Source organism: Pseudomonas sp. GW821-FHT01E10 (assembly GCF_059422365.1).
Map to the genome: position 1 here is coordinate 175,308 of NZ_JBWKWT010000002.1, position 57,671 is coordinate 232,978.

The 57,671-nt window shown below is 60.8% G+C and carries 49 protein-coding genes, 1 tRNA gene and 1 riboswitch (1 of these 51 only partly in view); of the genes, 17 read left to right on the plus strand and 33 right to left on the minus strand.

What is annotated here, in order from left to right; genetic code table 11:
- Positions 1 to 240: 240 nt before the first annotated feature.
- The 3 genes from AC07V0_RS04575 (at position 241) to AC07V0_RS04585 (ending at position 3,231) form a co-directional block, all read left to right on the plus strand.
- Positions 241 to 327 (plus strand) — tRNA-Leu (locus tag AC07V0_RS04575).
- 328 nt (positions 328 to 655) lie between these two features.
- Positions 656 to 1,666: an extracellular solute-binding protein gene (locus tag AC07V0_RS04580; protein WP_495019437.1), complete on the plus strand. Its 1,011-nt coding sequence runs from the start codon at positions 656 to 658 to the stop codon at positions 1,664 to 1,666.
- The gene (locus AC07V0_RS04585) at positions 1,666 to 3,231 is read left to right on the plus strand and encodes an ABC transporter permease (protein ID WP_086944077.1); all 1,566 of its coding nucleotides are present in this window, start codon (positions 1,666 to 1,668) and stop codon (positions 3,229 to 3,231) included. The genes AC07V0_RS04580 and AC07V0_RS04585 overlap by 1 nt, the downstream gene beginning before the upstream one ends.
- Positions 3,232 to 3,327: 96 nt before the next feature.
- Here AC07V0_RS04585 and AC07V0_RS04590 read toward each other — a convergent pair whose 3' ends face one another.
- The 12 genes from AC07V0_RS04590 to AC07V0_RS04645 all read right to left on the minus strand — a co-directional run bounded on the left by AC07V0_RS04590 (position 3,328) and on the right by AC07V0_RS04645 (position 18,327).
- The gene (locus AC07V0_RS04590) at positions 3,328 to 5,262 is read right to left on the minus strand and encodes a methyl-accepting chemotaxis protein (protein WP_064616021.1); all 1,935 of its coding nucleotides are present in this window, start codon (positions 5,260 to 5,262) and stop codon (positions 3,328 to 3,330) included.
- Positions 5,263 to 5,400: 138 nt separating this feature from the next.
- Entirely contained in the window at positions 5,401 to 6,693 is a 1,293-nt protein-coding gene (locus AC07V0_RS04595) for an adenylosuccinate synthase (protein WP_018928499.1), read from the minus strand.
- A 54-nt stretch (positions 6,694 to 6,747) separates the two neighbouring features.
- Complete coding sequence (locus tag AC07V0_RS04600; protein ID WP_007939588.1) at positions 6,748 to 7,935, minus strand: ATP phosphoribosyltransferase regulatory subunit; 1,188 nt, start codon at positions 7,933 to 7,935, stop codon at positions 6,748 to 6,750.
- Positions 7,936 to 8,253: 318 nt separating this feature from the next.
- A complete protein-coding gene (hflC, locus tag AC07V0_RS04605) occupies positions 8,254 to 9,123 on the minus strand; it encodes a protease modulator HflC (protein ID WP_007939589.1) in 870 nt (289 codons plus the stop codon).
- Positions 9,123 to 10,295: an FtsH protease activity modulator HflK gene (gene hflK, locus AC07V0_RS04610; RefSeq protein WP_018928501.1), complete on the minus strand. Its 1,173-nt coding sequence runs from the start codon at positions 10,293 to 10,295 to the stop codon at positions 9,123 to 9,125. Before hflK ends, hflC begins: the two co-directional genes overlap by 1 nt.
- 96 nt (positions 10,296 to 10,391) lie before the next feature.
- On the minus strand, positions 10,392 to 11,693 hold the full coding sequence (hflX, locus tag AC07V0_RS04615) for a ribosome rescue GTPase HflX (RefSeq protein ID WP_007939591.1): 1,302 nt from the start codon (positions 11,691 to 11,693) through the stop codon (positions 10,392 to 10,394).
- 12 nt (positions 11,694 to 11,705) lie between these two features.
- Entirely contained in the window at positions 11,706 to 11,966 is a 261-nt protein-coding gene (gene hfq / locus AC07V0_RS04620; protein WP_007902656.1) for an RNA chaperone Hfq, read from the minus strand.
- A gap of 94 nt (positions 11,967 to 12,060) precedes the next feature.
- Positions 12,061 to 13,032 (minus strand): tRNA (adenosine(37)-N6)-dimethylallyltransferase MiaA, encoded by a 972-nt coding sequence (gene miaA / locus AC07V0_RS04625; protein WP_086944079.1) that lies wholly within the window; start codon positions 13,030 to 13,032, stop codon positions 12,061 to 12,063.
- Positions 13,032 to 14,942: a DNA mismatch repair endonuclease MutL gene (gene mutL, locus AC07V0_RS04630; RefSeq protein WP_018928503.1), complete on the minus strand. Its 1,911-nt coding sequence runs from the start codon at positions 14,940 to 14,942 to the stop codon at positions 13,032 to 13,034. Before mutL ends, miaA begins: the two co-directional genes overlap by 1 nt.
- Positions 14,939 to 16,369, minus strand: a complete 1,431-nt coding sequence (locus AC07V0_RS04635) for an N-acetylmuramoyl-L-alanine amidase (protein WP_019582199.1) — start codon at positions 16,367 to 16,369, stop codon at positions 14,939 to 14,941. The genes mutL and AC07V0_RS04635 overlap by 4 nt, the downstream gene beginning before the upstream one ends.
- A complete protein-coding gene (gene tsaE, locus AC07V0_RS04640) occupies positions 16,370 to 16,840 on the minus strand; it encodes a tRNA (adenosine(37)-N6)-threonylcarbamoyltransferase complex ATPase subunit type 1 TsaE (RefSeq protein WP_018928505.1) in 471 nt (156 codons plus the stop codon).
- Positions 16,828 to 18,327 (minus strand): NAD(P)H-hydrate dehydratase, encoded by a 1,500-nt coding sequence (locus AC07V0_RS04645; protein WP_495019438.1) that lies wholly within the window; start codon positions 18,325 to 18,327, stop codon positions 16,828 to 16,830. Before AC07V0_RS04645 ends, tsaE begins: the two co-directional genes overlap by 13 nt.
- A gap of 63 nt (positions 18,328 to 18,390) precedes the next feature.
- Here AC07V0_RS04645 and queG point away from each other — a divergent pair, with 63 nt between their 5' ends.
- Positions 18,391 to 19,455: a tRNA epoxyqueuosine(34) reductase QueG gene (queG, locus tag AC07V0_RS04650; RefSeq protein ID WP_495019439.1), complete on the plus strand. Its 1,065-nt coding sequence runs from the start codon at positions 18,391 to 18,393 to the stop codon at positions 19,453 to 19,455.
- Between the two features lie 93 nt (positions 19,456 to 19,548).
- On the opposite strand, the gene AC07V0_RS04655 is transcribed toward queG, so the two are convergent.
- Together AC07V0_RS04655 and orn are read right to left on the minus strand one after the other, a co-directional pair.
- Positions 19,549 to 20,160, minus strand: a complete 612-nt coding sequence (locus tag AC07V0_RS04655; RefSeq protein ID WP_086944083.1) for a trimeric intracellular cation channel family protein — start codon at positions 20,158 to 20,160, stop codon at positions 19,549 to 19,551.
- Positions 20,161 to 20,399: 239 nt separating this feature from the next.
- Positions 20,400 to 20,942: an oligoribonuclease gene (gene orn / locus AC07V0_RS04660; protein WP_018928509.1), complete on the minus strand. Its 543-nt coding sequence runs from the start codon at positions 20,940 to 20,942 to the stop codon at positions 20,400 to 20,402.
- A 107-nt stretch (positions 20,943 to 21,049) separates the two neighbouring features.
- Here orn and rsgA point away from each other — a divergent pair, with 107 nt between their 5' ends.
- Both rsgA and AC07V0_RS04670 read left to right on the plus strand, forming a co-directional pair.
- Positions 21,050 to 22,081: a small ribosomal subunit biogenesis GTPase RsgA gene (rsgA, locus tag AC07V0_RS04665; protein ID WP_018928510.1), complete on the plus strand. Its 1,032-nt coding sequence runs from the start codon at positions 21,050 to 21,052 to the stop codon at positions 22,079 to 22,081.
- Positions 22,082 to 22,392: 311 nt separating this feature from the next.
- On the plus strand, positions 22,393 to 22,878 hold the full coding sequence (locus AC07V0_RS04670) for a toll/interleukin-1 receptor domain-containing protein (protein WP_086944084.1): 486 nt from the start codon (positions 22,393 to 22,395) through the stop codon (positions 22,876 to 22,878).
- A gap of 86 nt (positions 22,879 to 22,964) precedes the next feature.
- Here AC07V0_RS04670 and AC07V0_RS04675 read toward each other — a convergent pair whose 3' ends face one another.
- From AC07V0_RS04675 to motA, 4 genes are all read right to left on the minus strand, one after another.
- Positions 22,965 to 23,420 carry a type VI secretion system amidase immunity protein Tai4 gene (locus AC07V0_RS04675; protein WP_495019440.1) on the minus strand — a complete coding sequence of 152 codons (456 nt, stop codon included), beginning with the start codon at positions 23,418 to 23,420 and terminating at the stop codon, positions 22,965 to 22,967.
- 93 nt (positions 23,421 to 23,513) lie between these two features.
- A complete protein-coding gene (locus AC07V0_RS04680; RefSeq protein ID WP_064616010.1) occupies positions 23,514 to 24,680 on the minus strand; it encodes a sterol desaturase family protein in 1,167 nt (388 codons plus the stop codon).
- Between the two features lie 110 nt (positions 24,681 to 24,790).
- Positions 24,791 to 25,837: a flagellar motor protein MotB gene (gene motB, locus AC07V0_RS04685; protein WP_018928514.1), complete on the minus strand. Its 1,047-nt coding sequence runs from the start codon at positions 25,835 to 25,837 to the stop codon at positions 24,791 to 24,793.
- 3 nt (positions 25,838 to 25,840) lie between these two features.
- Positions 25,841 to 26,692 (minus strand): flagellar motor stator protein MotA, encoded by an 852-nt coding sequence (gene motA, locus AC07V0_RS04690; protein WP_018928515.1) that lies wholly within the window; start codon positions 26,690 to 26,692, stop codon positions 25,841 to 25,843.
- A 166-nt stretch (positions 26,693 to 26,858) separates the two neighbouring features.
- Here motA and AC07V0_RS04695 point away from each other — a divergent pair, with 166 nt between their 5' ends.
- The 4 genes from AC07V0_RS04695 to AC07V0_RS04710 all read left to right on the plus strand — a co-directional run bounded on the left by AC07V0_RS04695 (position 26,859) and on the right by AC07V0_RS04710 (position 32,105).
- Positions 26,859 to 28,391 (plus strand): HDOD domain-containing protein, encoded by a 1,533-nt coding sequence (locus AC07V0_RS04695; RefSeq protein ID WP_495019441.1) that lies wholly within the window; start codon positions 26,859 to 26,861, stop codon positions 28,389 to 28,391.
- Between the two features lie 96 nt (positions 28,392 to 28,487).
- Positions 28,488 to 29,303: a thiosulfate sulfurtransferase gene (gene rhdA, locus AC07V0_RS04700; protein ID WP_007939613.1), complete on the plus strand. Its 816-nt coding sequence runs from the start codon at positions 28,488 to 28,490 to the stop codon at positions 29,301 to 29,303.
- A gap of 18 nt (positions 29,304 to 29,321) precedes the next feature.
- Positions 29,322 to 30,182, plus strand: coding sequence for an archaetidylserine decarboxylase (asd, locus tag AC07V0_RS04705; RefSeq protein ID WP_007939614.1), 861 nt, complete (start codon positions 29,322 to 29,324; stop codon positions 30,180 to 30,182).
- Positions 30,183 to 30,317: 135 nt separating this feature from the next.
- Positions 30,318 to 32,105: a cyclic-di-GMP receptor FimW-related protein gene (locus tag AC07V0_RS04710; protein ID WP_495019442.1), complete on the plus strand. Its 1,788-nt coding sequence runs from the start codon at positions 30,318 to 30,320 to the stop codon at positions 32,103 to 32,105.
- A gap of 73 nt (positions 32,106 to 32,178) precedes the next feature.
- Here the strand turns inward: AC07V0_RS04710 and serB are convergent, their stop codons facing one another.
- Positions 32,179 to 33,393 (minus strand): phosphoserine phosphatase SerB, encoded by a 1,215-nt coding sequence (gene serB / locus AC07V0_RS04715; RefSeq protein WP_007939616.1) that lies wholly within the window; start codon positions 33,391 to 33,393, stop codon positions 32,179 to 32,181.
- 134 nt (positions 33,394 to 33,527) lie between these two features.
- Between serB and AC07V0_RS04720 the strand changes: the two genes are divergently transcribed.
- Positions 33,528 to 35,057 (plus strand): AhpA/YtjB family protein, encoded by a 1,530-nt coding sequence (locus AC07V0_RS04720; RefSeq protein WP_495019443.1) that lies wholly within the window; start codon positions 33,528 to 33,530, stop codon positions 35,055 to 35,057.
- 158 nt (positions 35,058 to 35,215) lie between these two features.
- Here the strand turns inward: AC07V0_RS04720 and AC07V0_RS04725 are convergent, their stop codons facing one another.
- The 9 genes from AC07V0_RS04725 to AC07V0_RS04765 form a co-directional block, all read right to left on the minus strand.
- On the minus strand, positions 35,216 to 35,929 hold the full coding sequence (locus AC07V0_RS04725) for a PqiC family protein (protein WP_495019444.1): 714 nt from the start codon (positions 35,927 to 35,929) through the stop codon (positions 35,216 to 35,218).
- 176 nt (positions 35,930 to 36,105) lie between these two features.
- A complete protein-coding gene (gene parC, locus AC07V0_RS04730) occupies positions 36,106 to 38,370 on the minus strand; it encodes a DNA topoisomerase IV subunit A (RefSeq protein ID WP_495019445.1) in 2,265 nt (754 codons plus the stop codon).
- Between the two features lie 10 nt (positions 38,371 to 38,380).
- Positions 38,381 to 38,902 carry a retropepsin-like aspartic protease family protein gene (locus AC07V0_RS04735; protein ID WP_018928522.1) on the minus strand — a complete coding sequence of 174 codons (522 nt, stop codon included), beginning with the start codon at positions 38,900 to 38,902 and terminating at the stop codon, positions 38,381 to 38,383.
- Positions 38,899 to 39,888 (minus strand): esterase-like activity of phytase family protein, encoded by a 990-nt coding sequence (locus tag AC07V0_RS04740; protein ID WP_495019446.1) that lies wholly within the window; start codon positions 39,886 to 39,888, stop codon positions 38,899 to 38,901. The genes AC07V0_RS04735 and AC07V0_RS04740 overlap by 4 nt, the downstream gene beginning before the upstream one ends.
- Positions 39,888 to 41,795: a DNA topoisomerase IV subunit B gene (gene parE, locus AC07V0_RS04745; protein WP_018928524.1), complete on the minus strand. Its 1,908-nt coding sequence runs from the start codon at positions 41,793 to 41,795 to the stop codon at positions 39,888 to 39,890. The genes AC07V0_RS04740 and parE overlap by 1 nt, the downstream gene beginning before the upstream one ends.
- 42 nt (positions 41,796 to 41,837) lie before the next feature.
- On the minus strand, positions 41,838 to 42,446 hold the full coding sequence (locus AC07V0_RS04750; protein ID WP_495019447.1) for a YqiA/YcfP family alpha/beta fold hydrolase: 609 nt from the start codon (positions 42,444 to 42,446) through the stop codon (positions 41,838 to 41,840).
- 151 nt (positions 42,447 to 42,597) lie between these two features.
- The gene (gene cpdA / locus AC07V0_RS04755) at positions 42,598 to 43,413 is read right to left on the minus strand and encodes a 3',5'-cyclic-AMP phosphodiesterase (protein ID WP_064616002.1); all 816 of its coding nucleotides are present in this window, start codon (positions 43,411 to 43,413) and stop codon (positions 42,598 to 42,600) included.
- 111 nt (positions 43,414 to 43,524) lie between these two features.
- A complete protein-coding gene (locus tag AC07V0_RS04760) occupies positions 43,525 to 43,977 on the minus strand; it encodes a DUF1249 domain-containing protein (protein ID WP_007939629.1) in 453 nt (150 codons plus the stop codon).
- Positions 43,968 to 44,585, minus strand: coding sequence for an NUDIX domain-containing protein (locus tag AC07V0_RS04765; protein ID WP_018928528.1), 618 nt, complete (start codon positions 44,583 to 44,585; stop codon positions 43,968 to 43,970). Before AC07V0_RS04765 ends, AC07V0_RS04760 begins: the two co-directional genes overlap by 10 nt.
- A gap of 229 nt (positions 44,586 to 44,814) precedes the next feature.
- Between AC07V0_RS04765 and AC07V0_RS04770 the strand changes: the two genes are divergently transcribed.
- Positions 44,815 to 45,561, plus strand: coding sequence for an RsiV family protein (locus AC07V0_RS04770; RefSeq protein ID WP_064616001.1), 747 nt, complete (start codon positions 44,815 to 44,817; stop codon positions 45,559 to 45,561).
- Here the strand turns inward: AC07V0_RS04770 and cytX are convergent.
- Both cytX and thiC read right to left on the minus strand, forming a co-directional pair.
- Complete coding sequence (gene cytX / locus AC07V0_RS04775) at positions 45,530 to 46,822, minus strand: putative hydroxymethylpyrimidine transporter CytX (RefSeq protein WP_064616000.1); 1,293 nt, start codon at positions 46,820 to 46,822, stop codon at positions 45,530 to 45,532. The genes AC07V0_RS04770 and cytX overlap by 32 nt on opposite strands.
- 213 nt (positions 46,823 to 47,035) lie before the next feature.
- Positions 47,036 to 48,925, minus strand: a complete 1,890-nt coding sequence (gene thiC / locus AC07V0_RS04780) for a phosphomethylpyrimidine synthase ThiC (RefSeq protein WP_495019448.1) — start codon at positions 48,923 to 48,925, stop codon at positions 47,036 to 47,038.
- Positions 48,926 to 49,091: 166 nt separating this feature from the next.
- A riboswitch (TPP riboswitch) is annotated at positions 49,092 to 49,197 on the minus strand.
- A gap of 193 nt (positions 49,198 to 49,390) precedes the next feature.
- Between thiC and AC07V0_RS04785 the strand changes: the two genes are divergently transcribed.
- A complete protein-coding gene (locus tag AC07V0_RS04785) occupies positions 49,391 to 50,824 on the plus strand; it encodes a TolC family outer membrane protein (RefSeq protein WP_064615998.1) in 1,434 nt (477 codons plus the stop codon).
- 66 nt (positions 50,825 to 50,890) lie between these two features.
- Here AC07V0_RS04785 and waaA read toward each other — a convergent pair whose 3' ends face one another.
- Together waaA and AC07V0_RS04795 are read right to left on the minus strand one after the other, a co-directional pair.
- Positions 50,891 to 52,168: a lipid IV(A) 3-deoxy-D-manno-octulosonic acid transferase gene (waaA, locus tag AC07V0_RS04790; protein ID WP_018928533.1), complete on the minus strand. Its 1,278-nt coding sequence runs from the start codon at positions 52,166 to 52,168 to the stop codon at positions 50,891 to 50,893.
- 22 nt (positions 52,169 to 52,190) lie between these two features.
- Positions 52,191 to 53,081 (minus strand): LysR family transcriptional regulator, encoded by an 891-nt coding sequence (locus AC07V0_RS04795; protein ID WP_018928534.1) that lies wholly within the window; start codon positions 53,079 to 53,081, stop codon positions 52,191 to 52,193.
- Between the two features lie 103 nt (positions 53,082 to 53,184).
- Here AC07V0_RS04795 and AC07V0_RS04800 point away from each other — a divergent pair, with 103 nt between their 5' ends.
- From AC07V0_RS04800 to AC07V0_RS04815, 4 genes are all read left to right on the plus strand, one after another.
- Positions 53,185 to 53,517: a DMT family transporter gene (locus AC07V0_RS04800; protein WP_007939639.1), complete on the plus strand. Its 333-nt coding sequence runs from the start codon at positions 53,185 to 53,187 to the stop codon at positions 53,515 to 53,517.
- Positions 53,518 to 53,656: 139 nt separating this feature from the next.
- Positions 53,657 to 54,832, plus strand: coding sequence for an NAD(P)/FAD-dependent oxidoreductase (locus AC07V0_RS04805; protein ID WP_495019449.1), 1,176 nt, complete (start codon positions 53,657 to 53,659; stop codon positions 54,830 to 54,832).
- A complete protein-coding gene (locus AC07V0_RS04810; protein WP_495019450.1) occupies positions 54,829 to 55,641 on the plus strand; it encodes an aldo/keto reductase in 813 nt (270 codons plus the stop codon). Before AC07V0_RS04805 ends, AC07V0_RS04810 begins: the two co-directional genes overlap by 4 nt.
- Before the next feature lie 32 nt (positions 55,642 to 55,673).
- Positions 55,674 to 56,642 carry a metal ABC transporter ATPase gene (locus AC07V0_RS04815; protein ID WP_495019451.1) on the plus strand — a complete coding sequence of 323 codons (969 nt, stop codon included), beginning with the start codon at positions 55,674 to 55,676 and terminating at the stop codon, positions 56,640 to 56,642.
- A gap of 98 nt (positions 56,643 to 56,740) precedes the next feature.
- Here the strand turns inward: AC07V0_RS04815 and hldE are convergent, their stop codons facing one another.
- Positions 56,741 to 57,671, minus strand: partial view of a bifunctional D-glycero-beta-D-manno-heptose-7-phosphate kinase/D-glycero-beta-D-manno-heptose 1-phosphate adenylyltransferase HldE gene (gene hldE, locus AC07V0_RS04820; RefSeq protein ID WP_086944092.1) — the 3' portion only. It continues 500 nt past the right edge of the window; the window shows 931 of its 1,431 coding nt (coding positions 501–1,431); its start codon lies off the right edge, out of view; its stop codon occupies positions 56,741 to 56,743.

Here is a 57,671-nt window from a genome sequence, read left to right on the forward strand (position 1 = left end):
AAATTGGTAGACACGCCAGCTTCAGGTGCTGGTGACCGCAAGGTCGTGGAAGTTCGAGTCTTCTTCTGGGCACCAATTCCGAGCTTGAGATTAGATCAATTTCAAGGCTCACACAAAAACCCGCGAAAGCGGGTTTTTGCATTCCAGGCTTCTGAATTATTAAAATTAAATCAGGGGTTTACAGATCAAAATGCTCTCCGTATAGTGCGCCACATCAACAGCGGCAACGCTGAAGATCATGCCCAGATGGTGAAATTGGTAGACACGCCAGCTTCAGGTGCTGGTGACCGCAAGGTCGTGGAAGTTCGAGTCTTCTTCTGGGCACCAATTCAAATTCAAGGTCACGATCTTGAATTTCACAAAAACCCGCGAAAGCGGGTTTTTGCGTTTCTGGCCTTTGAAGCCATAGCCGCCCCTTGTGGCGAGGGAGCTTGCTCCCGCTGGGCTGCGAAGCGGCCCCCTCATTCTTTCAGTCAAACCTTATTGCCCGGTTTTGCGACTGCTCCGCAGCCGAACGGGAGCAAACTCCCTCGCCACAAAGATCTGCACCAGCCCCTCTAGCAAACCCTCACCCGCCCTGCAAGGCGCACTTGAGAAGCAATATCGTTTATCATTGTTTCAAGTTTTTGCAATGCGACAGTGAGGAACCCTGCGAATGATGCTTCGAAATACCCTGCGCCGCGGCCTGACCATCACCCTCCTCGGCCTGACACTCGCCACGCCCCTCACCCAAGCCGCCGATCCGGTTTCCCTGACACTCTATAACGGTCAACACAAGGAAGTCGGCGACGCCGTCGCCAAAGCCTTCGAAGCCAAGACCGGGATTCACGTCAATGTGCGCAAGGGCAGCAGCAACCAATTCGCCAGCCAGATCGTCGAAGAAGGCGATCGCTCCCCCGCCGATGTGATCTACACCGAAGAATCGCCACCGCTGAACAAGCTCGGCGAACAAGGCCTGCTGGCGAAAGCCGATGCCGCCACACTTGAAGTCCTGCCCAAGGACTACGTCGCCGGCAATGGCACCTGGATCGGCATCACCGCGCGGGTCCGGGTCGTCGCCTTCAACCCTAAACTGATCGACGAAAAAGACCTGCCCAAGTCCGTAATGGAATTCTCCGATCCAAAATGGCAAGGCAAGGTCGGCTTCGTGCCCAGCAGCGGCGCCTTCCAGGAACAGGCGGTGGCGATTATCAAGGTCCACGGGATGGACGCCGCCGAAGAATGGCTGACCGGCCTGCGTGCGTTCGGCAAAACCTACAGCAACAACATGGTTGCACTGAAAGCCGTGGAAAATGGCGAAGTCGCCACCGTGCTGGTGAACAACTACTACTGGTTCGCCTTACAGCGTGAAAAAGGCCAACTCGACTCGAAGCTGCATTACTTCACCGGTGGCGACGTCGGCGGACTGATCACCGTTTCCAGCGCTGGCGTACTGAAATCCAGCAAACATCCAAAAGAAGCCCAGCAATTACTCGCCTACATGGCCAGCGAAGAAGGTCAGCGTGTGATCACCCAGACCACCGCTGAATACCCGCTGCACAAGGGCATGGAATCGGATCGCGGTCTCAAGCCGTTCAGCGAACTGCAAGCGCCGAACGTCACGCCAGCCGATCTCGGCAACGCCGAAGAAGCCCTGGACCTGGAACGTGACGTTGGCTTGAACTGATGAGCGCCTCGTTATCCGCCCCCGCTTCGCATGGGGGTTACATGCCAAGGCGCAAGCGGCCGTCGATATGGCTGCTGCTACCGGTTCTACTGCTGGTGGTACTCAGCCTGTTGCCGCTGGCCTATGTCGGCCTCAAAACCTGGCAAGCCGGCTGGGCCGAGGCACTGCATCTGCTGTGGCGGCCCTACGTGTTTGGCCTGCTGCGCAATACCCTGGCGCTGATGCTGGGCGTCACATTGGCCTGCGGTGTGATTGGCTTGTCACTCGCCTGGCTGCTGGAGCGCAGCAATCTGCCGGGACGGCGGTTATGGGGCGTGATCCTGTGCCTGCCGTTCGCAGTGCCGGCGTTTGTCAGCAGTTTCACCTGGGTGTCCCTGAGCGCTCACTTCGAAGGGCTGGGCGGGGCGATTCTGGTGATGACGCTGTCCAAGTACCCGCTGATCTTTCTGCCGGTCGCGGCAACGCTGCGCAATCTCGACCCCTCTCTTGAAGAGTCTGCCCGCACCCTGGGGCAGAATCGTTGGGGTGTATTCTTCAAAATCACCCTGCCCCTGCTCTGGCCGTCACTGCTGGCCGGTTCACTGTTGATTGCGCTGCACATGCTGGTGGAGTTCGGCGCGCTGTCGATCATCGGCCTGCAAACCTTTACCACGGCGATCTATCAGCAGTTCGAACTGGAATTCAGCAACGCCAATGCAGCGATGCTTTCTGCGGTGTTGCTGGCGCTGTGCCTGGTGCTGCTATGGCTTGAGTTACGCGTGCGCGGCAAAGGCCGTCACGTACGCACCGGCCAGGGCGCTGCGCGGCATGCGGAGCAGGTTCGCCTCGGGCCGTGGACGGCTGTGGGACAACTTTACTGCTTGCTGCTGGCGATCATCGGCAGCGGCATTCCACTGGGAATGCTGGCGTACTGGCTGATGGTGGGTTCGTCGGCAGCGTTCCCGGTGGCCGCGATCAGCGAGGCATTGCTCTCGTCGCTGGCGCTGTCGCTCGGTGGCGCTGCGCTGTGCCTGGTGCTGGCGGTGCCGGTGGGGTTGCTGGTGGTGCGCCATAAAGGCCGACTGGCAATCTGGGCCGAGCGCTTGCCGTATCTGCTGCATGCACTGCCGGGATTGGTGATTGCGCTGACCCTGGTGTATTTCGCCCTGCATTATGTGCCAGTGCTGTACCAGACCTCGACGCTGTTGCTGATAGCCTATGCGCTGTTGTTTCTGCCACTGGCGCAAGCACCGATTCGCACCGCACTGAACAAGGCCGCACCGCAACTGGAAGAGGCCGCACGCACGCTGGGGGCGTCGTCTTTCAGCGCGTTTTGTCGGGTGACCCTGCCCATCATCTTTCCCGCCCTGGGTGCTGCGTTTGCGCTGGTGTTTCTGGATGCGATGAAGGAACTGACGGCGACGCTGCTGCTGAGCCCGACCGGGCTCAATACGCTGGCGACGGAAGTCTGGGCGCATACCGCGAATGTGGAGTTCGCGGCGGCGGCGCCTTATGCGGCGTTGTTGATTGTGGTGTCGGGGTTGCCTGTGTATCTGCTGACGACGCGGATGTATTTGAGTCGTTGAAAAGCTTCGCGGGCAAGCCTCGCTCCTACAAGGATTACGTAGCCCTTGTAGGAGCGAGGCTTGCCCGCGAAGGCACCAGACCTGCGAACGAGAAACCTAAGCCCTGAACTGCCCCAGGCTCGCCTTCAACTGCGCCGCCAACCCATCCAGCACCTTGCCGCTGGCCGTGGTCTCCACGACCGCCTGAGCCGCCTTCTCAGCTTGAGCATGGATGGTCTCAACCCGCCCACGCACGGCCTGCGCACCTTGCGCCTGATGCGCCGCGGCCTGGGTCGCCAGGCCGATCGCCGCATGCACCTGCTCGACCGACGCCTGCACCGACTGTTGCAACCGCGCGCTATCGCGCAACACCAGCAGACCTTCGCTGGCCTGACGCCCAGCCTGCCCGATTGCCGCGACGGCCTCACGCGCGCCCTGCTGCAGTGCAACGATGTGCGCCTGAATGTCACCGGTGGAGCTCTGGGTCTTGCTCGCCAGAGCCCGCACCTCGTCCGCCACCACAGCAAACCCGCGACCGGTCTCGCCGGCACGCGCCGCCTCAATCGCCGCATTCAGTGCCAGCAAGTTGGTTTGTTCGGCGATCCCGTGAATCACCGTCAGCACCACTTCAATCTGCTCACTCTGTTGCGCCAGGCGCTCGATGACTTTCGCGCCGGTGTCGACCTGTCCGGCCAATGCCTCGATGAGACTACCGACCTTCGCCGAAGTCCGGGTGTTCTCATCCGTGGCCTGACGAATGCCCACCACCTGCTGCAAAGCGGCCTGCATGGCGTGGCTTTCAGACTGAGCCTCGTCAGCCATTTGCGACAACGCGCGCAGGCTTTCGGCCACTTCATCGCGCTGCATGCCAGCCGCTGCATCAGCACCGGCATTGCGCAGGGTCATGGCGCCGATTTCCACGCCGGTACGCTGGGCCACATCGCCCGCCTCGCGCACGATCGGCTGTAATTTATCCACAAAGCGATTGACCGCCGAGGCCATGTCGCCGATCTCGTCCTGGCTGTTGATCTGCACGCGCTTGGTCAGGTCGCCCTCGCCTGCCGCCAAGTCATCCATCGCGACAATGAGCATTTTCAGGCGATTGACCACTCGACGCCCCAGCACCACCGCCAGTAACAGCAGCACACCGAAACCCACCACCGCCAGGCCCATGCCGATGCGCCAGCGCAAAGCCCCTGCGGCTTCCTGTACGGCGCCCGTGGTGTTGGCTTTCATTTCAGAAGCAGTGGACTGCGCCGATTGCAGACGTCCGCGCATCGCCGTTGCGCTGTCGGCCGCCGCACCTTTGAGGCTGTCACCCACCAATTGATCGCTGCTGGCGATCAGCGCCGAGAAGCGCTTGTCCAGCGCCGCCAGATCGGTTTCCACAGAGGCAGTTGAGACCCCCATCAAGACTTTGCCGATTTCCACGCCATTGGGACTGATCGAGGCTTCGAGGTAGTAGACCGACGGATCGCTCTTCGCTGCGTCCAGCACCTTGTCCAACGCCCGCTCGCCCTGGCCTTTCTCCAGAAGCGCCTTGTTGATCGCGTTCTCCCGGTTGAGATAGCGCGTCAGGTGCTGGCCCGTGGCGTCGTCATAGACCACGAACAACACGTTGGGATTGCGCTGGGCGCGGCGAGCGAATTCGGACAGGGTGGGAATGTCGCTGTCCCACATGGCGCGGGGTGCGACCGACGCCAGAAGTTGCGCCATGTCATTGGCCGAATCCTTCAGGTCCTTCTCCAGCGTCGTACGCAGTTGAGCCTGCTCGTCTTTCAAACGTGAAGACAGCCCAGCGGTCAGGCGCTGACGGGTATTGCTGGACAGGTTATCCAGGCTCGACGTGACTTCACGCCCCGCCTGCTCCAGCTCACCGGAGAGCTTTTGGCTATCGGAGCCCAAGCGCACGCCCAGATCGGTTTCCAGCGCAGTCACCGTGCTCCGGGTCAGAGCGACAGCCACCAGCACCTGCACCAAAAGGGCGATACCAAGGGTAACGAACACGGGCCGCAACAAACGGCTTTGTAACAGTGAGAGAACGGCCGACACAGGAAATCCCTCTACTCTAACGCCATTAAATTGATGGCATTCTGAAGGCAATATTCACAGCAAAGGTCATGCCGTCCAACAGGCATAAACGACAAAGGCCCCGATTAAGGGGCCTTTGTGTTTTACATCAACGACTTATTAAGCGAACGGGTGACGCAGAACGATAGTTTCGTTGCGGTCCGGGCCCGTCGAAATAATGTCGATCGGCGCGCCGACCAACTCTTCGATGCGCTTGATGTAGTTGCGCGCAGCCTGAGGCAGCTCCTCCAGGGTCTTGGCACCCAGGGTCGACTCGCTCCAGCCCGGCATCTGCTCGTACACCGGCTCCAGGCCGATGTAGCTGTCGGCGTCGGTCGGTGCGTCGATCACTGCACCATCTTCGTTCTTGTAGCCTACGCAGATGTTGATGGTTTCCAGGCCGTCCAGCACGTCCAGCTTGGTCAGGCACAGACCCGAGATGCTGTTCACATCGATAGCGCGACGCAGGATCACGGCATCGAACCAGCCGCAACGACGGGCACGGCCAGTGGTGGCGCCGAACTCGTGGCCACGCTTGGCCAGGAACGCACCAACGTCGTCGAACAGCTCAGTCGGGAACGGACCGGAGCCGACGCGCGTGGTGTAAGCCTTGGTGATGCCGAGGATGTAGTCCAGGAACATCGGACCAACACCCGAACCGGTGGCGATGCCGCCAGCGGTGGTGTTGGAGCTGGTGACGTACGGGTAGGTGCCGTGGTCGATGTCCAGCAGGGAGCCCTGGGCGCCTTCGAACATGATGTCCTTGCCGGCACGACGCAGGTTGTGCAGCTCTGCGGTGACGTCGAGCATCATCGGCTTGAGCAGCTCGGCGTATTCCATGCACTCGTCGAGTGTCTTCTGGAAGTCGATCGCTGGCTCTTTGTAGTAATTGACCAGTACGAAGTTGTGGTAATCCAGCAACTCGCCCAGCTTGGCGGCGAAACGCTCACGGTGGAACAGATCACCGATGCGCAGACCGCGACGGGCAACCTTGTCTTCGTAAGCCGGGCCGATGCCGCGACCGGTGGTGCCGATCTTCAGCTCGCCACGGGCCTTTTCACGGGCCTGGTCCAGTGCTACGTGGTAGGACAGGATCAGCGGGCAGGACGGGCTGATACGCAGGCGCTCGCGCACCGGTACGCCTTTCTCTTCCAGCTTGTTGATTTCCCGCAGCAGGGCGTCGGGTGCAACCACCACGCCGTTACCGATCAGGCACTGCACGCCTTCGCGCAGCACGCCAGACGGGATCAGGTGCAAGACGGTTTTTTCGCCGTCGATCACCAGAGTGTGACCAGCGTTGTGGCCACCTTGGTAGCGCACTACGGCGGCAGCATGTTCGGTCAGCAGATCAACGATCTTGCCTTTGCCCTCATCACCCCATTGGGTGCCCAGGACTACGACATTCTTACCCATAACACTTGTCCTCATTCGCGCAAACTTGGTGCCGGCGGCGGCCGGCAGGAAAACTCAAGAAGCCAGTGGCGATACTTGCCAAAGCCCGTTCTGCTGAATCAATTGCCGGTCGCAGTCCGCTTCACGGGCGGCGGCCAAAGGCTGCCCAGGCAATGCCTGAACGACACGCTGACCCTCACTGCGCAACTGGCAAACCTGCTGCCAGAGTGCTGCATCCGTACTGTCAGGCATCCAGATACCGCCAGACGGTAGCTCGATCTCAGCACGCCCCAGGGTCACCAGGGTTTTCAAATCGGTGGAGAAGCCTGTCGCCGGACGGGCGCGACCGAAGTCGGCACCGATATCGTCGTAACGACCGCCCTGAGCGATGGACTGGCCAACACCCGGCACGAACACGGCGAACACCACACCGGTGTGGTAGTGGTAGCCGCGCAATTCGCCCAGGTCGAAGTACAGCGGTAACTCCGGGAAACGCGTGGACAGACGCTCGGCAATCGCCAGCAAATCGTCCAGGGCCGCCAGAACAGGCGCCGGCGCATTGGCCAGACGCTCGCGGGCAGCGCTCAACACTTCACGACCGCCACACAGGTCGACCAGCGCTCGCAGCATGCCCGACAGATCGGCAGGCAGGCCTTCGGTCAAGGTAATGACCTCGTCGATGGCTTTACGTTGCAATGCATCGAACAACTGTTGCTCGACTTCGCCGGACAAACCGGCGGCGCGGGCCAGGCCGCGGTAGATGCCGACATGCCCGAGGTCCATGTGCACATCCGGCACATCGGCCAGTTGCAGCATGGCCAGCATCAGGCTGATGACTTCCACGTCGCTGCTTGGGCTGGCATCGCCGTACAACTCGGCGCCCAGTTGAATCGGGCTGCGCGAGGACGACAACGCACGTGGCTGAGCATGCAGCACGCTACCGGCATAGCACAGACGGCTCGGGCCTTCGCGACGCAGGGTGTGCGCATCGATGCGCGCCACTTGCGGCGTGATGTCGGCACGGAAACCCATCTGCCGGCCCGACTGCGGGTCGATGACCTTGAAGGTGCGCAGATCGAGGTCCTGGCCTGCGCCGGTCAGCAGGGATTCCAGGTACTCGATATGGGGAGTCACGACAAACTCGTAACCCCAGCTCTGGAACAGATCCAACACCTGGCGACGCGCAACTTCGATGCGCGCAGCCTCCGGTGGCAGTACTTCTTCGATGCCATCTGGCAGCAGCCAGCGGTCTACCGTTGCCATTACGCCATTCCCCTATGATCCGGGCAGCAAGCCTTTGGGCGAGCCTTGAGTGAAGCAGAAAATGATCGGCTCATGTGCATAAACCCCGCGCATGAACAACGTGGCGAAAAGCCTGGAACCGGCTTCGCCAACCACTTTCCTCGAAAAACCTGTCGAGTCATTCAACTCGGGCGCCTGCATAAAAACAGCAATCAAACGTGCAGACGCAAAAAAGCCGGGAATTTCCCGGCTGCCGCATCATACACACGTTTTCCCAAAGGATCACCCCGCCCGAGGCTTTAGCCGCCAGGCGGGGGGATGATTCAGGTCAACGTCGTATCAAGGCTTGGCTTTTTCCAGGTAACGGAAGAAGTCACTGCTCGGGTCCAGGACCATGACGTCGGATTTGTTCGCGAAGCTTTCACGGTAGGCACGCAGGCTACGGTAGAACGCGTAGAACTCCTGATCCTGGCCGTATGCCTTGGAGTAGATCGCAGCAGCCTGGGCATCACCATCACCGCGAACCTCTTCGGATTCACGATAGGCTTCAGCCAGCAGCACGCGGCGTTGACGGTCGGCGTCGGCACGGATGCCTTCGGCCAGCTCGTTACCCTTGGCGCGGTGCTCGCGAGCTTCACGCTCACGCTCGGTGCTCATACGCTCGAACACGCTGCGGTTCACTTCCTTCGGCAGGTCGATGGCCTTGACCCGGACATCGACAACTTCAATGCCCAGCTCTTTTTCCGCCATCTTGTTCAGCGAAGCGGTGATGTCTGCCATCAGCGCATCACGTTCACCGGATACCACTTCGTGCAGGGTGCGTTTACCGAACTGGTCACGCAGGCCCGACTCCAGACGACGGGACAGACGCTCGTCGGCAATCTGCTTGAGGCCGGAAGTCGCGGTGTAGAAGCGCTCGGCATCTTTCACGCGCCACTTGGCGTAGGCATCGACCATCACGGCTTTCTTTTCCAGCGTCAGGAAGCGCTGTGTCGGTGCATCCAGCGTCATCAGGCGCGCATCGAATATGCGCACCTTGTTAACGTAAGGCACTTTCACATGCAGGCCTGGCTGAACATCGGCCTGGACCACGCGACCGAACTGCAGCAACACCGCACGCTCGGTCTGAGCCACGATGTAGAAGCAGTTCCAGGCAACGATCGCCACGACGACGCCGACAATAAGGGCGATCAGCGATTTATTGCTCATCAGCGACTCTCCCTGGTACGTGCCTGCTGTTGCTGCAGATCAGCCGCCGCACGCACATTCACTTCATTGCTGCTGGCTGCTGCGCCGGTCACCGGAGTGCTGGTGCGGCGACCATCCTCGACCATCTTGTCCAGCGGCAGATACAGCAGATTGCTCTGGCCATTCTTGTTGCCGGTCACGAGAACCTTGCTGGTGTTGCTGAAGATTTCCTGCATGGTGTCCAGGTACAGACGCTGACGGGTAACTTCAGGCGCCTTGCGGTACTCGGCCACCAGTTTGGTGAAGCGGTCAGCCTCACCCTTGGCGCGGGAGACGGTCTCGTCGCGGTAACCGTTGGCATCCTCGAGGATGCGCTGGGCCTGACCACGGGCTTCCGGCACGACGCCGTTGGCGTAGGTTTCAGCCTGGTTACGCGAACGCTGCTCGTCTTCACGGGCGCGGATCACGTCATCGAAGGCTTCCTGGACTTCACGCGGTGCAGCAGCGCTCTGTACGTTGACCTGAGTGACGGTGATACCGGTGCGATAGGTATCGAGGAAACGTTGCAGACGCTCCTTGATTTCGCTGGCCATCAATTCACGACCTTCGGTCAGCACCTGGTCCATGGCGGTAGAACCCACCACGTGGCGCAAGGCACTGTCGGTCGCATGCTGCAGGCTGGTTTCCGGCTGATCGACGTTCAGCACGAAGTCCTGCAGGTTGCTGATCTTGTACTGCACGGTTAGCGGCACTTCGACGATGTTTTCGTCTTCAGTCAGCATTTGACCCTGCTTGGTATAGGCACGCTCACGCGTGACGTTTTCCAGGTACTTGCGATCGATCGGCGGGAAATAGATGTTCAGGCCCGGGCCGACGGTTTCATAATATTTGCCGAAGCGCAGCACCACGGCCTGCTCCTGCTCGTCGACCACGTAGACAGCGCTGTACAGCCACACGGCTGCGAGCACGGTCAGACCGATGCCGAGCAGGCCACCAAAGCCGCCACTCTTGCCCGGACCACCACCCTCGTCACCGCGTTTCTTGCCACCACCGAACAACCCGTTCAGGCTTTCCTGCAGCTTTCGGAAGGCCTCGTCGAGATCCGGTGGTCCCTTGCGGTCGCCGTTATTGCGGCGCTTGCCACCCCAAGGATCCTGATTATTCGAGTTGCCACCCGGCTCATTCCAAGCCATAGCGCTCTCCATCTGATAAAGCAAAGACGCACCCACGGCGCGCCGACCAATGCTACAGAATGCCTGTCACCGCGGCACAACCGCTTTCTCAGGCTTTTATTGCAAAGTGTGTTGCTCGATGAATTCCATCGGTTGCAGACCTTCGCGGCTCACGAGTCGATTCAATTCGATCCGTGGCAAGCGAACGGCCAGCAGGCTGATGCCTTCTTCGTCGTGTTCTTCTTTTTGCACCGCACCGAGTTCGAAAAACTGCGCACGCAGTCGAGCAAAACGTTGCGGCAAGCGCAAGGTGCCAACAAACAAATCGCTGCCCAACAGTTCCGCCACTGCCTGCTTGAGCAAGTCCAGGCCGGTACCGTCCTTGGCCGACAACCAGACCCGCTGCGGCTTGCCATCGGCATCGCGCTGGATCTGCGGCTCAACCCCCTCGAGCAAATCGAGTTTGTTGTATACCTCAAGGATCGGCAAGTCTTGTGCCCCGATCTCCCCGAGCACCACCATGACCTGTTCGATCTGGGCCATACGATCAGGCTCGTGCGCATCGATCACGTGCAGCAGCAGGTCGGAGTTGCTCGACTCTTCGAGCGTAGCTCGAAATGCCTCGACCAGTTTGTGCGGCAGGTGACGAATGAAGCCCACGGTGTCGGCCAGCACGATCGGCCCGAGGTCCTCGAGCTCTAGTCGGCGCAAGGTCGGGTCGAGGGTCGCGAACAGCTGGTTGGCGGCAAAGACGTCGGAATCGGTGACCGAGTTGAACAGCGTCGATTTGCCGGCGTTGGTATAACCCACCAGTGAAACCGTCGGAATGTCAGCACGCTTGCGCCCGCGACGAGACTGCTCGCGCTGGCTGCGGACCTTTTCCAGGCGCCCCTTGATCTGACGCAGACGAATCCGCAACAGGCGCCGGTCGGTTTCCAGTTGGGTTTCACCCGGCCCGCGCAGGCCGATACCGCCCTTCTGCCGCTCAAGGTGAGTCCAGCCGCGAACCAGACGCGTACTCATGTACTCAAGCTGGGCCAGTTCGACCTGGAGCTTGCCTTCATGGGTGCGGGCGCGTTGGGCGAAGATATCGAGAATCAGACCCGTGCGATCGATCACGCGACACTCGAAAATACGTTCGAGGTTACGTTCCTGACTGGGCGTGAGGATGTGATTGAAAATCACCAGATCGACCTGTTCGGCTTTGACCAGGTCGCGTAACTCTTCGACCTTGCCGCTGCTGATCAGGGTTTTGGCGGTTGGCCGATGACGCGGCACGTTAAAAAACGCGACGGTCTCGGCACCAGCCGAAATTGCCAACTCCTGAAACTCCTGCGGATCTTCGCGCGCCTCAGGGTCCTGACCATCCAAGTGAACGAGAATTGCCCGCTCACCACCACCGTGGCGCTCAAAGAACAAAGGAGACTCCTATCAGGCGTTACCTGGCTCAGCGTCGCCTGCTTCGGATTCGGTTGCGCTAGGCAGACGAATTGGACGAACTGGCACCACTGTAGAGATAGCGTGTTTGTAAACCATCTGGCTGACGGTGTTTTTCAGCAGGATAACGAACTGGTCGAAAGACTCGATCGTGCCTTGCAGTTTGATCCCGTTGACCAGGTAGATGGAAACCCCCACTTTCTCTTTACGTAAAGTATTCAAGTAAGGGTCTTGTAGCGAATGCCCTTTTGACATGTGCCGCACTCCTTTAAGGATTCAATATAAAAAATAGGTAAACAGATGGCTTGGGGCCGTCACACCCCCAAGGATAGACGGCAATTGCAAGGACTCAGCTCAATATGGAGATGGTCCCGAGGTATTTCAAGGCGCGCGGCAGATTGTCGCAATCGAGGCTGTCCAACCAGTGTAAATCAGCCCAACTGCGCAGCCAGGTGAACTGGCGCTTCGCCAATTGGCGCGTGGCAATGATTCCACGCTCCTGCATCTCGGCTTGCGTCAGCTTGCCATCCAGGTAATCCCAGACTTGTCGATAACCTACTGCACGTATAGACGGCAACCCGGAATGCAAGTCACCTCTATCTCGCAGGGCTACGACCTCGTCGACGAATCCCTGTTCCAACATATTTGTGAATCTTTGTTTAATGCGCTCGTGCAGTACCTGGCGATTTGCCGGAGCGATGGCCAAGTTCGCGACAGTATAGGGCAATTGTTGCAGTCCCGAAGCGGCTGCTTCAGTACTTTGCGCAGATTGTCGCAAGCGTAGCTCAGTCATGCTCTGGCCGCTGACGCGATAAACTTCCAGTGCACGACTAAGGCGCTGCGGATCGTTCGGGTGAATTCGCGCCGCGGATTGCGGATCAATCACCGCCAATTGATCGTGCAGGGCTTGCCAGCCAAGGCGTGCAGCCTCTTCTTCGATTTGCGCACGAACGTCCGCATCGGCCGCCGGCATGTCGGCCAGACCTTCGAGCAAAGCCTTGTAATAGAGCATTGTGCCGCCCACCAGCAGCGGAATATTGCCCCGCGCGGTGATCTCGCCCATGGCTTGCAACGCATCGCGACGGAAATCCGCGGCGGAATAACTCTCGGCCGGGTCGAGAATGTCGATCAGACGATGCGGGAATTCGGCCAGGATCTCTTTGGAGGGTTTGGCGGTGCCGATGTCCATGCCGCGATAAACCAGCGCCGAATCGACACTGATCAGCTCGCAGGGCAGGACCTTGGTGAGTTCGATGGCCAGGTCGGTCTTGCCGGCGGCCGTCGGCCCCATCAGGAAAATCGCGGGAGGGAACTGGCTCATCAACGACCGCGCAAGAACAGTTTGTCCAGATCGTCCAGGCCCAGTTGGGTCCAGGTCGGTCGGCCATGGTTGCATTGACCGCTGCGCTCGGTGTTTTCCATGTCCCGCAGCAGGCCGTTCATTTCCGGCAAGGCCAGGCGCCGATTCGCGCGAATCGCGCCGTGGCAGGCCATGGTGCCGAGCAGTTCGTTCAAGTGCGCCTGAATCCGGTCGCTGGTGCCGTATTCCATCAAATCCGCCAGCACATCGCTAACCAGTCGGTTGGCCTCGGCCTGCTTCAGCAACGCAGGGATTTGCCGGATGGCCAGGGTTTCCGGGCCAAGGCGCTGCAATTCAAAACCCAGACGCTGGAACCAGGCGACGTTTTCTTCGGCGCAGTCGGCTTCGCGCTGGCTGACCGCCAGGGATTCCGGCACCAGCAATGGCTGACCGCTCAACCCCTCGCTGGCCATGGCGACTTTCAGCCGTTCGTACATGATCCGCTCATGGGCGGCATGCATGTCTACCAGCACCAGGCCTTGGGCGTTTTCCGAAAGAATGTAGATGCCCTTGAGCTGCGCCAGTGCATAGCCCAGCGGCGGAATGTCATCTTGCCCGGCCGGCAGCGCGACCGCATTGGCCTCGGGCAACGGCGCGAAAAACTCGCGATAGGCCGCCTGGGCTTCGGCGACGGGCACGCCGGACTGAGGTCGTGGCGTGTATTGATACTGATAACCGGCACCGGCGCCAGAGCCCGCCGAAGTATTGAAGGACGGCTGGGCCTGAGGCTGCTCCAGCAGCGCATTGGCCGCCAGACGCATCTCGCCCTGCGGGCCGAACTCGCCGGCTTCGATACCGGTTGGCCGGACCATGGCTGTCGCGACAGGCGCGGCCAACTGGTCTTCCGGCCGCACATCACCCAAGGCGCGATGCAAAGTGCCGTAAAGGAAGTCGTGAACCATGCGCCCGTCACGGAAGCGTACTTCGTGCTTGGTCGGGTGCACGTTGACGTCGACGCCCGCCGGATCGACTTCGAAAAACAGCACGAATGTCGGGTGCCGACCGTTGAACAATACGTCGCGATAAGCCTGGCGCACTGCGTGCGCCACCAGTTTGTCGCGCACGGCACGGCCATTCACAAAGAAATACTGCAGATCCGCCTGGCTGCGGTTGAAGGTCGGCAACCCGACCCAACCCCACAAATGCAGGCCATTGCGTTCGATTTCGATCGGCAGCGCCTGCTCCAGAAAGCCCGCCCCACAGATCGCCGCCACACGCCGGGCGCGGGCCGCGTCATCATGGGCTTCGTGCAGACTGAGGATGGTTTTGCCGTTGTGACGCAGATGGAACGCCACATCGAACCGCGCCAGCGCCAGACGCTTGATCACTTCTTGCAGGTGATCGAATTCGGTTTTTTCGGTCTTGAGAAACTTGCGGCGCGCCGGGGTATTGAAGAACAAATCGCGCACTTCCACCGAAGTGCCCACCGGATGAGCCGCTGGTTGCACGCGAGCCGCCATGTCCCGGCCTTCGGTTTCCACCTGCCAGGCTTGATCGGCGTCGCGAGTGCGGGAAGTCAGAGTCAGACGCGCCACGGAACTGATGGAGGCCAGCGCCTCACCACGAAACCCCAGGCTCATGACCTGTTCGAGGTCTTCCAGGTTGCGAATCTTGCTGGTGGCGTGACGGGCCAGGGCCAAAGGCAGGTCATCGGCGGAAATGCCGCTGCCATCGTCGCGCACCCGCAGCAGCTTGACACCACCCTGCTCCACATCGACATCGATGCGTTTGGCGCCGGAGTCGAGGCTGTTTTCCAGCAACTCCTTGATCACCGAGGCCGGGCGCTCAACCACTTCACCAGCAGCAATCTGGTTCGCCAGCCGCGGGCTGAGTAGCTCGATACGCGCCGTGTTGGTCAGCACCTGGTTCATTCTTTGGCCGCCAGTTCAGTGCCTGGAATGGTCAACGTCTGACCAATCTTCAGCTCGTCACTTTGCAAGTTGTTGGCACTGCGCAAGGTGGCCGCAGACACCTGATAACGCACGGCGATCATCGCCAGGGTTTCACCGGGGCTGACGCGATGGTCACGCGGGCCTTGGGCGATCTTGCCGGAATCGCGCAGCCAGGCAATGTAGGTGCCCGGCGGCGGGTTTTGCTGGAAGAATTGCCGCACGCCGCTGCTGATGGAGCGCGCCAGCGCCTGCTGGTGGCTCGATGCCGCGAGTTTCGAGGCTTCGTTGGCGTTGGAGATGAACCCGGTTTCCACCAGGATCGACGGGATGTCCGGCGACTTCAACACCATGAACCCGGCTTGCTCCACGCGCTGTTTGTGCAGCGGCGTGACGCGACCGATGTTGCTCAAGACTTTCTGGCCAACGTTCAGGCTGGAAGTCAGGGAAGCGGTCATCGACAGGTCGAGCAGCACGCCGGCGAGCATCCGGTCCTTGTCGTCGAGGCTGACGTTGCCGGCACCGCCGATCAAGTCGGAACGGTTTTCGCTGTCGGCCAGCCAACGGGCGGTCTCCGACGTAGCGCCGCGGTCAGACAGGGCAAACACCGACGCGCCGAACGCAGCGGCTGAAGGCGCGGCGTCGGCGTGGATCGAAACGAACAGGTCGGCGCCCTTCTTGCGGGCGATTTCGGTACGGCCGCGCAACGGAATGAAGTAGTCGCCGGTACGGGTCAGTTCGGCGCGGAAACCTTTCATGCCATTGACCTGACGCTGCAACTCACGGGCGATGGCCAGCACCACGTCTTTTTCACGCTGACCGCGAGACCCCGAGGCGCCCGGGTCTTCGCCGCCGTGACCGGCATCGATCACCACGATAATGTCGCGCTTGCCAGCCGGTGCGGGTGGCAGCTTGATCGAAGGCTCGGACGGCGTGACGGGTACGGCGGGTACCGTGGCCACAGACGGTGTTGGCGCAGGCGGTGGCGCGGCATCGGCCGCGTTGTCGAACAGGTCGACTACCAGGCGATTGCCGTACTGGGCGTTCGGCGCCAAGGTGAAGCTTTTCGGCGTGACGGCTTTTTTCAGGTCGATGACCACCCGCAAATCGGTCGGCGTACGCTGAGCCGAACGCATTGCCGTGATCGGCGTGTTGGCCGTGGAGACGTTCAGCGGCGAGCCGAGCGTCGCGCCATTGATGTCGATTACCAGCCGATCCGGTGCGGTCAGGGTAAAGACGCTGTGCTGGACAGGCCCCGTCAGGTCGAACACCAGTCGAGTGTTATCCGGCGCCCGCCAAAGGCGAACACTGTTGACCTTCGTCTCGGCCACAGCGTCGACGGTCACCGCCAAAAACAACACCCCTACGGCAGCAACCAACGCGCGAAAGCGCATACCTAACCCCATCATTTATTTGGATTCCAATGCCAAAACGGCACACCACGACTCGCCACGCGAGCCTTGGGGCAAAATTCTCAGCGAACGCCCGCTGTCTTGCGGGCTAATGGTAATGGTCAGGTCGGGCTTTGGCAAAAAGCCTGCACCCTTCTGGGGCCATTCAATAAGACATAATGCGTCGTCATCGAAATAGTCGCGGATGCCGAGGTACTCCAGCTCCTCGGGGTCGACCAATCGATATAAGTCGAAATGGAAGGCGCGGACGGCGCCGATCTCGTAAGGCTCGACCAGGGTAAAGGTCGGACTTTTTACCGCGCCGGTATGCCCCAGGCCACGGATGATGCCCCGGGACAGTGTGGTTTTCCCCGCGCCCAGATCCCCTTCAAGAAAGATCAGACCGTGCCCTCCGGTGGTTTTGGCGATACGTGCGCCAAAATCGCTCATGGCCTGCTCATCAGCCAGGTACAGGGTTACTTCAGACACGGTGCTTGCTCCTCCAACAACTGACGAATGGCTGGAATCAGATCACTGGCCGCCAGCCCGCGGCCTAATTTACCTTGTTGCGCACCGGCATTGGCGTGCAGCCAGACCGCCAGGCAGGCCGCGTCATACGCGTCCAGGCCCTGAGCGAGCAAGGCGCCCACCAGACCGGCCAGCACATCACCCAACCCGGCCGACGCCATGGCCGGATGGCCCTGATGACACAGCGCCAGACGCCCATCGGGGCTGGCAATCAGACTGCCAGCGCCCTTGAGCACTACCACCGCTGTATATTTTTTGCTCAACGCATGGGCCGCGGCCGGGCGGTCAGCCTGTACGGCGGCTGTCGATATCCCCAGCAATCGTGCCGCTTCGCCCGGATGCGGCGTGATGACACTACCTGCGGGCAAGCTCACGCCACCTTCGGCCAACAGGTTCAATGCATCGGCATCCCAGACTTGTGGCTGCGACGCGTTGGCCGCGGCCGACAACAGGCTGCGCCCCCAGGCGGCCTGCCCCAGCCCCGGGCCGACGACCAGCACCGTGGCCTTCTCCAGCAAGCCCATCAATTGATTGGCCGACGACGTACCGAGCACCATGGCTTCCGGCAAACGCGCCAGGGCGGCCGGAACATGCTCGCTGCGGGTGGCCACGGACACCATGCCGGCACCGCTGCGCAGGGTACTTTGTGCACTAAGCAGGATGGCGCCGCCAAAACCGCGATCACCGCCAACGAGCAATACGTGACCGAATTTGCCTTTGTGGGCAGTTGGAGCGCGGCCGGTCAGACGCGGCACATTACCGGCCGTCAGGCGACGCGCACTGATCTCGGCCCCAATAAATGTCTCGGGGGCGACGTGCAGATCGTTGAATACCAAATCGCCCACCACATCCGCCGCGTCACCGGTGAACAGCCCCACCTTCAACCCGATGAACGTCACAGTCAGGTCTGCTCGAACCGCAATGCCGAGCTGGCGACCCGTATCGGCGCACAGCCCCGAGGGGATATCCACCGCCGCAACCGGGAGCCCACTGGCATTGATCGCGGCGATGGCGCTGGCGAACGGCTCGCGCACTTCACCGGTCAGGCCGGTGCCGAGCAAGGCATCCAGCACAATGCCGCGCAACTCGGAGTGCGGGGTCCAGCCTTGAATGGCCACGCCTTCGGCCACCGCCTCGGCATGCGCCGACGCGGCATCGCCCTGCAAACGCCCGGGGTCACCGGCGGCCAGCACCCGCACATGCCAGCCGGCACGTCGGGCCAGCACGGCCACCAGATAACCGTCGCCCGCGTTATTGCCATGGCCGGCCACCACACTCAATTCGTGCCCGGTCGGCCAATGGCGGACCAGCGCACGCCAGGTCGCCCGTGCCGCACGCTGCATCAATTCGAAGCCCGGTGTACCGGCCGCGATCACGCTCGCATCGAGCCCTCGGACTTGCGCGGCGCTATACAGCGCGTCGGGTAATTCATCTTTAGTGTGCGGCATGCGTCTTCAGGCTCCGATGTCTGGCAGAATTATACGCATCTCAGCTCCGGTTTCTCTCGCCTCATGCCCGCTATTACCACAGACCTGCCCGCCCTCGCCCAATCCATCAAGGACTGGGGCCGCGAGCTGGGCTTTCAGCAAGTCGGCATCAGCGGCCTCGATCTGGCCGAGCATGAGCAGCACCTGGAGCGCTGGCTCGCCGCTGGCTATCACGGCGAAATGGATTACATGGGCGCCCATGGCAGCAAACGCTCGCACCCGGAAGAACTGGTGCCGGGCACCCTGCGCGTGGTTTCCCTGCGCATGGACTACCTGCCGGGCGACACGCACATGGCGCAACGGCTGGCCCAACCGGAAAAAGCCTACGTCTCGCGTTATGCCTTGGGCCGCGATTACCACAAATTAATTCGTAAACGCGTGCAACAACTGGCGGAAAAAATCCAGGCAGTGATCGGCCCGTTCGGCTACCGCGCCTTCGTCGACAGCGCCCCGGTGCTGGAAAAGGCCATCGCCGAACAGGCTGGCCTGGGCTGGATCGGCAAAAACACGCTGGTCTTGAATCGCAAGGCCGGCAGTTACTTCTTCCTCAGCGAACTGTTCGTCGACCTGCCGCTGCCGGTGGACCCACCCCACGCCACCGAGCACTGCGGTCGCTGCACGGCCTGCCTGGACATTTGCCCGACCAATGCCTTCGTCGGCCCCTATGTGCTGGACGCCCGTCGCTGCATTTCGTACCTGACCATCGAACTGAAAAGCGCGATTCCTGAAGATTTACGACCGCTGATCGGCAATCGGGTGTTCGGTTGCGATGACTGCCAGATTGTCTGCCCATGGAACCGCTTCGCCCGGCCTTCCGGGGAAAGCGACTTCAAACCCCGGCACAACCTGGACAACGCCGAACTGGCCGAACTGTTCATGTGGGACGAAGAAAAATTCCTCAGTAGCACCGAAGGTTCACCGTTGCGTCGGGCCGGTTACGAGCGTTGGTTGCGCAATCTGGCGGTCGGCCTGGGAAATGCGCCGTCGAGCATTCCGGTGCTGGAAGCGTTGACGGCACGGCGGGACTATCCGTCGGAACTGGTGCGCGAGCATGTCGAATGGGCGCTAAAACAACACGGGCTTATGTAGTAGCTGCCGAAGACTGCGTTCGGCGCGACTGCGAAGCGAGCCCTTCGGCCTCGAACGCAGCCTTCGGCAGCTGCTACAGGGACTGCGTGTAAATCAGGCTTCGTCGTTATAAACGAACTTGGGCATTTCCCAGTGGAAACGGATCGCCAGCAAGCGCAGCAGGAAGCCGCCGAATAGCGTGATCAGGATCGCCTGTTCACCCGGCAATTGCAGATAGATACAGAATAAATAGCACCACGCCGCAGCAAACGAGACGCTGGCGTAGAGTTCGCGGCGGAAAATCAGCGGGATGTCGTTGCAGAAGATGTCCCGCAGAATGCCACCGAATACCCCGGTGATCACGCCGCTGACCGAGGCCACCAGCATGCCGTGGCCCATTTCCAGGGCGGTCATGCAGCCGATCAGGGTGAACGCCACCAGGCCCGCGGCGTCGAGCACCAGAAACAGCGAGCGCAGATGGCGCATCCAGCGCGCAGCGAAGACGGTGAACATCGCAGCGATCGACGTCAGCACCAGGTATTCCGGGTGTTTGACCCAGGTCAGCGGGTAATGGCCAAGCAACACGTCGCGCACCGAACCGCCGCCCAACGCCGTGACGCATGCAATCAATACCACGCCAAACCAGTCCATGCCGCGACGGCCCGCTGAAAGGGCGCCAGTCATGGCTTCGGCAGTAATGGCGATCAGGTAGAGCATCAGCAACATGGTGGCGGTCCTTACGAGAAGGCGCGCAGTCTACTCAGATCGTCAGGGCACCAAAAGGGGGCAAGGGTACCTGTGTCGAGGGAGCTTGCCCCGCTGCGCCGCAGAGCGGCCCTATTTGCTGAGAGAGCAACTCTTCAAATAGACCACGCCGGCTGACTTTACGACTGCTACGCAGCCGAGCGGGACGGTGCGGCGTTCCGACAAGCCCCCTCGCCACAAAAACCCTCGTTGCCACCCAATCAGAACTTGATGAAATTCTTGCGGTAGTGCTGCAGCTCGGCGATCGATTCGCGGATGTCGTCCAGGGCCAGGTGGGTGCTGCCCTTTTTGAAGCTGTCGCGCACGTCCGGTGCCCAACGCGCGGCCAACTCCTTGAGGGTCGACACGTCGAGGTTGCGGTAGTGGAAATAGCTTTCCAACGACTTCATGTGGGTATAAAGGAAGCGACGGTCCTGGCAGATGCTGTTGCCACAGATCGGCGACTTGCCCTTCGGCACCCATTTCTCCAGGAAGGCGATGGTCTGGGCTTCCGCTTCGGCCATGCTGATGCGGCTGTCGCGAACCCGTTGGGTCAGTCCGGAGCCGCCGTGTTGACGGGTATTCCACTCGTCCATACCGGCGAGGATCTCGTCGCTGTGATGAATGGCGATCACCGGACCTTCAGCCAAGGTGTTCAAATTACTGTCGGTGACGATGGTGGCCATCTCGATGATGACGTCGGTATCAGGGTTCAGCCCGGTCATTTCCAGGTCGATCCAGATCAGGTTCTGCGGGTTCTGCATATGTCGGCTCCTCGGCGTAGGTTCGCAGTTTAGCCTAGGGAGGCGGCCGGGCGTGCTAAACTCGCGACCGTTTTACCTAATCGCTGCATTCTCGATACGGAACACCCATGGCCAAACGCCAACTCAATCGTCGTCAAAACTGGCGCATCGAAAAGATTCAGGGCGAGCGCGCTGCCCGCGCCGCCAAACGCGAGTCCTCGGCTGTCGAGGCACTTGAGGGTGGCGACCTGGGTCCGGAACAGACGGGCCTGGTGATCGCGCACTTCGGTGTACAGGTTGAAGTCGAAGCCCTCGATGGCGAGCTGGCCGGCCAGGTATTCCGCTGCCACTTGCGCGCCAACCTGCCGGCGCTGGTGACCGGTGATCAGGTCGTATGGCGTGCCGGCAACCAGGGCATCGGGGTGATCGTGGCGCAACTGCCGCGCAAAACCGAGCTCTGCCGCCCGGACAGTCGTGGACAGCTCAAGCCGGTGGCGGCCAACGTCGACATGATCGTCATCGTCTTCGCACCGCTGCCAGAGCCTCATGCCAACCTGATCGACCGCTACCTGGTTGCCGCGGAACATGCGGGTATCCGCCCGTTGTTGCTGCTGAACAAATTCGACCTGATCGACGAGCAGAACGCCCCGGCGCTGAATGCCTTGCTGGCGGTTTACCGCACGCTGGGCTACCCGGTGCTGGAAGTGTCGGCGCACCACGGCAACGGCATGGAACAACTTCAAAAACTGTTGGACGGGCACATCAGTGTGTTCGTCGGCCAGTCCGGTGTCGGTAAATCATCTTTGGTCAACAGCCTGTTGCCGGAAGTCGAAACCCGCGTCGGCCCGCTGTCCGAGCTGTCGGGCCAGGGCACCCACACCACCACCACCGCGCGGTTGTTCCACTTCCCCGGTGGCGGTGAGTTGATTGACTCCCCGGGTATCCGCGAGTTCGGCCTGGGTCACGTCAGCCGTGCCGACGTCGAAGCCGGCTTCATCGAGTTCAACGACCTGCTCGGCACCTGCCGCTTCCGCGACTGCAAACACGACCGCGAACCGGGCTGCGCCCTGCTCAAGGCCCTGGAAGATGGCCGCGTGCAGCAGCAACGGATGAACAGCTACCGGTCGATCATCGCCAGCTTGCCTGAAAACAGCTATTAAACAGACGCGCCAGCCGCCCCGACATCAATGGGACGGCTGGCTGCTCGTAACCACCTACAAAACAACCTACAAAACAACCCGTCGACTTAAACATCAGATATTTCTGTAGGGCATCCGCACGCCTGTTTGAAGGGTACTTCTCTTTAACCGTAAAGGCCTTGTTCCAGCCCTTCAACTGCATACATTCAAGCCCTCTTCGCATATTAGCGATACTGAGGGACAGCCATGCCAACCTATCACTTGTTCATCGTTCACTCGTGGAACCGTTCAGGCGCCCATTACCGCGAACTCGCCCTCAAGGGACACTTCTGATGCCTGTATTCATCAGCTATCGTCACGCGGATCGCCCCTACGCGATCGCCATCAGCAGCCGTCTGATACAGGCCAACATCAAGACCTACTTCGACGTGCTGGATCCGGAATCCCAGACCACTGACGACATCACCGGGGTCATCACCCGCTACATCAGCGCGAGCACGCATCTGATAGCCGTTGTCTCGGGCAAGACCGTGCCGCCATGGTGGGTACCGTTCGAAATCGGCGAAGCGACAATCAGCAACCGGCGGATTTGCTCATTCCAGACCGAACCGGCGGAACTGCCGCTGTACTTCGATAAATGGCCGAAGCTCAGCACTGACAAGGACCTGGATTTTTTCATTGAGGCCTACCGTGAAGAAGTGGCGACCAAGCGTTCAATGACACTGGATTCAATCAGCGAATCCCTTTGCGGCAGCTACAGACGCAATGCGGAACTGTTCCACGACCAGCTCAAGAGTCGCATCCGACGGGGTTTCTGAGAGGTGCAAAAAAGCCGCGATGATCGCGGCTTTCTTGTATTTCAATGCTGACCAATCAACGGCCGAACGGTTACTCGCGGCGCAGGTCAATCCTTTTTGGGTCGTGTCGGGTTGTCCTGACGATAGGTGTGCTGGGGATTGATGACCAATTGCCTGACCTGGCTGTCCAACTCTTTGCTGTGATACAGGTCCAGGCATTTCAGCAGCTCAAAACGAACACCTTGTCGCTCTGATTCGACCAGTGGATTGTGATAATCACGAACCAGAAACTGGTCAACCAGAGATTTACCGGCTTGAGGTGCTTGCTCCAGATCGAAATAGGTCCAGTCCATAAGCGCACTGGCACTGCTTCCGGCATCCTGGGCGGCTTCAGGTTCGCTCTTGTAGGCTGTCGCGATGCAATCTGCCAGCACCATATCCTTGTAATTCTGCGCGTAGGTGCGCCCGCCTGCCTGTGGGGAGCGGGTCGGATCATCCTTGGACCAACTGTTGGAAGGTACGACGGCCCAAGCCAGGACCAAAACCGCAGTCAAATATTTCATCACGACAAACTCCAGAAGTTCGCGCGATCGGTTTGATAATTCACACCTGGCTCATTGAAATAGCAGTGGCCATAACACATTCAGGTCTAGACCTCAGGAAACCGCTGCCGGCGGTTTCGGCTCGACGCTCTTCAGGCCAGGCTTCTGGAACGGGTACAAGTGCTGGCGCAGGATACCGCCCGGCAAGTCCTTGCCAAAAACCCCGTAGCGCGTCGGCCACTCCTTGGGTGGCAACTTGAAGGTGCCAAACAGCATATCCACCAGCGGCGTATGGATCGCATAGTTCTTGTAGATGTAATCCTTGTGCCGGGCATGATGCCAATGGTGATAGCGCGGCAGGACCAGCACATAATTCAGCCAGCCGCCGTTGATCCGTACATTGGCGTGGGCCAGCACTGCCTGCACCCCGACCAGAATCACGTAGGCGTTCAACGCCTGGGGCGCAAAACCCAGCAGCATCAAAGGCACCAGCACGCCGGTACGGGTGAGCAGAATCTCGATGAAGTGGACACGCGAACCGGCGAGCCAATCCATGTGCGTGCTTGAGTGATGTACGGCATGCATGCGCCATAACCATGGCACGACGTGATACAGCCGATGCAGCCAGTACTGACCGAGGTCAGCCACCAGTACCGCCAGCAAGAACTGCACAACGATCGGCAGGCTTTGTACGCTGGCCTGCAAATCCGCCGACACGGCCCAGCCAGCCATAAAGCTCGACGAGGCAGTGATGAAAATCAGGATGAACTGCACCAGCATATGACTGACAAAAAAGTAGGTCAGGTCAGTTCGCCAGTGCGGACGCAGAATGTTTTGCTCAGGGTCCTTGGAATAGAGTTTTTCCAGGGGGATAAAGACGATGGCCGACACCAGCAGAGCCAGGACGAACCAGTCCAGCCCCAGCGAGTACGGTGTCTGCCCAATCGAGCTGATCTGCACATTGGTGCCGCCGAGAAACACCGCCAGCCCCGAGGCGACAAGTCCGGTAATCCCCAAGCGCTTTCGCTTGTTGAGCAGGATATTCAGGGTGCCCAGGCTGAAAGACAGTACCAGCCCAAGCAATAGCGTGGTGCGCGCAAACTGTTCGTCGTACACCTTGCGCAGTTCGGCGGTGGTCAGCCATTCGGGAAAGAGAAAGCACAATACCGCCAGCAGGCTCAATAGCCCGAGCGTGGCTGAGATGTAGCCACTGACCCGCCCTTCACCAAACTTGAAGGGTGCATTGCCATGCTGCTGAAAATAGGACTTGAGTCTTTCCATTACTGATCTTCCATGATTCCGAAAACAAACTTGCAGTGAGTCGAGTCGGTGCGACGCTGCAGTGACGCAGCCAGAAACAGAAAAGCCACTCATGGTGGCTTTTCTGCAGGTTATTGCTTGGGCGGTACAGCGGGTTTGGGCGGTTCGCCCGGCTTCGGCGCCGGATTATCAAACAGATTCAAACGCTCACGAAGTTCGTGTGCCGGCAGCGGTTCCTTATCCGCCGGCAATGCGTTCGGATCGGCTGGCGGCGCATGCACTTCGCCCGGGCCACCCTGCCCTTGCGTCGGCGCTGGCGCCGGTTCGGCACCTTGTTCACCTTCGATGGCGCGCTGGGCTTTCTTGGTCAGCACCACGATGTCGATCCGGCGATTGACCGGATTGAACGGGTTCTCCCTGTCGAACAGCGCCGACGAGGCATAACCGACGACTCGCGCGACCTGGGCATCCGGATAACTGCCGGCGACCAACGCACGACGAGCCGCGTTGGCGCGATTGGCCGAGAGTTCCCAGTTACCGAAATCGCCGGTGCCCGAGTACGGCTTGGCATCGGTGTGGCCGCTGATGCTGATCTTGTTCGGCACCGCTTTGATGGTGTCGGCCATGGCCAGCAGAATGTCTTCGAAGTACGGCTTCAGACGCGCACTGCCAGAGTCGAACATCGGGCGGTTTTCGGCGTCCATGATCTGGATGCGCAAACCGTCCTGGGTGATCTCGAAGAGGATCTGGTCCTTGAATTTCTGCAATTGCGGGTTTTCATTGACCTTGTTCTGCAACTCTTGCAGCAACAACTCCAGGCGTTCCTTCTCGACCTGCTCGGCCATGCCTTCAACCTGCTCGGCGTCGATGGTCACCTTGTCTGGCTGTGGCTGAGATTTCACCTCCGGGTTGAGGGTGTTCTCCGGCGCCAGGGTCGGCGTGCCGCCCAGGTCGATGATGTACGGCGTACCGCTTTCGGAAAACCCGACCGGGTCCTTGAAGTAACCGGCGATGGCGATCTTCTGTTCAGGCGTCGCGGTGGACAGCAGCCACAACACCAGGAAGAACGCCATCATCGCCGTCGCGAAGTCCGCGAAGGCGATTTTCCAGGCGCCCCCGTGATGCCCTCCGGCGATGCGCTTGACGCGCTTGATGATTATCGGCTGGTTATTTTCCATGACTTAACGACCGCGAACCGCTTGTTCCAGCTCAGCGAAGCTAGGACGGTGCGCCGGGTACAGAACCTTGCGACCGAACTCCACCGCCAGCGACGGCGGCATCCCGGAAGCCGAAGCCACCAGCGAAGCCTTGATGGCTTCGTAGGTGTTCAGTTCTTCCTTGGCATCGTGAGCCAGGGAGTGGGCCAGCGGACCAAAGAAACCGTAGGCCGCGAGAATACCGAAGAAGGTACCGACCAGTGCCGCCCCCACGTGCAGACCGATGGACTTCTGGTCGCCTTCGCCCAGGGATGCCATGGTCACCACGATCCCCAATACCGCCGCGACGATACCGAAACCGGGCATGGCGTCGGCGATGCCGTTCACCGCGTGGGACGGGTGCTCGAGGTCTTCCTTGAGGCTGTAGAGTTCCATGTCGAACAGGCCTTCCAGCTCATGGGGAGCCATGTTGCCGGAGGACATGATGCGCAGGTAATCGCAGATGAACGCGGTCATGCGTTCGTCTTTGAGCACCGCCGGGTACTTGGCGAAGATCGGGCTCGCGGCGGCATCTTCGATGTCGCCTTCGATCGCCATCATGCCTTCGCGACGGCTCTTGTTGAGGATCTCGTAAATCAGCCCCAGCACTTCCAGGTAGAAGGTGTGGTTGAAACGCGAGCTGAACATGCCCAAGGACTTCTTGAGCACGTGCATTGTCATGTGGCCGGGGTTGGCCTGCAGGAAGGCGCCAAGGGCCGCGCCACCGATAATCATCACCTCGAAAGGCTGGATGAGAGCGGCAATCTTGCCGTGGGAAAGCACGTATCCGCCGAGCACGCTCGCGAATACGACGATGATGCCGATAATTTTAGCCATAGGTAGGAGAGCACTTACTGAGTCGGGTTCAAGGTCATATTCGGAAGTTAAAAAATCTCTTCTTCTACTTATCGGCAAAACTGCGCCAGACTATAGCCAGTTAAGGCGAAAAGCTAATTTGACCCGTTCAGGGCATAGGTAAAGCAGACGATGATCGCGTCCAGACATGGCTAACGAAACGAACGTCCCAACGCCAAAACCAACCACGCTTGAAGGCTGGGTCAAGCTTCTCGATGGCGTGCGCCTGCCGGTTCCGCAAGCCAGCCACGACCGGGTCTGCAAAGCCATCCGCGATAACCGCAGTTCCCTGCGCGACATCGCCGAACTGATGCAGGAAAGCCCGGCCCTGGCCTTGAGCGTGATTCGCGAAGCCAACCGTCACACCCATGGCAGCATGACCGAGCCTGCTGAAAACCTTGAGGTGGCGATCAATCGCCTCGGTTTGAAACGCACCGAAGAACTGCTCGACCGCCTGCCCGCCGAACCCCAATTGCAAATCCCCGTCGCCCTGCGCCAGCTTCAACTGATCAGCCAGCACGCCACTCAACAGGCCAACGGCTTTTTCGCCAGTCGCCTGGCGCGACTGTGGCAGGACATCCACTGGGGCAGCCTGCTGTTTCTTTCGCCACTCTGGCCCATGGCGCTGACCCACCCGCAGTTGCTTGAAGAATGGGAGCTGCGGGTTATCCATAAAGGCGAGTCGGCACGCAAAGTCGAAAAGCAATTGTTCGGCGTGCGCCTGCTGGACATCTGTCTGGCACTGGTGGACGTCTGGCGCCTGCCGATCTGGGTACAGCAAGGTTATCGGCTGCTGCGCAGCGAACAACGTGAGCTGGTGAAAGTCCTGCGCATCGCACGTGACAGCGATCACCCGTTGCGCCAACAGAACCGCCTTGATGACGACCCGACGTTGCGCCGCTGGCTCAATCAGCCTGCCAATACCGTGCTGCTGGCCAACGGTCTGGCGCTGGCGGCACAACAGGCCTGGGACAGCCCCCATTGCGAGCGCTGGCAGTACCTAACCAGCCTTTACCTGCAAATGCCGATGGATGAGGTGCAACAACAATTGCACCAGCAGGCCGCCAACAGCGCTCGCCAACACGCCATGCCAGACCTCTGGCACCCGGCCGAATCGCTGATCTGGCCACCGGGTGCGCACCGCGTTCATGCCGGTTTGTTGCCCGCACCGGCACCGACCACCGAAGACCTGGCGAAGTGGCGCAAGCAATGCGCCGAATTGCTGGTGGAGCCGAGCCGCTTTACCAATGCCATGCACTTGACCACATCGGCCCGGGACGCCCTGGTGGCGTGTGGCATGCGCCGGGTGATGATTCTGATGGCCGATCGCACGCACGCCAATTTGCGTGTGCACCAGACCGCCGGGCTGCCCAAGGAAGTGGCCGGCCTGAACCTGGTGGTCAGTCAGAGCACCGTGCTGCAACGCCTGCTCGCGCAACAGGCCCAGGTGCGCCTGACGCCGGCCAACAACGCACAATTCTCGGCCCTGCTGCCAGCCAGCCTGCGCTCACAGTTCAGCGGCGAACACCTGCTGCTGCGCTCACTGGTCAACAACGGCCGGGTGATCATGATCGTGGTAGCGGATCAGGGCGGCGGACCGTTCTCGGAAATCACCGTGCAAGCGTTCAGCAAAACCGCTCAATGCATCGAAAAGGCCCTGCACAGCTTTAGCCACCGCTAGGGCCTGTTATCAGTTATTTCCTGCCCCAAAATAACTGATAACAGGCCCTCATGACGCTGCGCTACAATCCTCCCCTTTGTGCTCTGGAGACCTCACATGTCTGACTTCTCTGGCTTGGCGCTGGTGATCGAACCGAGCGACCTGCTCCCGCGTCTCGACTCCCGCGAACTGATTCTGGTGGACCTGACCAGCAGCGCCCGCTATGCCGAAGGGCATATCCCCGGTGCACGCTTTGTCGATCCAAAACGCACTCAACTGGGTCAGGCGCCTGCGCCGGGCCTGTTGCCGACCCACGCCGCGCTTGAAGCATTGTTCGGCGAACTGGGGCACAACCCCGATGCAGTCTATGTCGTCTATGACGACGAAGGCGGCGGTTGGGCCGGGCGCTTTATCTGGCTGCTGGATGTCATCGGCCACAGCAAATATCACTATGTCGACGGCGGCCTGCCGGCCTGGCTGGCGGAAGGCTTGCCCATGTCGATCCAGATCCCGCCGGCAGTCGGCGGCCCGGTCGCCCTGACCCTGCACGACGAACCTGTCGCCACCCGCGAATACCTGCAAAGCCGCCTCGGCGCTGCTGACCTGGCGATCTGGGACGCACGCGGCCCGCTGGAATACTCCGGCGAGAAAGTGTTGGCGGCCAAGGGCGGGCACATCCCCGGCGCGGTCAATTTCGAATGGACCGCCGGCATGGATCAGGCGCGCAACCTGCGCATCCGCACCGACATGCCGAAAATCCTGGAACAACTCGGCATTACCAAAGACAAAGAAGTCATTACCCACTGCCAGACACACCATCGTTCTGGCTTCACCTATCTGGTGGCCAAGGCGCTCGGTTATCCGCGGGTCAAAGGCTACGCCGGCTCCTGGGGCGAATGGGGCAACCACCCTGACACGCCCGTAGAGATTTAAGTTTTTCAAGGACAGTTAATGAATAAGCGTTTGTTTATCCTCAGCCAATACCTGCTGCCCCATCACTTGCTCTCGCGACTGGCCGGCTGCATTGCCGAATGCCGTGTGCGCTGGTTCAAGAACGCCTTTACCGCCTGGTTCGCCAAGCGTTATCAAGTGGACATGTCCCAGGCGCTGGTCGAAGACCTGACCGCTTACGAGCACTTCAATGCGTTCTTCACCCGCGCCCTGAAGGACGGTGCTCGCCCACTGGATCAAACTCCAGGCGCGATCCTCAGCCCGGCCGACGGTGCCGTCAGCCAGCTCGGCCCGATCGAACACGGTCGCGTTTTCCAGGCCAAGGGCCACAGCTTCAGCGTGCTGGAACTGCTGGGTGGCGACGCGGCCAACGCAGCGCCCTTCATGGGCGGCGATTTCGCCACCATTTACCTGTCGCCGAAAGACTATCACCGTGTGCACATGCCGCTGGCCGGCACTCTGCGCGAAATGGTCTACATCCCCGGCCGCATCTTCTCGGTCAACCAGACCACCGCTGAAAACGTTCCGGAACTGTTCGCCCGCAACGAGCGTGTAGCGTGCATTTTCGACACTGAACGCGGCCCGATGGCCGTGGTACTGGTGGGCGCGATGATTGTGGCGTCGATCGAAACCGTCTGGGCTGGCTTGGTCACACCGCCAAAACGCGAGCTGAAAACCTTCCGCTACGACGAAGCGGCCCGTGCGCCGATTCACTTGGAAAAAGGTGCGGAACTGGGTCGTTTCAAGCTCGGTTCTACGGCGGTCGTGCTGTTCGGGCCGGATCAAGTGAAATGGGCTGAAGGGCTGGGCGCCCTTTCGCCAGTGCAGATGGGCCAGGGCATCGGCCTGCCAACCGCCTGATCCCTCGATCCGATCCCACGAACGCCTTTCGTGGGATCGGGCATTTCCTCCCACTGCGCCCCCTCCTCCAGCGTTCATAGCTGCTACAGTCAAAGTCATTCGTTGCCCATTTCACGGTCGGAGTTTGTCCACGGCATGAATGAGACCAATCCTGCCCTGCTGCTACGCGCACCGATCCCGACGCAGTCGCGCCTGTCTTTCTGCGAAGCCACGCCACGCGACCTCAAGCGCTGGATCGCCAACCTGCCCAAAGCCAACATCGGTGAAACCGCTCGCCAGTTGTATCAAGGCCTGAGCGAACTCAACCAGTTGCTCACACCCAGCGACAATCGCCTGCAATTGCTCGAATTGCTGCGGCCCGAGGTGTATTACGTCTGCAAGCACCTGGAGCGGCATTTCCTGCATCAGGCCATTGTGCTCGACGAGCGTTCGCGCAAAATCGCCAACCTTTGCCAGGCGCTGCAGAGCCACTTGGCGATCGGCTACAAGCAGATCGTCGTCCGCATCGCACCGCGCTTCAGTAAAGACCGTGCGCCGCTGCTGACCCAGTCATTGCAACGTGCCGTCCATTGCTTGAACGGTACGTTGATCCGCGCAACTGAGCTCTATTGCCCGGCGCCCGAAGGGCTGTGGCTGGAACTGCATCAGCTGTACCGGATCGGCTGCGAACATCAGCTGCAACATCAGAGCGTGCGCGATGAACTGGCCAGCCAGACGCAAAGCCTGAGTATCGAGCAGACCTACGTCGTCGCCCTCCTGCTAGGCGCTTCACGCTGCAATCAACTGCGCCAGAACCAGATCGCCCGGCTCGCCGAGGTGCTGGAACCCTGGAGCCAATGGATCAAACTGCAACCAGCCAAACCGGACAGCGGGCTGTTTGCCGTCGCCTCGGACCTCGACAGCGGCCCGCGTTATCGCACCAAGTTCCCGGCCGAACAACAGGAGCGCTTGTTGGGGATCGACCCGCAGCCCCTGGTCGCCGCCATCGAAACCCGTCTGCAACAATCGGCCGACAAGGCATCGCCGCTGCCGGTTCCGATGGGCCTCAATCTGGATACGCTGCAACACCTGCATGCCGCCTGGGGGCAGGCCTCCGAGCGCGGCTTCCAGCGCACCGTCGGCCACGGCACGTTGACCCTGTGCGTGGGCATGAGCGCCCTGCACTTTTATCTCGGTGGCAAACGCCCGTTCAACGACATCCTGAAAAAACCCGGCGCCCGTCCCGCGCAGTTCTCGGCAACCGAGCCGACAGGACGCGCCAAGGACCAATGGAAACAGGCCTTCGACGCCGCCCCCCATGGCACGGCAGACACGCTGCTGCCCTACGAAGAGATCGAATATCCACACCTTCAGAAACATGACAACCACGAGGCGTCCGGCCAACAGCATTTCCCGACCTACGCGCTACCGGTGATCAATCACAGCCCTGGCGGTTATTGCCTGGCCTGGCCCGGCGCAGTGCCTGCCGAACTGCAGGCTGGCGAAATGGTCGGTATCGAGGATACGGCCGGTCAAGACTGGAGCGTTGCCGTGGTGCGCTGGATCCGCCAGGTACGGGGCGGTGGCACGCAGATGGGTATCGAGCAGGTTGCGCCTTACGCCGAGCCCTGCGGCCTGCAACTGATTCGCTCCGACGACGAACACAGCCAGTACTTGCGCGGGCTGTTACTGCCCGCCATCAGCGCCATCGACCTGCCGGCCACCCTGCTCACCCCGCGCCTGCCGTTCCAGGAAGGGAATAAGGTGCTGATCAACACCAATGGCCAGGAACGCCCGGCCGAGCTGGAGCGACGGATGACGAGCACCAACAGCTTCAATCAGTTTGCCTACCGTTCGCTGGAGGTAGCCAGAAACGAAAACGCCGCGGAAGGCGGCGTGGTCGGGGTCGCGCAAGAATTTGATTCGTTGTGGAAGTCGCTATAGCGGCGGGGCCCAGAGACCGAGGCGCCCCCATCGCGAGCAAGATCGCGATGGGGGCGCCCGGACGGTCGAAAACTCAGAGCTGCCCGTCGCGATCCCGGAAGCCCAGCAGATACAGCACGCCATCCAGCCCAAGGGTGGAAATCGCCTGCTTCGCCGATTGTTTGACCAATGGTTTGGCGCGGAACGCTACGCCCAGCCCGGCAATCGCCAGCATCGGCAGGTCGTTGGCACCGTCACCGACGGCAATCGTCTGCTCCAGACGCAAACCTTCTTTATGCGCCAGCTCACGCAGCAAATCCGCCTTGCGCTGTGCATCGACAATCGGCTCGACCGCCACGCCGGTGACCTTGCCGTCGACCACTTCCAGTTCGTTGGCGAACACATAGTCGATGCCCAGCTTGGCCTGCAGTTGCTTGGCGAAGTAGGTGAAGCCGCCCGACAGAATCGCGGTCTTGTAGCCCAGGCGCTTGAGTTCGGCGAACAGAGTTTCGGCGCCTTCGGTCAGGCGCAGGGAAGCACCGATGGAGTCCAGCACGCTGACGTCCAGCCCTTGCAGCAAGGCCAGGCGCTCCTTGAAGCTGGCGCGGAAGTCCAGCTCGCCGGCCATCGCCCGCTCAGTAATCGCGGACACCTGGTCGCCAACGCCGGCGGCCTTGGCCAGTTCGTCGATGACCTCGGCTTCAATCAGCGTCGAGTCCATGTCGAACACCGCCAGACGACGGTTACGGCGGAACAGCGAATCTTCCTGGAAGGCGATGTCGACGTTCAGCTCTTGCGCAACGCTGAGGAATTCAGCCCGCAGCGCTTGCGGGTCAGCCGCTTCGCCACGCACGGAAAACTCGATGCAACCCTTGCCCTTGTCGGCCGGGGTGTCCAGCGGCATGCGGCCGGACAGACGGTCGATATGGTCGATGTTCAGACCGTATTTGGCGGTGATCGAACTCACACGCTGCAATTGCTCGGCGGTCACTTTGCGGGTCAACAGGGTGACGATGTGGCGTTTCTTGCCCTGGTTGCCGACCCACTGCTGGTAATCCTCTTCGGACACCGGCGTGAAACGCACTTGTTGCTCAAGCTCATAGCCTTTGAACAGGATGTCTTTGAGCACCGAGTTGCCTTGCTCGGTGTCAGGAATTTCAACCAGGATGCCGAACGACAGGGTGTCGTGGATCACCGCCTGACCGATGTCGAGAATGTTCACACCACCCTGGGCCAGAACGCCGGTTATGGCCGCAGTCAGACCCGGACGGTCGACTCCCGTGATGTTTATCAGGACGATTTCGCGCAAGGCGCACCCCCGCAGGTGGAAAAAAACCGCATTCTACCCATTTTCAGTGACCATCGGGCACCGCGAGCGCTTTGACGGCCTAGGGCCTGTCGCTATACTGCGCGTCAACTTCACGGACAAAGAGCCGAGCTCAAGTGAACCGGCCCACGCCAGTAAAAACCGATAACTTCTTTCTGCTGATCTTCCGGGCACTGCGTCATCGCCGTGTACCGATCGCATTACGCATTGCCAGCCATAACGTGATCCTGGTCGCTCTGGCCCTGGTGATCTATGCCTGCGTGATGGGTTTGCAGTTCAAGCAGGCCATGCACGAGCAGGCGGATGCCCTGGGCGAAAGCCTGACTACCCAGACGGCTACGTCGGCCACGGAGCTGTTGGTGTCCAACGACATCCTCAGCCTGAATGTGCTGCTCAACAACCTGACCAAGAACAAGCTGGTGGCCCACGCTGCCATCTACAGCGTGGATAACCGCATCCTCGCCGAAGCCGGTCAGCGTCCCAAGCACGGCCTGCTGGGCGAAGCCGAAGGCATGTACCAGAGCAAGATCACCTTCCAGGACGTGACCGCCGGGCAACTGCGCATCAGCCTGGACATGGATCAGTTCCAGCAGCCGATGACCATCAGCCTGCAAAGCATGGGCATTCTGAGCGCGATTCTGCTGGCGCTGTCCCTGGCCTTGAGCCTGCGCCTGGGCCGCAATATCTCCACGCCGCTGCTGCAATTGCGCGTGTGGCTGCGCAATATCGACGAATACACCCCGGCCACCGAGCGTCAGGATGAAGTCGGCGATCTGGCTCGTCAGCTGCACGCCAATTTCGCGCCGGAGCCGGCCGAACCCGAGCCCGTTCCAGAGCCCGAGTTCGACGACAGCGATGACGACGAAGAGGCCGATCCGGCCTTCGAAGTTCGCAACCTGCGTGATCCGAGCTTCGATGAAACCCGACCGGTGGCAGGTCTCAAGCCTGCGCCGCGGCGCATTGTCAGCACGGTCGAAGACGACGAGGACGACGAAGATCCGTTTGCCGACCTGCGTGACGACTCGACAGACAATGCGCCGAAATCCGTCGCAAAGCCGCAGGTATCGAACGTACCTCAACACAGCGCGGTACTGGCGGTACAACTGGGCGCGCAGGATCAACTGCGTCGCCTGCCCCGCGCACGTCTGGAAGAGCTGCTCAAACGCTACCGCGATTGCCTCGATCAGGCGGCGTCGCTCTACCAGAGCGAACTGCACACCCTGAACGATGGCAGCACACTGATGCTGTTCCACACCGAAGACAGCGGCGATGACTACCTGACCAACGCCATCTGCTGCGGTGAGCTGCTGCGCGCCCTGGGCCATCAATTGCAGATCGAAGTCGCCGACAGCGGCATCACCCTGCAATTGCAGTTGGGCCTGACCTTGGGCGACGAACTGTTCAGCTTGAGCCAGATCGACCTGCTGCTGACCGAAACCGCTCAGGATGCGCTGGCCCTGTCGCAACACAGCCGCAACCTGCTGCTGGTGGAGCGCAAGATCAGCGACGACGCGCTGATTCGCCAGCGTGCGCGGATCCGCCCGATTGCAAGCCCTGAGGGGGCGTGCTGCGTAGAACGCCTGATGGAGCCTTATCCATCGATGCTGGAGCGGCAACTGGCGCGGATGCACGAACGCCGGGCATAAACCTTGACCCCTGCTGTAACAAAGCCCGCACGTGAGTGATCGTCTGCGGGCTTTTTGTTGCCCCTTAACTCTTGTAGCAGCTGCCGAGCTGCTACAACCAACCCGCAAAAACAACAAAGCCCGCACAAGGCGGGCTTTGTTCTGGACTCAATCCAGGCTCAGAACCTGAACACTTCCATATCCGTACGAATCGGCGAGGCCATCGGGATCTTTGGCTGTTTCTCGGGCTCTGCTGCCGGTGCTGCCGGTTTGGCAGCTGGTTTACGCGGTGCTTCAGCGATCGGTGGCTGGTTGGCCAGTGGCTTGAGCGCTGTGGACAGTTGCTCGGCCAGACGCTGCAGCAACACACCCTGGGCCTGAACCTGGGACGCCGTGCCGCCGGAGTGCTGCTCCTGCAGATGAATGATGCGGTTATCACGCACCTGACCACGACGATCGATCAGGCGCCATTGCGCGTCCAGGATCGCCGGTTGCGACACACCCGAGTCCAGACGGGTGATGGTCAGCAGAACCTGAACATCCGGCGTGAAGCCCACTGTCGCAGGTGCCAGGACAACGCGTTGGCTGTCCAGATGACCAGCGACCTGACGCAGCAACAGCTGATCGATGTCCGACGACAGGCTGCCCGCCCAACGACCGTCGGCCGATGCTTGAAGGCTGCCATCCGACTGACGCTGCAACAAGGTTTCGCGTTGCAGGTAATCAGCAACCGTTACCGGGCCCAACAATACCGCCATGCCCGCGCTTTGCGCAGGCTGAGCCGGACTTCCGCTGTCCAGCTGATACAGCGACACCGGCTGGTGCACGCTGCAACCCGCCAGGCCAAGAACGCCAGCGAGCATCAAAATAAAAGGAAGGCGCAGAGCAGTCATCGTCCCATCCAGGTGGCTGCCACAAGGCTCACCACAGTGAAAATACTCAAAAAATATGAAGAACACTCGGCTACGCCGGCGCTTGAAAGGCCATATCATCCGTGAATATGCGTTCCGACTCCAGCGCCAAAGCGTCGATCTACGCGTCAAATCGTAGATCGAGCGCTCTAGGACGCTTAATTGAGGTTTTCGACGAACAGCGCATCCACCCTCTGGAAGCCCCGTGGCAGTTTGTTACCGCGACGCCCACGCTCACCTTTATAGTGTTCAAGGTCGTCCGCCTTCAGTGACAAGGTACGTTTGCCGGCCTGCAGCACCAAAGTGGCGCCCTCCGACAAAACAGCGATGTCCGTGACATATTCTTCGCGACTGGCAACACGCTCACCGGGAATCCCGATGATCTTATTCCCTTTACCTTTACCTAATTGTGGCAGATCGCTGATTTTGAAGATCAGCAGGCGACCCTCGGTGGTCACCGAGGCCAGCCAGTTGTGTTCACGGTCGGCCACTGGACGCGGCAGGATGACCTTGGCGTTGTTCGGCAGGCTCAACAGGGCCTTGCCCGCCTTGTTCTTGGCTTGCAGGTCTTCGCCCTTGACCACGAAACCGTAACCGGCGTCGGATGCGATCACGTACAGCGCATCGTCTTCAGGCATCAGCACGCATTCGAAGCTCGCCCCTGGTGGCGGCGTCAGACGACCGGTCAGCGGTTCACCCTGGCCACGGGCCGACGGCAGTGTGTGGGTTGCAACCGAATAACTGCGGCCGGTGGAGTCGATAAACACCGCAAACTGGTTGGAACGCCCGGCCGCCGAGGTCTTGAAGCCATCCCCGGCCTTGTAGGACAGCCCGGTAGCATCGATGTCGTGACCTTTGGCGGAGCGAACCCAGCCTTTTTCCGACAACACGACCGTCACTTTCTCGTTCGGCAGCAGATCGTGCTCGGTCATCGCTTTGGCTTCGGCGCGCTCGACGATTGGCGAACGACGGTCGTCGCCATAGGTTTCGGCGTCTTTGATCAGCTCGCTGCGTACCAGCTTCTTCAGCTTGGCTTCGCTGCCCAGCAGGGCTTGCAGCTTGGCCTGCTCCTTGAGCAGTTCGTCCTGCTCGGCACGCAGCTTCATTTCTTCCAGTCGCGCCAACTGACGCAAACGGGTGTCGAGAATGTAATCGGCCTGGATCTCGCTCAGGGCGAAACGCTCGATCAGACTGGCCTTCGGATGCTCCTCGGTACGGATGATGTGGATCACTTCATCCAGGTTGAGGTAGGCAATCAGCAAGCCGTCCAACAGGTGCAGGCGACGCTCGACCTTGTCCAGACGGAATTGCAGGCGTCGACGCACGGTCCGCACGCGGAATTCCAGCCATTCCACCAGCAATGCACGCAGGTTCTTGAGCTGCGGCTTGCCGTCGAGGCCAATGATATTGATGTTGACCCGGTAGCTGGATTCCAGCTCGGTGGTCGCGAACAGGTGCTGCATCAGCGCTTCGTGATCGACCCGGCTGTTGACCGGAATAATCACGATGCGGCAAGGGTTCTCGTGGTCCGACTCGTCGCGCAAGTCCGCGATCTGCGGGGCTTTCGACGGTTTGGCCTGCATCATCGCGGCAATCTGCTCCAGCACTTTGGCACCAGAGACCTGGTGCGGCAGCGCCGTCACGACGATGTCGCCGTCTTCGACGTGGTAAACAGCGCGCATGCGCACCGAACCGCGACCGGTTTCGTAGATTTTCAGCAGGTCGGCGCGCGGCGTGATGATTTCCGCTTCGGTCGGATAATCCGGCCCCTGAATGTGTTCGCAGAGCTGCTCGACCGTGGCTTTCGGTTCATCCAGCAAGCGCACGCAAGCGGTCGCGACTTCGCGCAGGTTATGCGGCGGGACGTCGGTGGCCATGCCCACGGCGATACCGGTGGTGCCGTTGAGCAGGATGTTCGGCAAACGGGCCGGCAACACCAGAGGTTCTTCCAGGGTGCCGTCGAAGTTCGGGCCCCAGTCCGCCGTGCCCTGGCCCAGTTCGCTGAGCAGCACTTCGGAATAACGCGACAGCCGCGCTTCGGTGTAACGCATGGCCGCGAAGGACTTGGGATCATCCGGCGCACCCCAGTTACCCTGGCCGTCGACCAGCGTGTAGCGGTAGCTGAACGGCTGGGCCATCAGCACCATGGCTTCGTAGCACGCCGAGTCGCCGTGGGGGTGGAATTTACCGAGCACGTCACCGACGGTACGCGCCGACTTCTTGTGCTTGGAATCGGCGTCCAGCCCCAACTCGCTCATCGCATAGACGATGCGTCGCTGTACCGGTTTCAGGCCGTCGCCGATATGCGGCAAGGCACGGTCCATGATCACGTACATGGAGTAGTTGAGGTAGGCATTTTCGGTGAAGTCAGCCAGTGACCGGCGTTCTACACCGTCCAGGCTGAGATCAAGGGAGTCGCTCATGCGGGCCTCATTATTTCGTGGTCTGGCGCAGCAGCATGGTGCCACCGCGCTGGGTAAATTCAAGTTTGTTCAGTGCGCTCATGCCGAGCAGCACTTGATTGCCGTGCAAACCGGGCGCCACCAGCGCGCGAACGTCACGCAGCACGATGGCGCCCAGTTGCAGCCGGTCGAGGCGGGTCCGATAACCCTCACTCAAGCCATTGGCCGTGCTCAGGGTCACCCCGAAGCCTTTTTCCAGTTTCAATCGTTCAGCCATTTCGGCCGGGATCGACACATCGGTTGCGCCGGTATCGAGCATGAACTCCACGGGCTGGCCGTTGATCTGGCCGGTGGCGACAAAATGCCCCTGGCTGTTACCGATCAGCTTCACCTCGATAAAACCCTGGCCCTGCTCAGAGCTGACGACGGTGTTGGGATTCTGTTGACGCTCCTCCCATTGACCGAAGAACCGCGTTGCCAGAAACAGCGCGGCGCCCCAGGCCAGCACCATCAACACCCGACCGGCGCGTTTGCCCGGCGGTTGCTGACTCATGGCTTGGCACTCCAGCCACCTGCAGGCGCGGCAAAGCGCCACACAATCGGCCGTACTTCACCGTCGGCGCGCGCACCGTAGTTGTTGTCGATACCGATCCAGGCACCGTCGACGTCCACGATCAACGCTTCTGCCAGCCCAAAGGGCTGTGAATAACGACGGTTTTCCTGCAAGGCCTCGGCAGCAAACGACCAGCAGCGCTCGACCTTGGTCGTCACCGCATCACGGCGACAGATCTGAAAGGCGTTGCGCTCAAGGGTAAACAGCTTGCCGTCGAACAATGACAGATCAGAAAAATCCCGAGGGCGCGCTCTGGCGTGGGGAAATTGCGCTGGCTGCATTTCCACCCCGCCTTCACTCAGCAGCACACAGCTACCGTCGCAGTCCCACACTGTTTGCTGGCGCTTGATCAGCAACAAACCGCGGCGCTCACGTTCGGCGGCCAGCCACAGCGTGTCACCGGCCGGATTGATCGCCAGGCCTTCGAACAACGCATTGAAGTGCAACAACATGCCGCTCGCCCGCGCTTCGCGCACCAGCATCGGCGAGATTTTCAGCCAGGACGCAGGCCCGGTTGGCGGTACTTGCAACACCGCGGCGTGGCCTTCGCTGACGATATAACGATTGCCCGCGCTGTCACAGGTGATGCCTTCGAAATCCAGATCCCCGCCCCGCACGAACGATGCCGCCCAAGTCCGCGCACGCAAGCCCCAAGGCAAACCGGTGTCGGGCACCAGGGGTACGTCAATGTGCACGGTTTCGGCTTGCCAGGTGGGGTTACGGGTGTCGAGGCGATAGATTTGATCATCGTCGCGATCCGAAACGGTCCACAGCTCCTTGCCACACTGGGCCAGCCCCGACAGATTGCCGCCGCGCATGCCGTCGACGGCATGTTCGGACAACAGGCGCAGCTCTGGCGCGGGTTCCGCGCAAATCGTTACCGAAGTCAGCAGCAACGCGCACGCCAGGGCCCAGCCAAAGCGCATCAGCCCAGAACCTCGGCCAGGTTGCCTTTGGATTCCAGCCAGGTCTTGCGATCGCCCGCGCGTTTTTTCGCCAGCAGCATGTCCATCATTTCCGAGGTCTCGGCGAAATCTTCACCCAGCGTCAGTTGCACCAGACGCCGCGTGTTCGGGTCCATGGTGGTTTCGCGCAACTGTGGCGGGTTCATTTCACCCAGGCCCTTGAATCGGGTGACCTGCGGCTTGCCGCGTTTCTTCTCGGCCACCAGGCGATCGAGGATGCCGTCGCGCTCGGCCTCGTCGAGGGCATAGTAGATTTCTTTGCCCAGGTCGATACGGTACAGCGGCGGCATGGCGACGTAGACGTGACCAGCCTCCACCAGTGGGCGGAAATGCTGGACGAACAAGGCGCAGAGCAAGGTGGCGATGTGCAGACCGTCGGAGTCGGCGTCGGCGAGGATGCAGATCTTGCCGTAACGCAACTGGCTCATGTCCGCCGCGCCCGGGTCGACACCAATCGCCACGGCGATGTTGTGCACTTCCTGGCTGGCCAGTACTTCACTGCCGTCGACTTCCCAGGTGTTCAGGATCTTGCCGCGCAACGGCAGGATCGCCTGAAATTCTTTGTCCCGCGCTTGCTTGGCCGAACCGCCTGCGGAGTCACCTTCCACCAGGAACAGCTCGGAACGCATCGGGTCCTGCCCGGCGCAGTCGGCGAGCTTGCCCGGCAATGCCGGCCCTTGGGTAATGCGTTTGCGCTCGACCTTCTTGCTGGCCTTCAGACGACGGCCGGCGTTGTTGATCGCCAGCTCGGCCAGCAACATGCCGGTTTCCGGGTTGGCGTTGAGCCACAGGCTGAAAGCATCCTTGACCACGCCGGAAACGAAGGCGGCCGCTTCACGGGATGACAGGCGCTCCTTGGTCTGGCCGGAGAATTGCGGTTCCTGCATCTTCATCGACAGCACGAACGCGATACGCTCCCAGACGTCTTCCGGCGCCAGCTTCACACCACGCGGCAACAGGCTGCGGAACTCGCAGAACTCGCGCATGGCGTCGAGCAAGCCCTGACGCAGACCGTTGACGTGAGTACCGCCCTGGGCTGTCGGGATCAGGTTGACGTAGCTTTCCTGAACGCTGTCGCCACCCTCGGGCAACCACAGCAACGCCCAATCGACGGCTTCCTTGTTACCGGCCAGGCTGCCGCAGAACGGCTCGTCCGGCAGGCGTTCGAATTCGCTGACGGCGTCTACCAGGTAGGAGCGCAGGCCGTCTTCGTAATGCCATTCGACTTTCTCGCCGGTGGCCTTGTCTTCAAAACTGACCAGCAGCCCCGGGCACAGAACGGCCTTGGCCTTGAGCACGTGCTTGAGGCGGCTGATGGAGAATTTCGGCGAATCGAAATACTTCGGGTCTGGTGCGAAAAACACGCTGGTGCCGGTATTGCGCTTGCCGACGGTGCCGACTACTTCCAGCTCGGTTTTCTTGTAACCGTCGGCGAAGGTCATCTGGTATTCGTTGCCGTCGCGTTTGACACGCACCCGGACTTCGGTCGACAAGGCATTGACCACGGAAATACCCACCCCGTGCAAACCGCCGGAGAACTGGTAGTTCTTGTTGGAAAACTTGCCGCCCGCATGGAGTTTGGTGAGGATCAGCTCGACGCCCGAAACACCTTCTTCCGGGTGAATGTCCACCGGCATGCCACGGCCGTCATCGCTGACTTCCAGGGAGTGATCGGCGTGCAGGATGACCTGCACCGACGTCGCGTGCCCGGCCAAGGCTTCGTCGACACTGTTGTCGATGACTTCCTGGGCGAGGTGGTTCGGCCGACTGGTGTCGGTGTACATGCCGGGGCGTTTGCGCACCGGGTCGAGGCCCGAGAGGACTTCGATGGCGTCTGCGTTATAAGAGCTAGCGCTGGGAGTGGCCATGGGGTCTCGTCGTCAGTGTTCAGTGAAAATAGGGGGCAATGATCACAGTGCTGTGAAATCGATCGCCTGATACAAATCTGCGCCGATGCCGGCAAAACTCAATATTGTCGGCAGTTGCGCGGCAAAACCCTGGAAACTATGGTCGCCGCCGGCCTGAATGCGCAAGGCACAGGCCCGGTAATATTGCTGGGCGAGGCGATAGTCCAGTGTTTCATCGCCAGTTTGCAACCATACCTGAAACCGCTGCGGATCCTGGGGCGCCGGCACTTCCAGCTCGGCCAGGGCCGTCACGTGGTCGTGGGTCATTTCCCAGGTCTCATCGGTATACAGGTTTTTCTGCGTCCCCAGAAACCCGTCGAACATCCGGTGTGGGCTGACGGCAGGGTTGATCAACAGGGCTTTCAAGCCATGGCGCTCGGCCAAGTGAGTCGCATAGTAGCCGCCGAGTGAGCTGCCGACCAGCAGTGGCCGCCCCAGCTCCACAATCGCCTGTTCCAGCTGAGCGATGGCCTCGCGGGGATGGTGATGCAGGGCCGGTACACGCAACTGATCGCTCAAGCCCAGCCGCTCCATCACATTCATCAACTGACAGGCCTTTTTCGACGCCGGCGCGCTGTTGAAACCATGGATATAAAGGATCGAACCAGACATTTGAGCTCCCTGTGCGTCGGGTAAAGAAGGCGGAGTTTACAGGGACTCGGGGGGAATCGGGGACATGCGTGGGATTCATGTCGCCTGAGCGAATGCCATCGCGGGCAAGCTCGCGATGGCCACGCCTCGGCCTTTGAAAATGACAAAGAAATCAGTAGCCGTTGGAGCCGTAATCAATCTGGAAATCGAACCCGGTCACGCGCTCAACGCCAGTTTCAAGCTGACCATCGGGCAACAGCCGCAACCACCGATACCCCGGCGCCTGCTCACTCACCTTGAAATCGTCGCTGCCCGGCTCGAACTGGATGCAGGTCGAGGGCGATGCGATCAGGCGAACACCGTTGCGCTCTTGATCAATCTCCTGATGAACATGCCCCCAAAGCACCGCACGCACCTGCGCAAATCGATCCAGCACCGCGAACAACGCCTCTGGATTGCGCAATCCAATGGGCTCCATCCACGCACACCCGATCGACACCGGATGATGATGGAAACACACCAGATGATGCCGCTGCGGCGCCTCGCTCAACGAGCGCACGAGCAATTGCAACTGCTCATCCTGTAAATACCCCGGCACCGAACCCGGCACCGCCGAATCGAGCAACGTCACCCGCCAGTTGCCGATGTCCACCACCGACTCCAGCAATGCACTGTGCACCGCCGCCTCGGCCATGATCCGCGGCTCGTCGTGATTACCGGGGATCCAGCGCGCCGGGGCATCGATCTGCCGGGTCAGGTCGCGAAACAGCTGGTACGACTCCAGCGTCCCGTCCTGGGACAGATCGCCAGTGGCAATCATCAGATCGATCTGCGGTTGCTGCTTCAATACCAACTCAATCACCTGTTGCAGGCTGTCGCGGGTATTCATGCCCAGCAACGTCGCGTCCGCCTCGGCAAACAGATGACTGTCGGAGAGTTGCACCAGCAACGCCGGATCGGCGGTGGTCAAAGTGGATACGCTCGGCAAGGCGTTCTCCCAGGGCGTGATCACGGGATTGGAAAGTGCCGCAATTATGCTGGGGGACGATCAAAAGAGGAAACCTGTGAACCGGAAGCAGTTCACAACTACACAGCACTCTTAGCGCACAACGGCGTACTCGTGTCCGCAAGCCAGGCAATGACTCAGCCATTCCCCCAGGAACAGATTGAGTTGAGCCTTTTCGTCCGGCTGATGCATCGCGGCGTTCGGGTAAGGATAGATGCCGCGAAAGCGTCGTGCATGTTCGGCACTGATAACTTCAGCCATGCGCGCGTCGTGATACACCTGCACTTCCAGTTGCGGCACCGGCAACCAGGGCAGGCTGTGTTCCTGACGCACTTGCAGGGTGGTGGTGTATGGACAGGCTTGCAGCACTTCCAGGGCCAGCACGCCCAGCATCTGGTCACCCTGGGTCACGGCAATGCGCCGGGCCGCCGGATCGTTGCGCATGTCCGGCAACAGTCGCATCAGGCGCGCGTAGTTGGCCTCGCAGGAAGCTTGCAGCCCCACGAGATCAACCCGATAGCGATCGCGCAGCTTGTTTACGACCATAACCCCCTCACTTCCACGCGGTTCAAAGCCAACCACTGCAAGGCAATGATGCTCGCTGCGTTGGCAATACGTCCGTCACGCACGGCTTGCAGGGCATCTTCGAAAGCCCAGACCGTGACGCGAATATCTTCAGCCTCTTCCTCCAGCCCATGCAGGCCGCCAACCCCGGCACTGTCACAACGCCCCAGGTACAAGTGCACAAACTCGTTACTGCCACCCGGCGATGGAAAATATTTGGTCATCGGCCAGAGCGCCCCGAATACAAGTCCAGCTTCCTCCTGCGCTTCGCGGTGAGCAACTTCTTCCGGTATTTCATCCTTGTCGATCAGACCGGCGACCAGTTCGATCAGCCACGGATTGTCAGTCTTGCCCATGGCGCCGACGCGAAACTGCTCGATCAGCACCACTTCGTCGCGCAGTGGATCATAAGGCAGCACACACACCGCATCGTGGCGCAAGAACACTTCACGATTGATCTCGCGACTCATGCCACCGTCAAACAATTCGTGGCGCAAGTGCACGCGGTCGAGCTTGTAGAAGCCCTCGTAGCACTTTTCGCGCCGAACGATATCAACGGCGGTCGGAATGGCGTTGGCAAAATCAGTCATGACAATCCTCGTTTACTGCAAATCCGTTACGAGGCTCCTTTTGGTTACTTGCAACCTCGACTTCGCGCCATCCTAACGCGCCCGCGATGTTTGATGCAGCCCCTTTACAGTCAGCGGGATAGACGGTGAGGGCGAAACCAACTCTAATTAGCTTAGTGGCGAACTGACTGCCTCGTTGAGAGTCGAAGCGGGTAACTTTTCGCCTTCCCCTGTTTCATTAAGGACGCCCATGTCGCTTTTCAAGATCGCCTCCGTGGCCGCCATCGCCCTGACCTTGGGTGCGTGCCAGAGTCTTTTCCAGCCCAATTACCGGGCGCCGCTGGAAACCACCCGCGACGCTTCCGAACAGCTGAAACCGGGTTGCGCCAACCCTGACTGCCCGCTGGTGAACATCGATACGCTGCACTTCCCGGCTGAGCCTGCGCTTGACGGCATCATCGAAAAACGTTTGCTGCAAATGACCCGCACCTCACCCGACGCCCCTGTAGCGCCGACACTGGCGGCCTATCGCGAGCAATTTTTGAGCAGTGCCGAGCCGCGCTACAGCAGCTACTTGCAAGCCAAGGTACGTGAGCAGCATGACGGCTTGGTGATCATTGAATTGTCCAGCTATCTGGACAGCGGCGGTGCGCATGGCACGCCGGGCCGCGGTTTCATCAACTACTCGCGTCAGCAGCATAAAGTGCTGACGCTGTCGGATATGGTGATCCCGGGGCAGGAAGAAGCGTTCTGGAAAGCGGCCCAAGTGGCGCACAACAGCTGGCTGATCAGCACCAAACTCGATCAGGAGCCAGAGTTCGTCAAGAGCTGGCCCTTCGTGAAAACCCAGAACGTAGCGTTGACGTACGGCGGGGTGATCCTCAAGTACGAAGTGAGCACCCTTGCGCCTTACGCATTGGGCCACGTCGAACTGAAGATCCCCTACCCACGCCTGAACGGCATTCTCAAGCCTGAGCTGTTTCCCGGCCGTAGCTGAAGGCTCGACCAAGCACCAGTTGCAGCAGCCCTGCCAGTACCAGCGACGGCAGGGTTGCGCCGATGTCCGGATAGAGATTGGCCAGCAAGTGATAAGTGCTCACCCCGCCCAGCCAGGCGAGCAACGCCGGCCAGCGCAAGGCAGCCGATGCCACACGGGCACTGCGCTTGCGCAGGATGAAGTGATCCACCAGCACCACGCCGAACAGCGGCGCAAACACCGAACCGATCAACAGCAGGAAATTCTGGTACTGGGCCAATGGCGCCAGGCAAGCGATCAGTGTGCAGATCACGCCGATGGCCAAGGCCAGATGCTCGACTTTCAAGCGCAGCAGAATCCCGCTGGACACCGCCGCCGAATGAATATCGGCAAAGGCATTTTCTGATTCATCCAACAGAATCAGCAGCAACGGAATCCCCAGGCCCGCACCGGCCAGCGCCAGCAGCAAGGCATTCACTTCACCACTCGGCGCGAACGCCAGGGTGTACGCCACGCCCAGGCTCATCAGCCAGAAGTTACCGATAAAGAAACCCAGCGCCGTACCGCCGAACACATTCTTCGCACGCTTGCCGAAGCGCGAGTAGTCGGCAATCAGCGGCAGCCAGGACAGCGGCATCGCGATCGCAATGTCGAAGCCCACGGCGAACGGCATCGAACCATCACCGGCCTGCGCCCACAACGCCGCCAGGTCGGCCTTGGCGAACAGGTTCCAGGTCAGCCAGATGCACGCGGCCAGCAACAGCCAGATGCCCCACTTGCGCAGGATCTTGCGCACGAAGGTCAGCGGACCGCTGACCGCCAGCAAAGTCGCCAGTGCACCGAAGAACAGCGTCCATAGCAGCGGGTTCGACCACAGGCTGCCTTCGCTGAATGCACGGGCGCCGAGCAGGCTGGCGGCGTCGCGCATCACGATGATTTCGAACGAACCCCAACCGATCAGTTGCAGCAGGTTCAGCACCGCCGGAAGGCTCGCGCCTTTTGCACCGAGGCTGAGTTTGAGCGCGGCCATCGATGACAGGCCGGTGTCACTGCCGATCACGCCGACAGCGGCCAGCAACAGCACGCCGACCAGCGTGCCGAGAAAAATCGCCAGCAATGAACCGGACAGGCCCAGACCCGGCGCGAGCAACGCGCCGGTCTGCAATACCATCAGGCCGATGCCGAGGGAGAACCACAGGGAAAACAGATCCCGACCGCCGAAGACGCGCTTGTCGGTCGGCACGGCGGTATCCGGGGAGTAAGTGCTGGGTTGAATGCTCAAAGGGTGTTATCTCAGAGGAACATGTGTTGTGGTGTTGACCACCCTTTGTGGCGAGGGAGCTTGCTCCCGCTGGTCTGCGAAGCAGACCCAAAACAAGTCACCGCGGTCTGACAGTCAGGTTGCGATTACCGATTTTACGACTGCTTCACAGCCGAGCGGGAGCAAGCTCCCTCGCCACAAGGGTAAGCGGCGCACCCGAGTGCGCCGGTCAGATCAAACCTTCTTGTACAGCTGACTGCCTTCCTGCTTGAACCGCTCAGCCTGTTCCGCCAGTCCCTTGGCGACTTCGGCATCGACGGTTTCGATCCGCTGGTTGGCCGCATATTCACGGACTTCCTGGGTGATTTTCATCGAGCAGAATTTCGGCCCGCACATGGAGCAGAAGTGCGCGACCTTGGCCGAATCCTTCGGCAGGGTTTCATCGTGGTACGAGCGCGCGGTGTCTGGATCGAGGCCCAGGTTGAACTGGTCTTCCCAGCGGAATTCGAAACGCGCCTTGCTCAAGGCGTTGTCGCGAATCTGTGCCCCCGGATGCCCTTTGGCCAGGTCGGCGGCGTGAGCGGCGATCTTGTAGGTGATGATCCCGGTCTTCACGTCATCCTTGTTCGGCAGGCCCAAGTGTTCCTTCGGCGTCACGTAGCAGAGCATGGCGCAACCGAACCAGCCGATCATCGCCGCACCGATTCCGGAAGTGATGTGGTCGTAGCCTGGGGCGATGTCGGTGGTCAGTGGGCCGAGGGTGTAGAACGGCGCCTCGTCGCAGCACTCCAGCTGCTTGTCCATGTTCTCTTTGATCAACTGCATCGGCACGTGACCCGGGCCTTCGATCATGCACTGCACGTCATGCTTCCAGGCGATTTTGGTCAGCTCGCCGAGGGTTTCCAGCTCACCGAATTGCGCTTCGTCGTTGGCGTCGGCAATCGAGCCCGGACGCAGGCCATCGCCCAGCGAGAAGCTGACGTCGTAGGCCTTCATGATTTCGCAGATGTCTTCGAAATGGGTGTAGAGGAAGTTTTCCTTGTGGTGCGCCAGGCACCACTTGGCCATGATCGAACCGCCACGGGAGACGATACCGGTCACGCGCTTGGCAGTCAGCGGCACGTAGCGCAGCAACACGCCGGCGTGGATGGTGAAGTAGTCGACGCCCTGCTCGGCCTGTTCGATCAGTGTGTCGCGGAACAACTCCCAGGTCAGGTCTTCGGCGACGCCATTGACCTTCTCCAGTGCCTGATAGATCGGCACGGTACCGATCGGCACCGGCGAGTTACGGATGATCCATTCGCGGGTTTCGTGGATGTGCTTGCCGGTGGACAGGTCCATGACCGTGTCCGAACCCCAGCGAATGCCCCAGGTCAGCTTCGCCACTTCTTCTTCGATGGACGAACCCAAGGCACTGTTGCCGATGTTGCCGTTGATCTTCACCAGGAAGTTACGGCCGATGATCATCGGTTCCAGTTCGGTGTGGTTGATGTTGGCCGGAATGATCGCGCGACCGCGGGCGATCTCTTCACGGACGAATTCCGGGGTGATGATTTTCGGCACGCTGGCGCCAAAGCTGTGGCCGGCGTGTTGCTGGTCCAGCAGGCCGGCGGCGCGGGCCACTTCGAGCTTCATGTTTTCGCGGATGGCGACGTATTCCATCTCGGCGGTGATGATGCCTTTACGGGCGTAGTGCATCTGGCTGACGTTGGCACCCGGCTTGGCGCGACGCGGGTTGTTGACGTGGGCGAAACGCAGCTTGGTCAGCTCCGGATCGGCGAGGCGTTCCTGGCCGAATTTGGAGCTCAGGCCGGACAGGCGCTCGGTGTCGCCACGGGATTCGATCCACGGCGACCGCACATCGCCCAGGCCTTTGCGCACATCGATGGTGACATTGGGGTCGGTGTACGGGCCCGAGGTGTCATATACCACCACTGGCGCGTTGATTTCGCCGCCGAAGTCGGTCGGGGTCACGTCCAGGCTGATTTCGCGCATCGGCACGAGGATGTCGGGGCGTGTGCCCTGAACATAGATTTTTTGCGAGCGGGTAAACGGCTGAACCGATTGCTGATCGACCTTGGCCGAATCACTCAGGTTGGTTGCGATTTTTGATTTTGTAGTCATCACGGGCTCTCCAGACACACATCCAGGCAGTGGATTTTTGTCGGAGCGAACCTGTAAACGAATGGACGCACGGGCGCTGAAAAATCCAGCAGGTGCTGTGCTCGATGCTCGAGGGGTGTTCGATTGTCGAACAACATCCCGGACGAAGCACAAGAGGACTCGCCGGGTGACGAGAAATCTTGTTCCCTACGCAGGCGCTAACCTGATCAGGTTCAACGGGATCCGAAATTATTCGATCTCAGCCTCATAGCAAGGCACCCCGACAAGAACCCGGCCAGTCTAGACATAACCGGCAAAGAACGCCAACACCACGGTAAACACCATGATGAATGGCGCAATCAGCGGATTGTTGCCATGCCTGCGTGCATCTACACTCGCTACGCCGTGCCGCGCCTTGACGCTGCAGGGCGCCGCGCCGTAGCCTTGGCGTTCAAATTATCAGCATAATTTTTTAGGGATGGCCTCATGCTGCGCAAACTCTCACTGGCCCTTGCCGTGTCTTGTGCGTCCAATGGAATGGCCTGGGCAGCAGAAGCGCCCTTATCGACCAAGACCGACCTGGTCAGCGTCTATCAGGAAGCGGTGGACAACAACGCCGATATCGCCGCCGCCCGCGCCCAATACGGCGCCCAGAAGGAAGTCGTGCCCCAGGCCCGCGCCGGGTTGCTGCCCAACCTGTCGGCCGGTGCCAACATGAACGACACCCGCACCGCGCTCGATCAACCATCGGTGACCTCGAACCGCAGCGGCACGGTGTATCAGGCGACCTTGTCGCAACCGATTTTCCGCGCCGACCGCTGGTTCCAGTTCCAGGCCGCCAAGGACGTCAACGAACAGGCCGCCTTGCAACTCTCGGCCACTGAACAAAACTTGATCCTGCAAAGCGCCGAAAGCTACTTCAACGTACTGCGCAGCCAGGACAACCTGGCCTCGACCAAGGCCGAAGAAGCAGCCTTCAAACGCCAACTCGACCAGTCCAACGAGCGCTTCGACGTCGGCCTGTCGGACAAGACCGATGTGTTGCAATCCCAGGCCAGTTACGACACCGCGCGGGCCAACCGGATTGTCGCCCAGCGTCAGGTGGATGACGCGTTCGAAGCGCTGATCACCCTGACCAACCGCCAGTACAACTCGATCCAGGGCATCGTCCACACCTTGCCGATCCTGCCGCCGGCACCGAACGACGCCAAGGCTTGGGTCGACACCGCCGCCAAGCAGAACCTCAATCTGCTGGCCAGCAACTACGCGGTGAGCGCCGCCGAAGAAACCCTCAAGCAGCGCAAGGCCGGGCATGCCCCCACCCTGGATGCGGTCGCGCAATACAGGAAAGGTGACAACGACGCCCTCGGTTTTACCAACCCGAGCGCGACCGGCGTGCATTACGGCGGCGATGTCGAGCAGCGCACTGTCGGCCTGCAATTGAGCATCCCGATCTACAGCGGCGGGTTGACCAGCTCCCAGGTGCGAGAGTCTTATTCACGGCTGGATCAAACGGAACAACAACGCGAAGCCCTGCGTCGCCAGGTCGTGGAAAACACCCGTAACCTGCATCGCGCCGTGAACACCGACGTCGAGCAGGTGCAGGCACGTCGACAGTCGATCATTTCCAACCAGAGCGCGGTGGAAGCGACCGAAATCGGTTATCAGGTGGGGACACGCAACATCGTCGACGTGCTCGATGCCCAGCGTCAGCTGTACACCTCGGTGCGCAACTACAACAACACGCGCTACGACTACATCCTCGACAACCTGCGCCTGAAGCAGGCCGCCGGCACCTTGAACCCGGGGGATTTGCAGGACCTGACCCGTTATCTCAAAGCCGACTACAACCCGGACAAGGACTTCTTGCCACCAGATCTGGCGAAGGCTGCGGCGGAGCAGTTGAAAGCGAGGCCTTAAACAGCAAAAGATCGTCCGAAGGCTCGGGCCGCGTTCGGACGATCTTTTTTGTTCGCGCGACTCGGTCTACCGCTCGATCAACCTGCCCAACCCGTCCAGCAACCGCTGCAACGCACCCTGATTGGTGCGCATTACCTTCAGCCCCGCCTCTGCCATCCGCTGTGCATCGCGCGGCAGTTCGAACAGCCGCTGCACCGCCAGTGCCAGGCCTTCAGCATCATCGACCTCGGCCAGCGCCCCGGCACTGCGCAACTGCGCGGCGATTTCGAGGAAGTTGAACAGGTGCGGCCCACTGAGCACCGGTTTGGCCAAGGCCGCCGGTTCCAGCAGGTTATGGCCACCATTGGGCACCAGGCTGCCGCCGACGAAAGCGCTGTCGGCCAAGGCGTAAAGAAACAGCAACTCGCCCATGGTGTCGCCCAGCAACACCGAAGTATCTGCGGTCACCGGCTCGCCCGTCGAACGCCGCACCGTGGTGAAACCTTTTTGCCGGCACAACTCAAACACCGGGTTGAAGCGCTCCGGATGACGCGGTACCAGAATCAACAAGGCATCGGGATGATTGGCCAACAGCCGACGATGGGCATCGAGCACCACTTCGTCTTCACCTTCATGGGTGCTCGCGGCGATCCACACCGGGCGATCCTGCGCCTGCCATTGCCCGCGCAGCTCGGCAGCACGCTGCAGCAGTTGCGGATCGATAGTCAGGTCGAACTTGATCGAACCGGTCACTTCAACCGTTTCCGGGCGCGCGCCCAAATCGCGGAAACGCTGCGCCTCGGCTTCGGTCTGCACTGCGAACAGGCTCATCTCGGCGAGCATCGGCCGGGTCAGTTTATGGAAGCGGCCATAACCTTTGGCCGAGCGCTCAGACAGTCGCGCATTAGCCAGGGCCACGGGAATTCCACGCTTGGCGCACTGATGGATATGGTTGGGCCAGAGTTCGGTTTCCATGATCACTGCCAGTTTCGGCCGGACCCGATCAAGGAATCGCGCCGCAGCGCAAGGCAAGTCATAAGGCAAATAGCAGTGCTGGATGCGCGGCTCGTTGGCAAACAGCGCCTGGATGCGCTCAGACCCGGTCGGGGTCATGCAGGTGACGGTGATCGGCAGCGTCGGATATCGCTGCAGCAAGGCACGGATCATCGGCGCCGCGGCGATGCTTTCGCCTACCGACACCGCGTGCACCCAAAGGCCGTCCGGCTTCATCGCCGGTAGCGCGAGGGAGAAACGCTCGCCAATGCGTTTGGCGTAAGCCGGCGCCTTGCGCGCCCGCAGCCAAAGCCGAATCGCTACCAATGGCAGCCCCAGGTAAAACAGCGCGGTGTAGAGGGTTCTATTCATGGCGGCGGAGTTTATCGGTTTTTTAGCCAATCGCCTGCAAGTGCACGGCAAAACGTTCCGCCAGCCAACGGGCTGCCGGGCCGAGGGGCTCGTCGCGGCGCCAGACCAGCTCCACAATCAATGCCGGCGGCGTCCATTCGCTGGTCAGTTCGACCATCAGATTCTGATACGCCGGGTACTGCACCACGTGGCGCGGCAACCAGGCCCAGCCGAGGCCGCGCATCACCCATTCGGCCATCACATAGAAACTGTCGGCCCGCCAGACCTGCGGGCTGGCCGGCTCACTGCCGGGATAGACGCTGGACTGCGTGGACATCAGCAGCTGTCGATGCTGCGCCAGTTGCTGGCAATTGACCTGCGTCTGCTGCGCCAATGGATGCCCCACGCCGCACACCGTGACCATTTCAACGCTGCCCAGCACTCGGCGCTCAAGGGCTTCGGGAATCTGCTCGTGATAAAACAGCAAGCCCAGGTCGGCCCGGCGCTCCACCAGTTTGCGCGCGACATCGCCCTGGGCGGCACTGGTCAGTTGCACTTCGAGGCTGGGAAATTGTTCGGCCAGGGCTTCGAAGCTTTCAACCACTGCCTGATAAGGCATTGCCTCGTCCTGAGCCACCCGCAAACTCGCTTCCTGACCGCGCATCATCGCCAGTGCCCGGCCATTGAGGCGCTCACATTGGCGCAGCACTTCCCGCGCCTCTTCAAGCAGCGCGGTGCCGGCTTCGGTGAGTTTCGGCTGGCGACCACTGCTGCGATCGAACAGGCTGACGCCCAGGTCTTCTTCCAGCAGCGCAATCGAACTGCTGACCGCCGACTGCGCCTTGCGCTGATCCCGCGCCACCGCGGAAAAGGAACGTTGTTCCGCGACACTGACAAACAAGTGCAGCTGTTCCAGACTCCATTGCATATTCATGGCTCAACCCATCTCCAGAACAGATAGGTAATGACTTTACCGCATCTGGCGGATCTCTAGAATGCCGACCTCAGAAAGTAACACTTCATACGAGGATTGACCCATGACCGCTTACTACTACCTCGCCATTGCCATCTGCGCCGAAGTGATCGCCACCGTTTCGATGAAAGCGGTCAAGGGTATCAGCACGCCACTGCCGCTGCTGCTGGTCATCGTCGGTTACGGCATTGCTTTCGGGATGCTGACCCTGGTGGTGCGCAGCGTTCCGGTCGGCGTGGCCTACGCGGTGTGGGCCGGCATGGGCATCGTGATGGTCAGCGTCGCGGCACTGTTTATCTACGGGCAGAAACTGGATGTGCCGGCAATGCTGGGGATGGCGCTGATTGTGCTGGGCGTCGTGGTTATTCAGCTGTTCTCCAAGACCGCGGGACATTAAAACCCGAAGCACTATCTTACTGTGGGAGCACCGCACCGCCGCTCCCACAGGTTTTGCATCCGCTCTATTGATCACCAACAAATCTCCTGCGCATCGAGTCTGTATACTGCGCCCTCGTCTTGAACACTGAGGTCGCTGCATGCCATCCGTTATTTCCACCGACGTTCTGATTGTCGGCGCTGGTGTCGCCGGCCTCTGGCTGAATGCACGCCTGCGCCGCCAGGGTTTCTCGACCGTGCTGGTGGAAAGCACCAGCCTCGGTGGCGGGCAAAGCCTGAAGTCCCAGGGCATCATCCACGGCGGTGCCAAATACGCGTTGCACGGCGCCCTGACCGGCGCCTCGGAAGCCATTGCCGACATGCCGCGTCGCTGGCGTGAGGCGCTGGCCGGCGACGGTGAACTGGACCTGTCCGGCGTGCGCGTATTGTCCGATGCCCATTACCTCTGGTCCCCCGGCACCCTCGCTGGCAACCTCACCAGCTTTTTCGCCAGCAAAGCCGTGCGCGGGCGGGTCGATCAGGTCAAAGGCGATCAATTGCCGCCGGCGCTGCAAGACAAGCGCTTCAAGGGCAAGGTCTATCGCCTGACGGAACTGGTGGTCGACGTGCCGAGCCTGATCCAGCGCCTGGCCGACCTGGCTGGCGACGGCCTGCTGGCCGGTCAGCACATCGAACCGCTGCTGGAGAATGGTGAACTGGTCGGTTTGAAAGTCGACGAACGCGAAATCCGCGCCCAGCGCATCGTTCTCAGTGCCGGTGCCGGCACCGCTGACCTGCTGACCGCGCTGGGCCTGAGCCAACCGGCCATGCAGCGCCGTCCCCTGCACATGATCATCGTCAAAGGCCCGAGCCTCAAACCGCTGTACGCCCACTGCCTGGGCGGCGGGCCGAAGCCGCGCGTCACTGTGACCACTCACCCGGCCGCCGATGGCCAGTGGGTCTGGTACGTGGGCGGCGACATCGCCGAAGCCGAAGGCGTGGCCCGCGAGCCAGCCGCGCAAATTGCCGCCGCCCAGAAAGAACTGGGCCAACTTCTGCCGTGGATCGACCTGAGCACCGCACAGTGGGCGACCTTGCGGGTCGAACGCGCCGAGCCGCTGCAATCGGGCTTGACCCGCCCGGACAACGCCTTCCTCGCCGAGCAGAATCGGCTGCTGGTGGGCTGGCCGACCAAACTGGCCCTGGCACCGGACTTCGCCGACCGCGTCTTCGCCACACTGCAACGCGACGGTATTCAGCCGAGCCATGCCGCGCCGCTGCCGGAACTGCCGAAACCGCCGATAGGCACCCCTGCCTGGGAGCAACTGCTGCCATGAGCCAACCGACCCTGCATGACCTGCATCGTCCGCTGGGCAGCACCGGCCTGCTGGTATCGCCCCTGGGCCTGGGCACAGTGAAACTTGGCCGCGATCAAGGGGTGAAATACCCCAACGGCTTTCAGATCCCCGGCGACGACGAAGCCCGCAGGCTGCTCAAACTCGCGCGCGACCTGGGCATCAACCTGATCGACACCGCCCCGGCCTATGGCCGCAGCGAAGAGCGTCTCGGCCCGTTGCTGCGTGGTCAGCGTCAGGACTGGGTAATCGTCAGCAAGGTCGGCGAAGAGTTTGCCAACGGTCAGTCCCGCCATGATTTCAGCGCCGCGCATACCCGGTTCTCGGTGGAGCGCAGCCTGCAACGCCTGGAAACGGACTTTATCGATCTGGTGCTGGTGCATTCCGACGGCAACGACCTGGCGATCCTCAACGACAGTGAGGTCTATGCGACCCTTGCCGAGCTCAAGCGCGAAGGCAAGATTCGCGGTTTCGGTTTTTCCGGTAAAACCGTCGAAGGCGGCTTGAAGGCTCTGGAACAAGGTGATTGCGCAATGGTCACCTACAATCTGAACGAACAGAACGAGAAGCCAGTCATTGACTATGCTGCTGCTCACGGCAAAGCGATCCTGGTCAAAAAGGCCCTGGCCAGCGGCCATGTGTGCCTGAGCCCGGGCGTGGACCCGGTGCGTGCCAGCTTCGAGTTGTTGTTTGAACACCCGGGGGTGGCCAGTGCTATTGTCGGGACCATCAATCCGCTGCACCTCGCCCATAACGTCGCGACCGTTGCCCAGGTCCTTCGTAGCCATTGATGCCGCCCACGCGGCCTTAAGCAGGAGCCGACATGCCGCGTACGCTGATCAGAAAGAACCCGAGCAACTTCAAGACCCTGCCGCTGTTCGTCGAAGCCACACCCGAAGGTTTGAGTTATCAGAGCGTCGGGATGCCGTTGAATTTTTCCCAGACCCTGCAACGCCGCCGTCCGGTGACGGTGGCCGACAGCGAGCGGTTTGCCCTGGAGCTGGCGAACCTTGGGATCTCGGTGCGCCTGACCCTGCATTGGCAGAATCGCGATTACTGGGTGTTGGTGCGTCAGCGTCGGCAGGATCGCGGCGACGTGGTGCTCAAGCTGATCTCCGGCTACGTGCCGGCCCATGAGCTGAACCTGCCGCTGCACACGGCGACCCAGGAAATTGCCGAAGAGTGCCTGCTGGAAACCCCGGAGGGCTGGCTCAGCGGGCGCTTCAACGAAACCTGGCTGCCAGCGCCCTACTCGGCAGCCCTGCATTACCGCGAAGCCCTGCCGTTTCGCCTGACACCACTCTCCGGCTCGGCGCGGCCGGTGCGCTGCGCGAACATGCCGCTGATCGAACGTCCCCGGGCCTACGTGCACTTGCCGACAGCCTCGCTGCAATTGATCTACGATTTGCGCCTGGACGTGCCCAAGGAAGCCAAATCCCTGAGCCTGTTCCATGTCGACGAGCGGCTGGAGGGCGATCAACTGGTGGCCCGGCTCGATCGCAAACGTCCCGATTTGTACCTGATGCCACTGCAGGACGGTCAGCCGATGGCCGAGCTCTATACCCTGAAAAAGGATCACCTGTACCCGGCAAGTACCCGCGGGTTGTATCTGGCGGAGAGTTTTGCCCGGCAGGAAGGCTGGCTGGTGAGGGATGAGCGGATTCGCTGGAAGGATTGGGTGCGGCAGCAGGGTTTGACCCCACCGGGGAAGGATTCGGGCCTGGCCCGGTTACGCGGGAAGGCGAAGCAACTGCTGAAAAGAATCGTGCCGCGCAAGAAAGTCAGCTCTTGAAGCATCACAAAAGCAAAAGATCGCAGCCTTCGGCGGCCCCTACAGGGTCATGTGCATACCTGTAGGGGCCACCGATGGCTGCGATCTTTTTTATGGCTTTACTCCGGCTCTGATTGGCGAATCTTCTCGACAATCGCCGTGGTCGAGCTGTTTTCCACCAGCCCCAGCACTTTCACGGTCCCGCCGTAAGCGCTGACGATGTCCGCGCCAACCACTTGGTCGATCCCGTAATCACCGCCCTTGACCAGTACATCCGGCTTGACCGCACGCAGCAGGTTTTCCGGGGTGCCTTCAGAGAAGCTGATCACCCAATCGACGGCGCCTAAACCTGCCAGCACCGCCATGCGACGGTCGACGCTGTTGATCGGCCGACCCGGCCCTTTCAAGCGACTCACCGACGCATCGTCATTGACCGCCACGATAAGGCGATCACCTTGGGCGCGCGCCTGTTCGAGGTAAGTCACGTGGCCGGCATGCAGGATGTCGAAGCAACCGTTGGTGAACACGATCTTCTCTTTGTGCGCTCGCGCGTCATCGACCGCCAGCAGCAACTGCTCGAGGCCCAGCACACCGCGCTCGGAGCCTTCCTCACGCTGGATCGCACGACGCAGTTCCGGTGCGCTGATGGCCGCGGTACCGAGCTTGCCGACCACGATGCCCGCCGCCAGGTTGGCCAGGGCTACCGCGTGGGGCAGCTCTTCGCCAGCGGCGATCGCCGCCGCCAGGGTAGAAATCACCGTGTCGCCGGCGCCGGTCACGTCGAACACTTCACGGGCACGGGCCGGCAGGTGCAGCGCCGGATGATCCGGGCGCAGCAAGGTCATGCCGTGCTCGCCACGGGTTACCAGCAATGCACCGAGGTCGAGGTCGTGCATCAGCTGCGCGCCCTTGCTCACCAGTTCGTGCTCATCGGCGCAACCGCCGACGATGGTTTCGAACTCGCTGAGGTTCGGGGTGATCAGGCTCGCGCCACGGTAGATCGAGAAATCCTTGCCCTTGGGATCGGCCAGCACCGGAATGCCACGGGCA

Bases quoted from the DNA above. Each gene is read 5' to 3' on its own strand.
- hflK (WP_018928501.1), bottom strand. From the start codon at position 10,295: ATGGCTTGGAATGAGCCGGGTGGCAACTCGAATAATCAGGATCCTTGG.
- AC07V0_RS04710 (WP_495019442.1), top strand. From the start codon at position 30,318: ATGAATGAGACCAATCCTGCCCTGCTGCTACGCGCACCGATCCCGACG.
- rhdA (WP_007939613.1), top strand. From the start codon at position 28,488: ATGTCTGACTTCTCTGGCTTGGCGCTGGTGATCGAACCGAGCGACCTG.
- AC07V0_RS04740 (WP_495019446.1), bottom strand. From the start codon at position 39,888: ATGCGCTTTGGCTGGGCCCTGGCGTGCGCGTTGCTGCTGACTTCGGTA.
- AC07V0_RS04810 (WP_495019450.1), top strand. From the start codon at position 54,829: ATGAGCCAACCGACCCTGCATGACCTGCATCGTCCGCTGGGCAGCACC.
- AC07V0_RS04795 (WP_018928534.1), bottom strand. From the start codon at position 53,081: ATGAATATGCAATGGAGTCTGGAACAGCTGCACTTGTTTGTCAGTGTC.
- AC07V0_RS04750 (WP_495019447.1), bottom strand. From the start codon at position 42,446: ATGTCTGGTTCGATCCTTTATATCCATGGTTTCAACAGCGCGCCGGCG.
- AC07V0_RS04765 (WP_018928528.1), bottom strand. From the start codon at position 44,585: ATGACTGATTTTGCCAACGCCATTCCGACCGCCGTTGATATCGTTCGG.
- orn (WP_018928509.1), bottom strand. From the start codon at position 20,942: ATGCAGAACCCGCAGAACCTGATCTGGATCGACCTGGAAATGACCGGG.
- hfq (WP_007902656.1), bottom strand. From the start codon at position 11,966: ATGTCAAAAGGGCATTCGCTACAAGACCCTTACTTGAATACTTTACGT.
- AC07V0_RS04815 (WP_495019451.1), top strand. From the start codon at position 55,674: ATGCCGCGTACGCTGATCAGAAAGAACCCGAGCAACTTCAAGACCCTG.
- AC07V0_RS04770 (WP_064616001.1), top strand. From the start codon at position 44,815: ATGTCGCTTTTCAAGATCGCCTCCGTGGCCGCCATCGCCCTGACCTTG.
- hflC (WP_007939589.1), bottom strand. From the start codon at position 9,123: ATGAGCAATAAATCGCTGATCGCCCTTATTGTCGGCGTCGTCGTGGCG.
- mutL (WP_018928503.1), bottom strand. From the start codon at position 14,942: ATGAACCAGGTGCTGACCAACACGGCGCGTATCGAGCTACTCAGCCCG.
- AC07V0_RS04580 (WP_495019437.1), top strand. From the start codon at position 656: ATGATGCTTCGAAATACCCTGCGCCGCGGCCTGACCATCACCCTCCTC.
- AC07V0_RS04675 (WP_495019440.1), bottom strand. From the start codon at position 23,420: ATGAAATATTTGACTGCGGTTTTGGTCCTGGCTTGGGCCGTCGTACCT.
- AC07V0_RS04800 (WP_007939639.1), top strand. From the start codon at position 53,185: ATGACCGCTTACTACTACCTCGCCATTGCCATCTGCGCCGAAGTGATC.
- parC (WP_495019445.1), bottom strand. From the start codon at position 38,370: ATGAGCGACTCCCTTGATCTCAGCCTGGACGGTGTAGAACGCCGGTCA.
- motB (WP_018928514.1), bottom strand. From the start codon at position 25,837: ATGGAAAATAACCAGCCGATAATCATCAAGCGCGTCAAGCGCATCGCC.
- waaA (WP_018928533.1), bottom strand. From the start codon at position 52,168: ATGAATAGAACCCTCTACACCGCGCTGTTTTACCTGGGGCTGCCATTG.
- AC07V0_RS04695 (WP_495019441.1), top strand. From the start codon at position 26,859: ATGGCTAACGAAACGAACGTCCCAACGCCAAAACCAACCACGCTTGAA.
- AC07V0_RS04635 (WP_019582199.1), bottom strand. From the start codon at position 16,369: ATGATGGGGTTAGGTATGCGCTTTCGCGCGTTGGTTGCTGCCGTAGGG.
- AC07V0_RS04785 (WP_064615998.1), top strand. From the start codon at position 49,391: ATGCTGCGCAAACTCTCACTGGCCCTTGCCGTGTCTTGTGCGTCCAAT.
- AC07V0_RS04735 (WP_018928522.1), bottom strand. From the start codon at position 38,902: ATGAGTCAGCAACCGCCGGGCAAACGCGCCGGTCGGGTGTTGATGGTG.
- rsgA (WP_018928510.1), top strand. From the start codon at position 21,050: ATGGCCAAACGCCAACTCAATCGTCGTCAAAACTGGCGCATCGAAAAG.
- AC07V0_RS04655 (WP_086944083.1), bottom strand. From the start codon at position 20,160: ATGTTGCTGATGCTCTACCTGATCGCCATTACTGCCGAAGCCATGACT.
- AC07V0_RS04600 (WP_007939588.1), bottom strand. From the start codon at position 7,935: ATGGCAACGGTAGACCGCTGGCTGCTGCCAGATGGCATCGAAGAAGTA.
- AC07V0_RS04645 (WP_495019438.1), bottom strand. From the start codon at position 18,327: ATGCCGCACACTAAAGATGAATTACCCGACGCGCTGTATAGCGCCGCG.
- parE (WP_018928524.1), bottom strand. From the start codon at position 41,795: ATGGCCACTCCCAGCGCTAGCTCTTATAACGCAGACGCCATCGAAGTC.
- AC07V0_RS04760 (WP_007939629.1), bottom strand. From the start codon at position 43,977: ATGGTCGTAAACAAGCTGCGCGATCGCTATCGGGTTGATCTCGTGGGG.
- AC07V0_RS04805 (WP_495019449.1), top strand. From the start codon at position 53,657: ATGCCATCCGTTATTTCCACCGACGTTCTGATTGTCGGCGCTGGTGTC.
- AC07V0_RS04670 (WP_086944084.1), top strand. From the start codon at position 22,393: ATGCCTGTATTCATCAGCTATCGTCACGCGGATCGCCCCTACGCGATC.
- miaA (WP_086944079.1), bottom strand. From the start codon at position 13,032: ATGAGCCAGTTCCCTCCCGCGATTTTCCTGATGGGGCCGACGGCCGCC.
- AC07V0_RS04595 (WP_018928499.1), bottom strand. From the start codon at position 6,693: ATGGGTAAGAATGTCGTAGTCCTGGGCACCCAATGGGGTGATGAGGGC.
- AC07V0_RS04585 (WP_086944077.1), top strand. From the start codon at position 1,666: ATGAGCGCCTCGTTATCCGCCCCCGCTTCGCATGGGGGTTACATGCCA.
- queG (WP_495019439.1), top strand. From the start codon at position 18,391: ATGCCCGCTATTACCACAGACCTGCCCGCCCTCGCCCAATCCATCAAG.
- thiC (WP_495019448.1), bottom strand. From the start codon at position 48,925: ATGACTACAAAATCAAAAATCGCAACCAACCTGAGTGATTCGGCCAAG.
- asd (WP_007939614.1), top strand. From the start codon at position 29,322: ATGAATAAGCGTTTGTTTATCCTCAGCCAATACCTGCTGCCCCATCAC.
- AC07V0_RS04680 (WP_064616010.1), bottom strand. From the start codon at position 24,680: ATGGAAAGACTCAAGTCCTATTTTCAGCAGCATGGCAATGCACCCTTC.
- AC07V0_RS04725 (WP_495019444.1), bottom strand. From the start codon at position 35,929: ATGACTGCTCTGCGCCTTCCTTTTATTTTGATGCTCGCTGGCGTTCTT.
- motA (WP_018928515.1), bottom strand. From the start codon at position 26,692: ATGGCTAAAATTATCGGCATCATCGTCGTATTCGCGAGCGTGCTCGGC.